54 protein-coding genes and 1 tRNA gene (1 of these 55 running past the window's edge) are annotated in these 55,406 nt (G+C 65.8%); 25 read left to right on the forward strand and 30 right to left on the reverse strand.

Annotation, left to right across the window (positions count from 1 at the left end; translation table 11 throughout):
* Positions 1 to 339 precede the first annotated feature (339 nt).
* On the forward strand, positions 340 to 1,704 hold the full coding sequence (locus GTK09_RS17825; RefSeq protein ID WP_281353457.1) for a nucleotide sugar dehydrogenase: 1,365 nt from the start codon (positions 340 to 342) through the stop codon (positions 1,702 to 1,704).
* Positions 1,705 to 1,735: 31 nt separating this feature from the next.
* Here GTK09_RS17825 and GTK09_RS17830 read toward each other — a convergent pair whose 3' ends face one another.
* The gene (locus GTK09_RS17830) at positions 1,736 to 2,299 is read right to left on the reverse strand and encodes a polysaccharide biosynthesis/export family protein (protein WP_163464831.1); all 564 of its coding nucleotides are present in this window, start codon (positions 2,297 to 2,299) and stop codon (positions 1,736 to 1,738) included.
* A 287-nt stretch (positions 2,300 to 2,586) separates the two neighbouring features.
* On the opposite strand from GTK09_RS17830, the gene GTK09_RS17835 reads away from it, so the two are divergent.
* On the forward strand, positions 2,587 to 3,309 hold the full coding sequence (locus GTK09_RS17835) for a P-loop NTPase family protein (protein WP_163464832.1): 723 nt from the start codon (positions 2,587 to 2,589) through the stop codon (positions 3,307 to 3,309).
* Between the two features lie 136 nt (positions 3,310 to 3,445).
* On the opposite strand, the gene GTK09_RS17840 is transcribed toward GTK09_RS17835, so the two are convergent.
* Positions 3,446 to 4,255: an SDR family NAD(P)-dependent oxidoreductase gene (locus tag GTK09_RS17840; protein ID WP_163464833.1), complete on the reverse strand. Its 810-nt coding sequence runs from the start codon at positions 4,253 to 4,255 to the stop codon at positions 3,446 to 3,448.
* Positions 4,256 to 4,301: 46 nt separating this feature from the next.
* Here GTK09_RS17840 and GTK09_RS17845 point away from each other — a divergent pair, with 46 nt between their 5' ends.
* Complete coding sequence (locus GTK09_RS17845) at positions 4,302 to 4,700, forward strand: winged helix-turn-helix transcriptional regulator (protein WP_163464834.1); 399 nt, start codon at positions 4,302 to 4,304, stop codon at positions 4,698 to 4,700.
* A gap of 148 nt (positions 4,701 to 4,848) precedes the next feature.
* Here GTK09_RS17845 and GTK09_RS17850 read toward each other — a convergent pair whose 3' ends face one another.
* Positions 4,849 to 5,058: a DUF2842 domain-containing protein gene (locus GTK09_RS17850; RefSeq protein WP_163464835.1), complete on the reverse strand. Its 210-nt coding sequence runs from the start codon at positions 5,056 to 5,058 to the stop codon at positions 4,849 to 4,851.
* Between the two features lie 120 nt (positions 5,059 to 5,178).
* Here GTK09_RS17850 and GTK09_RS17855 point away from each other — a divergent pair, with 120 nt between their 5' ends.
* Positions 5,179 to 6,270, forward strand: coding sequence for a COX15/CtaA family protein (locus GTK09_RS17855; RefSeq protein WP_163464836.1), 1,092 nt, complete (start codon positions 5,179 to 5,181; stop codon positions 6,268 to 6,270).
* A gap of 37 nt (positions 6,271 to 6,307) precedes the next feature.
* Here GTK09_RS17855 and GTK09_RS17860 read toward each other — a convergent pair whose 3' ends face one another.
* Entirely contained in the window at positions 6,308 to 6,850 is a 543-nt protein-coding gene (locus GTK09_RS17860; protein WP_163464837.1) for a formaldehyde-activating enzyme, read from the reverse strand.
* 271 nt (positions 6,851 to 7,121) lie between these two features.
* On the opposite strand from GTK09_RS17860, the gene GTK09_RS17865 reads away from it, so the two are divergent.
* Positions 7,122 to 7,895: a dienelactone hydrolase family protein gene (locus GTK09_RS17865; protein ID WP_163464838.1), complete on the forward strand. Its 774-nt coding sequence runs from the start codon at positions 7,122 to 7,124 to the stop codon at positions 7,893 to 7,895.
* Between the two features lie 208 nt (positions 7,896 to 8,103).
* On the forward strand, positions 8,104 to 9,018 hold the full coding sequence (locus GTK09_RS17870; RefSeq protein WP_163464839.1) for a Y4kA family protein: 915 nt from the start codon (positions 8,104 to 8,106) through the stop codon (positions 9,016 to 9,018).
* A gap of 427 nt (positions 9,019 to 9,445) precedes the next feature.
* Here the strand turns inward: GTK09_RS17870 and argC are convergent, their stop codons facing one another.
* Positions 9,446 to 10,501 (reverse strand): N-acetyl-gamma-glutamyl-phosphate reductase, encoded by a 1,056-nt coding sequence (gene argC, locus GTK09_RS17875; RefSeq protein WP_163464840.1) that lies wholly within the window; start codon positions 10,499 to 10,501, stop codon positions 9,446 to 9,448.
* A 227-nt stretch (positions 10,502 to 10,728) separates the two neighbouring features.
* Between argC and GTK09_RS17880 the strand changes: the two genes are divergently transcribed.
* From GTK09_RS17880 to GTK09_RS17890, 3 genes are read left to right on the forward strand one after another with little or no spacing between them, the layout of a single operon-like run.
* Positions 10,729 to 11,478 (forward strand): ImuA family protein, encoded by a 750-nt coding sequence (locus tag GTK09_RS17880; RefSeq protein ID WP_163464841.1) that lies wholly within the window; start codon positions 10,729 to 10,731, stop codon positions 11,476 to 11,478.
* A complete protein-coding gene (locus GTK09_RS17885; RefSeq protein ID WP_163464842.1) occupies positions 11,387 to 12,943 on the forward strand; it encodes a Y-family DNA polymerase in 1,557 nt (518 codons plus the stop codon). The genes GTK09_RS17880 and GTK09_RS17885 overlap by 92 nt, the downstream gene beginning before the upstream one ends.
* A complete protein-coding gene (locus GTK09_RS17890) occupies positions 12,940 to 16,311 on the forward strand; it encodes an error-prone DNA polymerase (RefSeq protein WP_163464843.1) in 3,372 nt (1,123 codons plus the stop codon). Before GTK09_RS17885 ends, GTK09_RS17890 begins: the two co-directional genes overlap by 4 nt.
* A gap of 33 nt (positions 16,312 to 16,344) precedes the next feature.
* On the opposite strand, the gene GTK09_RS17895 is transcribed toward GTK09_RS17890, so the two are convergent.
* On the reverse strand, positions 16,345 to 17,484 hold the full coding sequence (locus GTK09_RS17895; protein ID WP_163464844.1) for a DegT/DnrJ/EryC1/StrS family aminotransferase: 1,140 nt from the start codon (positions 17,482 to 17,484) through the stop codon (positions 16,345 to 16,347).
* A gap of 170 nt (positions 17,485 to 17,654) precedes the next feature.
* Positions 17,655 to 18,617, reverse strand: a complete 963-nt coding sequence (speB, locus tag GTK09_RS17900; protein WP_163464845.1) for an agmatinase — start codon at positions 18,615 to 18,617, stop codon at positions 17,655 to 17,657.
* A 185-nt stretch (positions 18,618 to 18,802) separates the two neighbouring features.
* Between speB and GTK09_RS17905 the strand changes: the two genes are divergently transcribed.
* On the forward strand, positions 18,803 to 19,681 hold the full coding sequence (locus GTK09_RS17905) for an SDR family oxidoreductase (protein ID WP_163464846.1): 879 nt from the start codon (positions 18,803 to 18,805) through the stop codon (positions 19,679 to 19,681).
* 316 nt (positions 19,682 to 19,997) lie between these two features.
* Here GTK09_RS17905 and rpmG read toward each other — a convergent pair whose 3' ends face one another.
* From rpmG to topA, 6 genes are all read right to left on the reverse strand, one after another.
* The gene (gene rpmG / locus GTK09_RS17910; protein ID WP_163464847.1) at positions 19,998 to 20,165 is read right to left on the reverse strand and encodes a 50S ribosomal protein L33; all 168 of its coding nucleotides are present in this window, start codon (positions 20,163 to 20,165) and stop codon (positions 19,998 to 20,000) included.
* 250 nt (positions 20,166 to 20,415) lie between these two features.
* Entirely contained in the window at positions 20,416 to 21,615 is a 1,200-nt protein-coding gene (locus tag GTK09_RS17915; RefSeq protein WP_163464848.1) for an MFS transporter, read from the reverse strand.
* 144 nt (positions 21,616 to 21,759) lie between these two features.
* Positions 21,760 to 22,521 carry an NUDIX hydrolase gene (locus tag GTK09_RS17920; RefSeq protein ID WP_163464849.1) on the reverse strand — a complete coding sequence of 254 codons (762 nt, stop codon included), beginning with the start codon at positions 22,519 to 22,521 and terminating at the stop codon, positions 21,760 to 21,762.
* Entirely contained in the window at positions 22,518 to 22,961 is a 444-nt protein-coding gene (locus GTK09_RS17925; protein ID WP_163464850.1) for a DUF983 domain-containing protein, read from the reverse strand. Before GTK09_RS17925 ends, GTK09_RS17920 begins: the two co-directional genes overlap by 4 nt.
* A complete protein-coding gene (gene rnr, locus GTK09_RS17930) occupies positions 22,958 to 25,249 on the reverse strand; it encodes a ribonuclease R (RefSeq protein WP_163464851.1) in 2,292 nt (763 codons plus the stop codon). Before rnr ends, GTK09_RS17925 begins: the two co-directional genes overlap by 4 nt.
* A gap of 4 nt (positions 25,250 to 25,253) precedes the next feature.
* Positions 25,254 to 28,037, reverse strand: a complete 2,784-nt coding sequence (gene topA / locus GTK09_RS17935; protein WP_163464852.1) for a type I DNA topoisomerase — start codon at positions 28,035 to 28,037, stop codon at positions 25,254 to 25,256.
* Between the two features lie 195 nt (positions 28,038 to 28,232).
* Here topA and GTK09_RS17940 point away from each other — a divergent pair, with 195 nt between their 5' ends.
* Positions 28,233 to 28,466 (forward strand): hypothetical protein, encoded by a 234-nt coding sequence (locus tag GTK09_RS17940; protein ID WP_163464853.1) that lies wholly within the window; start codon positions 28,233 to 28,235, stop codon positions 28,464 to 28,466.
* A gap of 31 nt (positions 28,467 to 28,497) precedes the next feature.
* On the opposite strand, the gene dprA is transcribed toward GTK09_RS17940, so the two are convergent.
* The 4 genes from dprA to GTK09_RS17960 form a co-directional block, all read right to left on the reverse strand.
* Positions 28,498 to 29,631: a DNA-processing protein DprA gene (dprA, locus tag GTK09_RS17945; protein WP_163464854.1), complete on the reverse strand. Its 1,134-nt coding sequence runs from the start codon at positions 29,629 to 29,631 to the stop codon at positions 28,498 to 28,500.
* Between the two features lie 70 nt (positions 29,632 to 29,701).
* Positions 29,702 to 30,313 (reverse strand): glycerol-3-phosphate 1-O-acyltransferase PlsY, encoded by a 612-nt coding sequence (gene plsY / locus GTK09_RS17950; protein WP_246217990.1) that lies wholly within the window; start codon positions 30,311 to 30,313, stop codon positions 29,702 to 29,704.
* Positions 30,314 to 30,417: 104 nt separating this feature from the next.
* Complete coding sequence (locus GTK09_RS17955) at positions 30,418 to 31,716, reverse strand: dihydroorotase (RefSeq protein WP_163464855.1); 1,299 nt, start codon at positions 31,714 to 31,716, stop codon at positions 30,418 to 30,420.
* Complete coding sequence (locus GTK09_RS17960; RefSeq protein ID WP_163464856.1) at positions 31,713 to 32,669, reverse strand: aspartate carbamoyltransferase catalytic subunit; 957 nt, start codon at positions 32,667 to 32,669, stop codon at positions 31,713 to 31,715. Before GTK09_RS17960 ends, GTK09_RS17955 begins: the two co-directional genes overlap by 4 nt.
* A 78-nt stretch (positions 32,670 to 32,747) precedes the next feature.
* On the opposite strand from GTK09_RS17960, the gene GTK09_RS17965 reads away from it, so the two are divergent.
* The 3 genes from GTK09_RS17965 (at position 32,748) to GTK09_RS17975 (ending at position 35,437) form a co-directional block, all read left to right on the forward strand.
* On the forward strand, positions 32,748 to 34,403 hold the full coding sequence (locus GTK09_RS17965) for an acyl-CoA dehydrogenase family protein (RefSeq protein ID WP_163464857.1): 1,656 nt from the start codon (positions 32,748 to 32,750) through the stop codon (positions 34,401 to 34,403).
* Between the two features lie 138 nt (positions 34,404 to 34,541).
* On the forward strand, positions 34,542 to 35,102 hold the full coding sequence (locus GTK09_RS17970; protein WP_163464858.1) for a hypothetical protein: 561 nt from the start codon (positions 34,542 to 34,544) through the stop codon (positions 35,100 to 35,102).
* On the forward strand, positions 35,102 to 35,437 hold the full coding sequence (locus tag GTK09_RS17975; RefSeq protein WP_163464859.1) for a DUF6105 family protein: 336 nt from the start codon (positions 35,102 to 35,104) through the stop codon (positions 35,435 to 35,437). Before GTK09_RS17970 ends, GTK09_RS17975 begins: the two co-directional genes overlap by 1 nt.
* On the opposite strand, the gene ruvX is transcribed toward GTK09_RS17975, so the two are convergent.
* Positions 35,391 to 35,861: a Holliday junction resolvase RuvX gene (gene ruvX, locus GTK09_RS17980; RefSeq protein WP_163464860.1), complete on the reverse strand. Its 471-nt coding sequence runs from the start codon at positions 35,859 to 35,861 to the stop codon at positions 35,391 to 35,393. The two genes, GTK09_RS17975 and ruvX, sit on opposite strands and share 47 nt — an antisense overlap.
* Positions 35,862 to 35,980: 119 nt before the next feature.
* Here ruvX and GTK09_RS17985 point away from each other — a divergent pair, with 119 nt between their 5' ends.
* The 5 genes from GTK09_RS17985 (at position 35,981) to GTK09_RS18005 (ending at position 39,418) form a co-directional block, all read left to right on the forward strand.
* The gene (locus GTK09_RS17985; protein ID WP_163464861.1) at positions 35,981 to 36,682 is read left to right on the forward strand and encodes a metal-dependent hydrolase; all 702 of its coding nucleotides are present in this window, start codon (positions 35,981 to 35,983) and stop codon (positions 36,680 to 36,682) included.
* A 175-nt stretch (positions 36,683 to 36,857) separates the two neighbouring features.
* Positions 36,858 to 37,145 (forward strand): Asp-tRNA(Asn)/Glu-tRNA(Gln) amidotransferase subunit GatC, encoded by a 288-nt coding sequence (gene gatC, locus GTK09_RS17990; RefSeq protein ID WP_163464862.1) that lies wholly within the window; start codon positions 36,858 to 36,860, stop codon positions 37,143 to 37,145.
* Positions 37,146 to 37,148: 3 nt separating this feature from the next.
* Positions 37,149 to 37,619 (forward strand): GNAT family N-acetyltransferase, encoded by a 471-nt coding sequence (locus GTK09_RS17995; RefSeq protein WP_163464863.1) that lies wholly within the window; start codon positions 37,149 to 37,151, stop codon positions 37,617 to 37,619.
* The gene (gene gatA, locus GTK09_RS18000) at positions 37,616 to 39,097 is read left to right on the forward strand and encodes an Asp-tRNA(Asn)/Glu-tRNA(Gln) amidotransferase subunit GatA (protein ID WP_163464864.1); all 1,482 of its coding nucleotides are present in this window, start codon (positions 37,616 to 37,618) and stop codon (positions 39,095 to 39,097) included. Before GTK09_RS17995 ends, gatA begins: the two co-directional genes overlap by 4 nt.
* Positions 39,098 to 39,184: 87 nt before the next feature.
* The gene (locus GTK09_RS18005; protein WP_163464865.1) at positions 39,185 to 39,418 is read left to right on the forward strand and encodes a hypothetical protein; all 234 of its coding nucleotides are present in this window, start codon (positions 39,185 to 39,187) and stop codon (positions 39,416 to 39,418) included.
* 470 nt (positions 39,419 to 39,888) lie between these two features.
* Here the strand turns inward: GTK09_RS18005 and mazG are convergent, their stop codons facing one another.
* From mazG to GTK09_RS18050, 10 genes are all read right to left on the reverse strand, one after another.
* Positions 39,889 to 40,791: a nucleoside triphosphate pyrophosphohydrolase gene (gene mazG / locus GTK09_RS18010; RefSeq protein ID WP_163464866.1), complete on the reverse strand. Its 903-nt coding sequence runs from the start codon at positions 40,789 to 40,791 to the stop codon at positions 39,889 to 39,891.
* A gap of 446 nt (positions 40,792 to 41,237) precedes the next feature.
* On the reverse strand, positions 41,238 to 41,363 hold the full coding sequence (locus tag GTK09_RS27850; RefSeq protein ID WP_281353458.1) for a hypothetical protein: 126 nt from the start codon (positions 41,361 to 41,363) through the stop codon (positions 41,238 to 41,240).
* Between the two features lie 240 nt (positions 41,364 to 41,603).
* The gene (locus GTK09_RS18015) at positions 41,604 to 42,413 is read right to left on the reverse strand and encodes an MBL fold metallo-hydrolase (RefSeq protein WP_163464867.1); all 810 of its coding nucleotides are present in this window, start codon (positions 42,411 to 42,413) and stop codon (positions 41,604 to 41,606) included.
* 39 nt (positions 42,414 to 42,452) lie between these two features.
* Entirely contained in the window at positions 42,453 to 43,253 is an 801-nt protein-coding gene (locus tag GTK09_RS18020; protein WP_163464868.1) for a TatD family hydrolase, read from the reverse strand.
* Positions 43,250 to 44,818, reverse strand: a complete 1,569-nt coding sequence (gene metG, locus GTK09_RS18025; protein ID WP_163464869.1) for a methionine--tRNA ligase — start codon at positions 44,816 to 44,818, stop codon at positions 43,250 to 43,252. The genes GTK09_RS18020 and metG overlap by 4 nt, the downstream gene beginning before the upstream one ends.
* Before the next feature lie 109 nt (positions 44,819 to 44,927).
* The gene (locus GTK09_RS18030; protein ID WP_163464870.1) at positions 44,928 to 46,022 is read right to left on the reverse strand and encodes a DNA polymerase III subunit delta'; all 1,095 of its coding nucleotides are present in this window, start codon (positions 46,020 to 46,022) and stop codon (positions 44,928 to 44,930) included.
* Between the two features lie 10 nt (positions 46,023 to 46,032).
* Positions 46,033 to 46,713: a dTMP kinase gene (tmk, locus tag GTK09_RS18035; protein WP_163464871.1), complete on the reverse strand. Its 681-nt coding sequence runs from the start codon at positions 46,711 to 46,713 to the stop codon at positions 46,033 to 46,035.
* Between the two features lie 20 nt (positions 46,714 to 46,733).
* Complete coding sequence (locus tag GTK09_RS18040) at positions 46,734 to 47,873, reverse strand: D-alanyl-D-alanine carboxypeptidase family protein (RefSeq protein ID WP_376768012.1); 1,140 nt, start codon at positions 47,871 to 47,873, stop codon at positions 46,734 to 46,736.
* 212 nt (positions 47,874 to 48,085) lie between these two features.
* Positions 48,086 to 49,228, reverse strand: coding sequence for a septal ring lytic transglycosylase RlpA family protein (locus GTK09_RS27855; RefSeq protein WP_163464872.1), 1,143 nt, complete (start codon positions 49,226 to 49,228; stop codon positions 48,086 to 48,088).
* Between the two features lie 120 nt (positions 49,229 to 49,348).
* Entirely contained in the window at positions 49,349 to 49,627 is a 279-nt protein-coding gene (locus GTK09_RS18050) for a hypothetical protein (protein WP_163464873.1), read from the reverse strand.
* Positions 49,628 to 49,724: 97 nt separating this feature from the next.
* Between GTK09_RS18050 and GTK09_RS18055 the strand changes: the two genes are divergently transcribed.
* From GTK09_RS18055 to GTK09_RS18080, 6 genes are all read left to right on the forward strand, one after another.
* Positions 49,725 to 49,814, forward strand: a tRNA-Ser gene (locus GTK09_RS18055).
* A gap of 582 nt (positions 49,815 to 50,396) precedes the next feature.
* Complete coding sequence (locus tag GTK09_RS18060; RefSeq protein WP_123194461.1) at positions 50,397 to 50,975, forward strand: DsbE family thiol:disulfide interchange protein; 579 nt, start codon at positions 50,397 to 50,399, stop codon at positions 50,973 to 50,975.
* Positions 50,976 to 51,085: 110 nt separating this feature from the next.
* On the forward strand, positions 51,086 to 51,493 hold the full coding sequence (locus GTK09_RS18065) for a TlpA disulfide reductase family protein (RefSeq protein ID WP_312869919.1): 408 nt from the start codon (positions 51,086 to 51,088) through the stop codon (positions 51,491 to 51,493).
* Positions 51,494 to 51,608: 115 nt separating this feature from the next.
* Positions 51,609 to 52,310: a cytochrome c biogenesis CcdA family protein gene (locus tag GTK09_RS18070; RefSeq protein ID WP_203561098.1), complete on the forward strand. Its 702-nt coding sequence runs from the start codon at positions 51,609 to 51,611 to the stop codon at positions 52,308 to 52,310.
* 4 nt (positions 52,311 to 52,314) lie between these two features.
* Positions 52,315 to 52,929, forward strand: a complete 615-nt coding sequence (locus GTK09_RS18075; RefSeq protein ID WP_123194464.1) for a class I SAM-dependent methyltransferase — start codon at positions 52,315 to 52,317, stop codon at positions 52,927 to 52,929.
* A gap of 112 nt (positions 52,930 to 53,041) precedes the next feature.
* A complete protein-coding gene (locus tag GTK09_RS18080; RefSeq protein WP_197717488.1) occupies positions 53,042 to 53,701 on the forward strand; it encodes a cation diffusion facilitator family transporter in 660 nt (219 codons plus the stop codon).
* Here GTK09_RS18080 and GTK09_RS18085 read toward each other — a convergent pair.
* Both GTK09_RS18085 and lspA read right to left on the reverse strand, forming a co-directional pair.
* The gene (locus GTK09_RS18085) at positions 53,685 to 54,932 is read right to left on the reverse strand and encodes a cytochrome P450 (protein ID WP_163464874.1); all 1,248 of its coding nucleotides are present in this window, start codon (positions 54,930 to 54,932) and stop codon (positions 53,685 to 53,687) included. The two genes, GTK09_RS18080 and GTK09_RS18085, sit on opposite strands and share 17 nt — an antisense overlap.
* Positions 54,933 to 54,935: 3 nt before the next feature.
* Positions 54,936 to 55,406 carry the 3' portion of a signal peptidase II gene (lspA, locus tag GTK09_RS18090; RefSeq protein WP_123194466.1) on the reverse strand. 30 nt of this gene lie beyond the right edge of the window, so only the last 471 of its 501 coding nucleotides appear in the window; its start codon lies beyond the right edge, outside the window; its stop codon occupies positions 54,936 to 54,938.

Genomic DNA, 55,406 nt, shown 5'->3' on the forward strand with positions numbered 1-55,406 from the left:
AGGGGCCATGCCAGGGTGCGGTCTGTCTTCTGGACGACCAGGATTCTCCCGGCCTCCTTCCCGCTTCCCACCATACATCAATTCGAACACACAGGATTCTCGGGACGGGGCCCGAGAATGACGAGGCCGCGAAGAGTCGCTACCACCCGTCTTCGTAGACGCCGCTTCAAGCCCGCTCGGCCAAGTTCCTCCGCCGATGCAGGCACCCCCCGGGCCCGCCTCCTATTCCCATCCGACATCCGCCCAACCGTCCCAATGCCCTTGCCGCTGACCATGAAATTGCGCCAGTGAGGGCTGACATCGTTCGGACCGGACGAAAGTGCTTGCTGGGGCTCGCCGATGCAGACCGAAGAAACATCCGCACTCGATGACATGGCCGCCGCCTTCATCGGCCGTATCGAGCGGCGCGTGGCCGTCGTTGCGATCATCGGCCTCGGCTATGTCGGCCTGCCGTTGCTGCTGGCCTTTCACAAGAGCGGGTTCCGGACGGCCGGCTTCGACATCGATCCGGAAAAGATCGAGAAGCTTCAGGCCGGGCGATCCTACATCCATCACATCGCGCCCGAGCGGATCGCCGACCTCGTCGGTTCCGGCCGTTGTCATCTGACGACGGACTATTCGCGCCTGTCCGAAGTCGATGCGATCATCATCTGCGTGCCGACGCCGCTGACGACCTATCGCGATCCCGACATGAGCTTCGTCATCGCGACGGCCGAGGCGATCGCCCCGCACCTGCGGCCAGGCCAGCTGGTGACGCTCGAATCGACGACCTATCCGATGACCAGCGAGGATCTGCTCGCCGCGATCCTCGAGCGCGGCTCCGGCCTGAAGGCCGGGCAGGACTTCGCCATCGCCTACTCGCCCGAGCGGGAGGACCCGGGCAACCCGGATTTCGACACCACCTCGATTCCGAAGGTCGTCGGTGCCGACCAGGTGCCGGCTGGCGACATGGCCGAGGCGCTCTACGACCCGGTGGCGAGCCGGGTGGTGCGCGTTCCGTCGATGCGCACTGCCGAGGCCGTGAAGCTCACCGAAAACGTCTTTCGCGCCGTCAACATCGCCCTCGTCAACGAATTGAAGGTGATCTTCGACAAGATGGGCATCGACGTCTTCGAGGTGATCGACGCGGCCAAGACCAAGCCCTTCGGCTTCATGCCGTTCTATCCCGGACCCGGGATCGGCGGCCACTGCATCCCGGTCGACCCGTTCTATCTCACCTGGAAGGCGCGGGAGTTCGGCATCCACACCCGCTTCATCGAGCTTGCCGGCGAGATCAATTCGGGGATGCCGCAATGGGTGGTCGGGCGGCTCGTCGAGGCCCTGTCGGACCGCCTGGGAAAGCCGATCCGCGGCGCCCGCATCCTCGTCGTCGGTCTCGCCTACAAGAAGAACGTCGACGATTTGCGTGAAAGCCCCTCGCTGGTTCTCATGGAGATGCTGCAGGAGCGCGGCGCCGTCGTCGACTATTACGATCCCTACGTCCCGGTGATGCGGCGGACGCGCAAGCATGGCGAACTCGAAGGCCGCTGCTCGATCGCGTGGGACGAGGACAAGCTGGCGCTCTACGACGCGGCGCTGATCGCCACCGATCACGACGGCGTCGACCTGGAGACGCTGGTGCGCCGGGTTCCTCTCGTCGTCGACAGCCGCGGCGCCACGCGGTCGCTGTCACCGGAGCTTCAGGCGCGGGTGGTCAGGGCCTGATCTGCGACCGCGCCTCTCCAAGCCCGATGCCTCAGAACCAGCGCTCGCGGACATAGACCGTATCCCCCGGCATGACGGGATCGGAGGGCAGGGCGCGGCCGGTGGTCACCTGGCCGCCGCTCTTGCGGGTGACGTCGACGGTTCCCTGTTCTGCGCGCGGCGAGAAGCCGCCGGCGACGGCGACGGCATTCTGGACGGTCATGCCGGGAACATACTGGTATTGGCCACCATTGGCGACTTCGCCCATGATGAAGAAGGGGCGATACTGATCGACCTCGACGGTGACGTCCGGCTTGTTGAGGTAGCCGTCGGCAAGGCGCTCGGTGATCTCCTCCTGCACCTGATCGGGCGTGCGGCCGCGGGCCGGCACCTCGCCGACCAGCGGGAAAGCGAGAAACCCCGCCTTGTCGACATTGTAGGCGTTGGTCAGCCCTTCCTCGCCGAAGACCGTGACTTTCAGCCGGTCGCCGCTGTCCAGCCGGTAGGGCTGGGCGAGGCTGCGATGAAATGCATCCGGCGCCGGTTGATAGGAGGCGCAGGCCGGAAGCAGGGTCAGGGCCGAAACGGCGAGAATTGCCAGCCGCAGGTGTTTCATGAAGCTCTTGCCCGGTAAGCTGCCGCCCCGTCGCGACCGCATGTGGCCATTATGAATTCCTTAGGGTTAATCCCCGGTAAATCTCCGCCACGTCTCTCCCGCACCTGCAACTTAACCTCACGGTTACGCCGGCATTGATAGTGTCGAGACAACCTGATGCGCTTGTCTGGAGTTCGCGCTCGGGGGGCGTCGGCATGGTTCGTTGCGGCAAGGCTGGTTCCGCCTCGCCGGGTGGTGCCGGTCATCCCTCTGCAGATCTCTCCGGACGGCATTGCCGGAGAGATGCGATGACGATCGAGCAGTCCCGAGACACCCGGTACGACTTCGAAGCGCCACAAGCGGCCTCCGTCCACAATCCGGATCTGGCAAACCGCCAACGATCTTCCAAAACCGGCACGCTCGCTCAGGCCCCGGGCGAAGGCGATGGCGACGCCGAGCAGGTCGCCACCGCGAGCGAACTTGCCACCGCCATCCAGGCGACCGACATCGTCCGCATCGTCGTTCTGTCGACCCATCGCGAACTCGGCAGCTTCGGCGGCCTGGAACTCGCAAGGCGGCTGTCGGGCGCCGGCCGCGGCACGGTGCTGATCGACCTGACGCCGGAAGGCTCGGTCGGCGGGCGGATGAGCCTGCCGCCGGACGCCCTCGGCTATGCCGATCTTCTGTCCGGCGGGGCAGGGCTCGCCGACATCATCTACCGCGACCACTATACCTCGACCCATTTCGTTCCGACCGGCGGCTTCGAAATGGAGACCGCCGAGGAGGCCGACCTCGCCCATCTCGGCCATGTCCTCGACGCCTTCGCAGAGGCCTACGACTACACGGTCGTCGAGGCCGATCCGCTCGACATTCCCGAGCTTCCGGCGCTGCTCGACGAGACCACGGCTGTGGTCATCGCCGGTCTGCCGCATGTCGACGACCGGATGATCGACGTCGCCGACGATCTGCGCATGATCGGCATCGAGGACATCGTCTTCATGCCGATGGTCCGGCGCACGACCGCCGAATGACCGGCGGCGACCCGTCAGGCAGAGCGTTGAGCGGTGTGGCACAGGATCGCCGATGCCATGACACGGATCCGCCCTTCTAGCCGTTGCGATGCTCATTGGAAGCACCAACGACGAGCCATCCAGGCCGAGCGAAACACTACACTCCAGGCCACATTCCACCGTCGACCCGGAGGTTCGTGCCGGTGATGTATCCAGCCCGGGGGCTGACGAGAAAGGCGATCGCGTCGGTGATTTCTTCGACAGTTCCCACACGCCCCACGGGAACCGCGGCAAATTGCGGGAGCGCCGCTCGTTCCACGTCCTCCCATGGCGCATCTGCGGCAACGCCCTGATCCTCGGCGGCCTTGCGGAAGGCAGCTTCCAGCCTGCCGCTCAATATCGTGCCGGGGGAGACGGTGTTGACGGTGATGCCCTCGCTTGCGACGGCTTTCGCCAGGGATGCGGTCATCGCGACCATGGCCGCCTTCGCGGCGGAATAGTCCGGCCGGCCGGCCGGTGGCATCAAGGCGGCGAGACTGGCGATGTTGACGATCCGCCCCCAGCCCGCGCTCCGCATCTTCGGCAGGACGTGGCTGATCACCCTGACGGCCGCCAGTGCGTTGCGATCGTAGCCGCTCGCCCATGTTTCGGACCGCGTTGTGCTCCAGTCTTCGCTCGCCCCGGAGCCGCCCGCATTGTTGACGAGGATTTCGATCGGCGTGGCGAAGCCCTGCGCCCGATCCACGAGACTCAGGACCGCGCTTTCGCTCGTGAGATCGCCTGTCACGACATGGGCGCGACCACCTTCGGCAACGATGTCATGGGCGACGTCCTCGGCCTTGACCAGGTCGCGGCCATGTACGACGACGACTGCGCCCTCTTTTGCCAGTCCGCGTGCGATCCCCTCGCCGATGCCCTTGCTGCTGCCGGTCACCAATGCCACCTTGCCCTCGATCTTCAGATCCATCTTTTCATCCTCCAGGTGCTTCGGCGGATGTTATGGGAAGAGAGCGATGGGCGAGTCCATTACGCACCTGAAGGTGCCTGTCGAACCGGAACAGCGAGGCACTTGCCTCGGTCCGGACGGATCCGTCGCGCATGTCTCGCGGGTGCTGGGAATGATCAGCGGCCGGTGGAAGCTTCCGATCCTGTTCCGTTTGTTTGCCGAGCCTGCGATGCGTACGTCGCAATTACTTCGCGATATCCCGGACCTGTCTCAAAAAGTCCTGACACAGCATCTGAGAGAGCTCGAGAGTGACGGCCTCGTTGCGAGGCGCGATCTTGGCCGACAGCCGCCGCATGTCGAGTATCGGCTCACCCATGCTGGCTTGAACCTGCTGCCCGTTCTGATGTCGATGCGGGAGTTCTCGCGTTCTCATTCCCTCGATACGGTTGAACGATCGGCGGACTGAACGTCAGGGAGGACTCTCCACGGCCACCTTTCCCACCTCTGCAATTGCTCGGCGGCGGCGCAGAACGCTCTCGTAGCCGCGGTCGCCTGATGGGTCGTGTGGCCACTTGCCCGCCTCTCGTCGGCGCGCGAACGCCTCGATCGGCCGTTCAGCGCTTCGGCTTCGCCTCCATCCAGCGAATGAGGAACATTGCCGGGACGACCCAGAGGATTCCGGTGAAGAAGAAATAGAGGAGGTGGACCCAGCCGCTCGAATCGGCGAGATGCAAGGAGGCATAGGCCGTCGCCAGGACCGCATAGACCACGACGAGGACGATCAGCACGATCGTGCCGATGAATTTCTTCAGCCTGATCGGCATCCTTGCTCCTGCCCGTTGCTGCGACGCCGCTCATGGCCCGCCGGCCTTCACGGCTTTGCGACCATTGGGCTTGCGGCGCGTTCTTGATCGCGGCCGGCTTTGGGTGCAAAGCCGTCATTCATGAGCACACTTGCCTATAGCCTCGAACACCAGCCCGCAACCGGCAGAGAGCGTGACCGAAGGGCCGTGCGCATCTGGCTCTATGCCGTCGCGCTGGTCGTCTTCGCTCTCGTCATCGTCGGCGGCGCGACACGCCTCACCGAATCCGGCCTGTCGATCACCGAGTGGAAACCGATCCACGGCGTGATCCCGCCCTTGTCGGCGGCGGAATGGCAGGAAGAGTTCGAACTCTACAAGCAGATTCCGCAATACGACCAGATCAATCGCGGCATGAGCCTCGACGGCTTCAAGACCATCTATTGGTGGGAATGGAGCCACCGGCTGCTCGCCCGCGGCGTCGGCTTCGTCTTCGCCCTGCCGCTCGCTTTCTTCTGGCTGACCGGGCGGCTCGAGCCGTTTCTGAAGCCGCGGCTCGTCGGCCTCCTTGCCCTCGGCGGCCTGCAGGGGGCGATCGGCTGGTGGATGGTGGCCTCCGGCCTCGTCGACCGCACCGAGGTCAGCCAGTACCGTCTCGCCACCCATCTGACGATCGCCTGCATCATCTTCGCCGCGACCCTGTGGGTGGCGCGGGGCCTGAAGCCGCGACCCTCTACGGAGCGGGCACCGCGCTTCTCGAGCCGCTTCGCGATCGCTCTCTTCGTCCTGGCGCTCTTGCAGATCTATCTCGGCGGCCTCGTCGCGGGGCTGCGGGCCGGGCTGATCTACAACACCTGGCCGCTCATGGACGGATCGCTGATTCCCTCCGGGCTCCTCTCGATGGAGCCGGTCTGGCGGAACTTCTTCGAGAGCCATCTCACCGTGCAGTTCGTCCACCGCTGCGGCGCCTATCTGCTTCTGGCGGCAGCTCTCTTCCATGCGATCACCCTCTGGCGCGCCGCCCCGGGGACGCGGCATGCACGAGGGGCGGTCGTCCTCGTCGGCCTCGTCGTCGCCCAGGCCGCAATCGGCATCGCGACGCTGTTGATGGTCGTGCCCATCGATCTCGCGCTGATGCACCAGGCCGGCGGCCTGATCGTGCTCGCGGCGGCGGTGATCCACGCCCGCAGCCTGCATGGCGGGTATCCGGCGGTGGGGATTTCAGCCGCCACCTGACCGCAGGTCTTCCGGCAGAGCGGCCTTGCCGCGCCGCTCAGTCGTAGTCGACGACGCCGTCCAGCGCGTAGTGCTTCACGCTCTTGCGGTTGGCGATCAGCGTCTCGACGCTGGGTTCGCTCTTCATGGCTCTTGCAATGGCGAGCTTCGTCGCCTCGTAATTGGTGCGGTAGAGATCCGCCTGGTCGAGCTCGGCGTGGTCGGCGCAGCGCGGGTCGAGCCAGATCATGACGATCATGCAGATCTCGTCGGCCATTTCCTTCGGCAGCGTGCCGTCGATCAGGCAGTCGACGATGGCATCGCCGGTCGCCGCCTGGACCACACCGCCGAGGAGTTCGACATAGGCAAGCGATTCGATGGTCGCCTTGGTGGTCATCATCGTCGCCGGTCGGACCATCTGGTTAATGTCGCGCACGACGAACATGCGGGTGTGGCCCTGGACCTGGCCCATCATGCCGGCGAAGGCCTGACCGACCGGCCCCTTCACCGAGCCGATCAGCACTTCCGGCATGGCGTCGGTGTATTGTCCTTCAGCGGCGAGCACCGTCGCCTCGCCGGTGCGGAACCAGATCTCGTTCATCGCTCGTCGTCCCTCAGGTCGAAGACAGGAATTGTCCGCCAGCGATGCGACAGACGCGGGCAAAGCGCAATCGTTTAGCCGCATTCGAGACCGGGTCAGGCCGCTTTCTTGCGGATTTGTTCGCGCTCGGCCAACTCCGCCGAGCCGGCGATCACGGGCGATTGCACGAAGCTTTGAACGGTGAACAGCGAAAATGAGGCATCCTGTCGCTCGCCCGACGCGGTTCGTCCCTTACCCTTCCGACGGACGACATCTCGGAGGAGGGACCACCATGAAGACGACCGCAAAGCTTGCATTCGGGACTGCACTCGGTGCCGCACTCGCGGCCTTTGCCGCCGCCCCGGCGATCGCCGGCGAACCGGTGACCTATCAGGCCGCCGGCGCCGACTACGAGGGCTATTACGCCGCGGCCAGCGGCGAGGCGAAGGGGCTCGTCCTCGTCATCCACGACTGGGACGGTCTCACCGACTACGAGAAGAAGCGGGCCGACATGCTGGCCGAGCTCGGCTACGACGCCTTCGCCCTCGACATGTTCGGCAAGGGCAACCGGCCGGAGAGCATGGACGCCCGCAAGGCCGAAACCGGCAAGCTCTACGAGGATCGGGAGGCGATGCTCACCCGCGTCACCGCCGGTCTGGCCGAGGCGCGCGAGCAGTCGGGCGAGAGCGAAGCCGTCGTCATGGGCTATTGCTTCGGCGGGGCAGGGGTTCTCGAACTCGCGCGGTCCGGCAAGGCCGAGAACGTCGCGGGCTACGCCAGCTTCCACGGCACGCTGGCGACGCCCGACGGCCAGAGCTATCCGGACGGCACGGCGCCGATCCTGATCGCCCAGGGCGGCGCCGATACCTCGGTGACGCCGAGCGAAGCTTTCGACCTCTCCAAGACGCTGGAGGACAAGGGCATCACCTACGAACTCGAGGTCTATTCCGGCGCCCCCCACGCCTTCACCGTGTTCGGCTCGGACCGCTACCGGGAAGTGGCGGACGAGGAGTCGTGGGAGGCGTTCCAGAGCTTCATGGAGCGCTATCTGGGCGAGGAGGGCTGAGGACAAAGCTCCGTTCGTGATTCGTCATCCATCACGCACCTCCCCTCTGTCACGTCCGATAGGAAAGGTGAGAGCCTCGGCCTCATTGGGGATATGACGTAAGGGTAATTAGACCTGGAGTTGCATTTCGATCACATACATCGGACAGAAGAACTTTTATATTCGCACCGACTTCGCTAGGAACTGTCGAAGTCTGGAGGGCGAGTTTGTGCGAACGTACGACAAGGCTTTTCTCGCAGTTGCAGCAATAGTCGCACTCTCCGGATGCGCGATTAGGCCGCTTCCAGATCCCGTCACGCGGACCGACACATATGGAATCTCTCTACATATCCGATGCGAAACCTATCGAGCACTCAGAAAATACGCGATTGGTCTAATTAGAATTCGAAACTCGGAGATCGCTGAACGGCTTGAAACAGGGGCTCTTGAGTTCAAAGATTTAAATCTGAATACTTTGGACGATGAGACAAGAGGCGTAATCGAAAGATATGATCAGACGACGATTGCTTACAGCTTTCGGTTCGAAATCACCGAGTTTAACAAGATCGGAGGTGATATAGATATATTGCATACAATGACGAGTGGGCGGTTTGGTCTTGGTGCGAAAGCAAGCGATGATCATGAGCGCTCAAATACACGGTCGTTTCGCGTAATTGACGACTGGCGGAGTCTGCTCACTGTTTTCAACAGCAGGTATTGTGATACTTTATCTCGCCCTAGTGGATCAAATTTTGCGTACCCCATCGCTGGCGATATCGGGATGGAAGAGCAGATTCGTCTCTTTTATGATATGAACCAGTCCGGTAATTTAGTTGGCTCCGAGACAAACGCGCCGTCGATATCCGACACACTGATATTCACGACAAAAATAGGCGGAAGTATTACTCCTCGTCTAGAGCTGATACCGCTCAACAAAACGACCCAGCTGACAAAAGCCAGTATCACAGGCGAGTTGGGGCGCTGGGATGTCCATCAAGTGATTGTAAACATCTCACTCCCGCCTGAAGAAAAAAACCGTGAACCTACAATTGCCGAACAGAGAGCAATACGCGAACTCAATAGGCAAGAAAATCTGCAGTTAGATAACAATCTTGCACGAGAAATAGCGCGAGAATTGCGCTGATATTAGAAATCTCGAAGAGGAGGATATCCTGATGGCAACTGAAGATAGCCAAAATAATGAATTGGTTCCTTTCTCCCCCGATCTCGTCTTTAAGGTCGTGTCGTACATAATGAATAACAACAAGCAAGACGAGTTTCTTGCATCAATTCCCGCCGATTCTGCGAAAATATGGATATCGGCCGAGCTTGCTAAATTAACGAAATCCTATCTGCCCCCGGAGAGCGACGAGAAATTCAATTCGCTGAGCCTCCGACCAGTCGACAGAGATCGGTGCAGATGCTGATGAAGGAGATGCCATGCGTCTCCGTAATCGAGATGTGCCAACGAGCGGAGGCTTCAGCGTTCGTGCTCGTTGGTATTGATATTTCACGCTTCTGATTGGATGTCAGCTAAGCGAAGGGCGTTTTTGATGTCAGACTATGGAGCCTCACGGAAACAGCGGCAGCTGCTCGATCCCCGTCGTCTCCTCGATCCCATAGGCGACGTTGAAGTTCTGCACCGCTTGGCCGGCCGAGCCCTTCACCAGATTGTCGAGCGTCGAGATGACGATCGCCCGGCCGGGAATGCGGTCGGGGACGACGTTGACGACGACGTAGTTCGAGCCGCGCACCATCTGGGTCTGGGGCAGGACGCCTTCTTCGGCGACGGTGACGAAGGGCTCGTTGGCATAGGTCTCGACGAGCTGGTCGCGCAGATCCTCGGCCGTCGTCTGGGCGGCGAGCTTGACGTAGCTGGTGCAGAGTTCGCCGCGGCTCATTGGGATGAGATGCGGGGTGAAGTTGACGCGCAGGTCGGCGATGCCGGCGGCGAGGCCGACCTCCTGCTCGATCTCCGCCATGTGCCGGTGCTTGCCGACGGCATAGGGCGACAGCCCTTCGCCGGCCTCGCAGAACAGCGTGTTCTCCTTCAGCCCGCGGCCGGCGCCGGAGACGCCGGATTTGGCGTCGATGACGATGTCGGAGGCATCGATCAGCCGGGCCTTCGCCAGTGGGATCAGCGACAGGAGCACCGCCGTCGGATAGCAGCCGGGGCAGGCGATCAGCCGGGCGTCGCGGATCTCGTCGCGGTAGACCTCGGTGAGGCCGTAGACGGCTTCCGGCTGGATGTCGGTCGCCGTGTGCTCGACATTGTACCATTCCTGGTAGATCGCCGGGTCGCGCAGCCGGAAATCCGCCGACATGTCGATGATCTTCACGTCCGGATAGCTGGCGAAGATCTCGCGGGTGATCGTGTGGGTGGTGCCGTGGGGCAGGCCGCAGAAGACCGCGTCGACGGAGCCCCAGTCGGCCTCCTCGACGGTGACGAGATCGGGCAGGTCGACATGGGCGAAATGCTTGAAGACGGCCCGCATCGGCTTTCCGGCATGGCTGTTCGCGGTCAGCACCGCGATCTCCATGTTGGGGTGGCGCAGGGCGAGGCGCACGAGATCGGCGCCCGTGTAGCCGCTGGCGCCGAGAACGCCGATCCTGATCTTTTCAGCCATGTCCGTCTCCATGGTTTGGGGCCGTCGCTTCCTGTGAAGCGTCCGCCCGGGAGTCGAGGCGGGGTTTAAAGCATTTCCTCCCGGCGTCCAGTGGGTGTGCGGAGCACGGGCCGTCCACCGGGCATTGGGAATCTAACCGCTTGACTCCGGGGGAGAATTTTATAGAACAAAAGTAGAACAAATGCTCGTTCCGGAGTCCAGTCGAAGTGTCGTCCGAAGCTGCCCCCATGACTGCCATAGAGTCATTGCGCGCCCGGATCGAGCGGATCGAGGGTGGCCGGCGGCGTGCCAAGTCGGCGCTGGCCTTCGGCCTCGAGGCGCTGGACGGGCGGCTGCCCGACAAGGGTCTGACGCGCGGCGTCCTGCACGAGATCGCCGGCGGCGGCCGGAACGGCGGCGACGGGCCGGCGGCGGCGCTGTTTGCCGCGGGCATTGCCGCGCGCACCAAAGGCAAGGTGCTGTGGTGCCTGTCGCGGCCCGATCTCTTCGCCCCGGCGCTCGCCCAGGTGGGGCTTCTCCCCGACCGGGTGATCTATGTCGAGGCGCGGGACGAGAAGACCGTCCTCGCCTGCATGGAGGAGGGGCTTGCCCATGGCGGCCCGGCGGTGGTCGTCGGCGAGGCGGCGCGCCTGTCGATGACCGCTTCGCGGCGCCTGAACCTTGCCGCCGAAAAGACCGGCGCCATCGCCCTTTGCCTGCGCCGCTGGTCGCGGCCGAACGATGCGGCCGAATTCGGCCGCCCGACGGCAGCCGCCACGCGCTGGCGCATCTCCGCTCTGCCCGCCGCGCCCCTGCCGGTGCCCGGCATCGGGCGGGCGCGCTGGCGGGTGGAACTCATCCGATCCCGTGGCGGCGAGACCGTCGATCTCGAACTGGAGGCCTGCGATGCGACGGGTCGTCTCGCTTTTCCTGCCGACCTTTCCGACCGATCGGCTGCGCCGCCTGTGGGGCGGGCGAAACGCCGGGCCAGCGCCTGACGGCGGGGCGAACGGGGCGGCCGTCGACCTGCCGCTGGTCCTTCTTGGAAGGGAAAAGAACCGCCGGGTGGTGACGGCCGCCGACGGTCTCGCGCGCGGGCAGGGGCTTCGCGTCGGCATGGCGGCGGCCAGAGCCACGGCCGCGGTCGCCGCGCTCGAAGTCGAGGAGCACGACCCGGCGGCGGATGCCGAGGCGCTGGAAAGGCTGGCCCTGTGGGTGCTGGAGCGCTTCTCGCCGATCGTCGCGGTCGACGGGGCGGACGGCATCGTCGTCGATTCCACCGGCGCGGACCATCTTCACGGCGGCGAGGCGGCGATGCTGCAGAGCCTCGTCGGGCGCTTCGCCACGGCCGGCATCTCGGCCCGCGCTGCCGTCGCCGACAGCTGGGGCGCCGCTCATGCGCTGGCCCGCCACGGGGCAGAGCCCGTTTTCATCGCGCCGCCGAAGCATGGGGCCTCGATCCTGAAGCCCTTGCCGGTCGAGGCGCTGCGGCTGTCTCCCGAAACGGCGGAAGCCCTGCGCGATCTCGGCTTTTCCACCATCGGCGATCTCTTGAACACGCCCCGCGCGCCGCTGGCGCTGCGCTTCGGCGAGGCGCTGACGCGCCGGCTCGACCAGGCGGCCGGCCGGCGATCCGAACCGATCGAGCCGCTGCTCCCGGCCGAGAGCATCGTCGCGAGCCGCAACTTCGCCGAGCCGATCGGCGCGGCCGAGACGATCGCCCGCTATCTCGGCAAGCTGGTGGTCATGCTGTGCGACGAGCTTCAGGAAAAGGGCCTGGGGGTTCGAAGGCTCGATCTTCTCTGCCGAAGGGTGGACGACCGGGTGGAGGCGGTGCGGGTTTCGACGGCGCGGCCGGTGCGCGACGTCGGCCGGCTCACCCGGCTTCTCTGCGACAGGATCGAGACGATCGCGCCCGGCTTCGGCATCGAGCGGATGACGCTCGTCGCCACCCTTGCCGAGCCTTTGGCGCCGGCCCAGAAACTTGCCGCCCTGACCGACGAGATCCTGCCCGACGTCTCCAGCCTGATCGACGTGATCGCCAACCGGGTGGGCGAGGAGCGGCTCTATCGCCTCGCGCCGGTCGAAAGCGACGTGCCGGAGCGCTCGGTGCGGCGCATTCCGCCGCTTGCCCCCGAGACCGGCGAGACCTGGCGGCGCGACTGGCCGCGGCCCTCCCGGCTGCTCAGACGGCCCGAGCCGATCGAGACCCTGGCGCTTCTGCCCGACCATCCGCCCGCCTCCTTCACCTGGCGGGGCGTCAGGCGCAGGGTGCGCGCCGCCGACGGGCCGGAGCGGATCTTCGGCGAATGGTGGAAGCGCGACGAAGAGCTTGCCGCCGTCCGCGACTATTTCCAGGTCGAGGCGGAGGATGGCGAGCGCTTCTGGATTTTTCGCTCGGGCGATGGCGAGGCCGTGGAAACCGGCTCGCAGCGCTGGTTCCTGCATGGGCTGTTCGGATGAGCGGCGGCGGTCTTACGCTCCGCGATGCCAAGGCCGGCCCGGCCTATGCGGAATTGCAGGTCACGACGAATTTCAGCTTCCTGCGCGGCGCCTCCTCGGCGGAGGAACTCTTCGCCACGGCGGCGCTGATGGGCATCGAGGCACTCGCCATCGCCGACCGCAATTCTCTTGCCGGCATGGTGCGGGCCCACGAGGCGGCGAAGGCGACAGGAGTGAGGCTCATCGTCGGTTGCCGTCTCGACCTTGCCGACAGCCTGCCGGTCCTCGTCTATCCGACAGACCTTCCGGCCTATTCCCGGCTCTGCCGCCTCCTGTCGCTCGGCAAGGCTAGAGCCGGCAAGGCCAAATGCCATCTCGAATGGGCCGATCTCGAAGATCACCGGGACGGGCTTATCGCCGTGCTCCTTCCGGGCTCTGCCGATGCGGACTGCGCCCGCCAGGCCGAACGGCTCGCCGCGACCTTCGGCGACCGGGCCTACATGGCGCTGACCCTGTTCCGCCGCCCGGGGGACCGGCTGCGGCTGCACGCTCTGTCGGACCTCGCGGCAAAGGCGGGCGTGGCGACGGTCGTCACCAACCACGTCCTCTTCCACGAGCCCGGACGGCGCATCCTGCAGGATGTCGTCACCGCGATCCGCCACAACACGACCATCGACCAATTGGGCTTTCGCCGCGAGCGCCATGCCGACCGGCATCTGAAGCCGCCGCAGGAGATGCACCGGCTGTTTTCGCGATACCCGGACGCCCTGGCGCGGACGGTCGAGATTGCGGAGCGCTGCCGCTTCTCGATGGACGAGATCGCCTATCAATATCCCGAGGAGCGGGACGATCCGGCGCTCACCCCGCAACAGACGCTGGAACGGCTGACATGGGAAGGCGCGGCCGAGCGCTATCCGGACGGCTTGCCGGAAAAGGTCCGCGCCAGCCTTGCCCACGAGCTCGCGCTGATCGGCCGGCTGAACTACGCCCCGTATTTCCTGACGGTGAATTCCATCGTCCGCTTCGCCCGCTCGAAGGACATCCTCTGCCAGGGCCGCGGCTCGGCGGCCAATTCCGCGGTCTGTTTCGTCCTCGGCATCACCGCCATCGATCCGGCCCGCTCGGATCTGTTGTTCGAGCGCTTCGTCTCGGAGGAGCGCCGCGAGCCGCCGGACATCGACGTCGACTTCGAGCACGAGCGGCGCGAGATCGTCATCCAGTGGATCTTCGACACCTATGGCCGCGACCGCGCGGCGCTCTGCTCGACGGTCATCCGCTATCGCACCAAGGGGGCGCTGCGCGACGTCGGCAAGGCGCTTGGCCTGCCGGAGGATCTGATTTCGCAGATTTCCGGCCAGGTCTGGGGCTGGTCGGAGGGGCCGGTCGATCCGGAACATCTGAAGGAGTTGAACCTCAACCTGTCGGACCGGCGGCTGAGGATGACGCTGGAGCTTGCCGGCGCGCTGCGCGGCTTTCCGCGCCATCTCTCCCAGCATCCGGGTGGCTTCGTCCTCACCAACCAGCGGCTCGACGACCTCGTGCCGATCGAGCCGGCGGCGATGGACGGGCGGCAGGTGATCGAATGGGACAAGGACGATATCGACAGCCTCAAATTCATGAAGGTCGACGTCCTGGCGCTGGGCATGCTCTCCTGCATGAAGCGCGGGCTGGATCTTCTGAAAGACCATAAGGCCATTGATCTGGATCTTGCGACCATCCCCGCCGAAGACCCAAAGACCTATGCGATGATCCGCAGGGCCGACACGCTCGGCACCTTCCAGATCGAATCGCGCGCCCAGATGTCCATGCTGCCGCGGCTGAAGCCGAGAACCTATTACGACCTCGTCATCCAGGTAGCGATCGTGCGACCGGGCCCGATCCAGGGCGACATGGTGCATCCGTATCTGCGCCGCCGCGAGGGGAAGGAGCAGGTCGACTATCCCAAGCCCGAACTGAAAAAAGTCCTCGGCAAGACCCTCGGTGTACCGCTGTTCCAGGAACAGGCGATGCGGGTCGCCATCGAATGCGCCGGCTTCACGCCGGGCGAGGCCGATCAGCTGCGCAAATCCATGGCGACCTTCAAGTTCACCGGCGGCGTCTCGGCCTTCAAGGACAAGCTCGTCGCCGGCATGATCGCCAATGGCTACGAAAGGGACTTCGCCGAGCGCACCTTTCGCCAGCTCGAGGGCTTCGGCTCCTACGGCTTTCCCGAAAGCCACGCCGCCTCCTTCGCCCTCGTCGCCTATGCCTCGTCCTGGCTGAAATGCTGGCATCCGGACGTGTTTTGCGCGGCGCTGCTCAACGCCCAGCCGATGGGCTTCTACGCCCCGGCCCAGATCGTCCGCGACGCCAGGGACCACGGCGTCGAGATCCGACCGGTCTCGGTGAACCATTCACGCTGGGACTGCACGCTGGAAGGCGAAGACGAGGCGGGAGCGACGAGCGGCCATCTGGCCGTCCGGCTCGGCCTGCGCATGGTCAAGGGCCTCGCCAACAAGGATGCCGGGGCGATCGTCGCCGCCCGGGCCGAGACGCCCTTTTCGTCGGTGGAAGATCTCTGGCGGCGCGCGGGCGTGCCGGTCGCCGCGCTGACGCGGCTCGCCGAGGCGGACGGCTTCGAGGCCGCGATCGGGCTTTCGCGGCGCGAGGCGCTGTGGGCGATCCGGGCGCTCAGGGACGAACCTCTGCCGCTGTTCGCCGCCGCCGGAAGGGCGGCTGAGCGGCAGACGGAGGAGGGTGAGGATGCGGCATCGCCGGAGACAGCGTCAGCAGTGGCGACGACGCCCGAGCTGATCGAGCCGGAGGTGACGCTTCGCAAGATGGCGGCTGGCGGCGAGGTGGTCGGCGACTATCGCCATGTCGGCCTCTCCTTGCGGGCCCATCCGGTGTCGTTCCTGCGGGCTGACCTGTCGAAGCGCCGCATCGTCCCCTGCACTGCCGCGATGGCGGCCCGCGACGGGCGCTGGCTGGAGGCGGCGGGGCTCGTTCTGGTGCGCCAGCGGCCGGGCAGCGCCAAGGGCGTCATGTTCATCACCATGGAGGACGAGAGCGGCATCGCCAATCTCGTCGTCTGGCCGAAGATGTTCGAGAAATTCCGCCGCATCGTCCTGACGGCCTCGATGCTGGCCGCCCATGGCCGCGTCCAGCGCGAGGGCGAGGTGGTGCATCTCGTCGTTCACAAGCTGACGGATCTTTCTGCCGCCCTGGCCGGCATCGGCGAGCGTGAAGCGCCGTTTCCGCTGCCCCATGGCCGCGGTGACGAGTTCCATCACGGCCCGCCATCGCCCGATCCGCGCGACCAGCCGCCGCGCGCCATGCGCACGCGGGACATTTACATCCCCGATCTGCACATCGACACGATCAAGGTGAAGGCGCGGAATTTCAGGTAGGAAGCGAATGCGTCGGTTCGCGCAGGACTGCGATCAGCCCGAGAGGGCGCCCGCCAGCGCCTCGACGATGTGATCCTGTGTCTCCTCGCTGAGATAGGCGTGCATCGGCAGGCTGATGACGTCGCGCGACAGGGCGTCCGAGACCTTCAGTTCGCCGCCCTGGACCGGAAAATGCTGATAGGCAGTCTGGCGGTGCAGGGGCTTGGGATAATAGATCGCCGTCGGCACGCCCGCGTCGCGCAGCTTCGCCTGCACGGTGCCCCGGTCGGCGCCGCCCGGCAGGCGTACCGTATATTGCGCCCAGGTCGAGACCGCGTCGCGCAAGAGCCTTTGCGGCGTCGCGACGTTCGAGAGCTTCTGGTGGTAGCGCGCCGCGATCTTTCCGCGTGCTTCGATCTCGCCCGGAAAGATCGCCAGCTTTTCCAGAAGGATCGCCGCCTGGAGCGTGTCCATGCGGCCGTTCATGCCGACGCGGATGTTGTCGTATTTGTCTTCGAGGTTCTGGCCGTGGACGCGCAGCGAGGTCATGATCGCCGCCAGTTCGCCGTCATTGGTCTGCACGGCGCCGCCGTCGCCGTAGCAGCCCAGCGGCTTGGCCGGGAAGAAGCTGGTCGAGACGACGTCGGCCCAGGCGCTCGCCTGCTGCCCGTCGATCGTGCCGCCGTACCCTTGCGCGGCGTCGGCGATCAGCTTCAGCCCGTGCTGGTCGGCGATCTTGCGGATCGCCGGATAGTCCGCCGGCTGGCCGAACAGGTCGACGGCGATGATCACCCGCGGCCGCAGCTTGCCTGCGGCCTTTACCTCGGCGATCGCGGCCTCGAGGCTATCCGGATCCATGTTGAAGGTCGTCGCGTCGACGTCGACGAAGTACGGCACGGCGCCGAGCCAGGCGACGACCTCGGCCGTCGCGGCGAAGGTGAAGCTCGGGCAGAACACCGCATCGCCCGGCCTGATGTCCCAGGCCATCAGCGGCAGCGCAAGGGCGTCCGTGCCCGACGCGCAGGACAGCGTGTGCTCCATGCCGACGAAGCTGGACAGGGCGGCTTCCAGCTCGCGGATCTCCGGCCCCATGATGAAGGCGCCGTGGTCGAGAACGGCGGCGATGCGGCGGTCCACCTTGTCGCGGATCAGGTCGCGCTGGGTCTGAAGATCGATGAACGGGATGGGCTGCATGCGGAAGGCCTTTGCGGACGATGCGAATCGCTGAAAGAACGGGCTATGGCCCGAGTTGAGCGAAAATGCGCCGCTGCGCCACTCAACTTTGGTGACGGCGGCTTAACGTGGTGATCGTAGACGCCGCGACGCGGCGACGGACGCAGCGCCACGAAGCCTGCAAGCGATGCTCAGCCGGCCTTCTTCTCCGCCAGGATGCCGAGCACGTACATCGCCACCGTCGAGCCGGCGATGGCCGTGACGTCGGCATGGTCGTAGGGCGGCGAGACCTCGACCACATCGGCCCCGACGAGCTGCAGGTTCTTCAGGTGGCGGAGAACGGCGAGCATCTTGGCGCTGGAAGGTCCGCCGGCGACGGGCGTGCCGGTGCCGGGGGCGAAGGCGACGTCGAGACAGTCGATGTCGAAGGTCAGATAGACGTTGGTGCCGCCGGTGCGCTCATAAATCTTCGCGGCAATTTCGGCGCTCTTCATCTCCTCGACCGCCTCGCCACTGATGATCTCGATGCCGCAGGTGTCCGGCGCATGGGTGCGGATACCAACCTGAATGGATGTCGCGGCATCGATCAGACCGTCCTCGACAGCCTGTTTGACGAAGGAGCCGTGATCGACGCGGGGACTGCCGTCTGCGGCGGCCGCTACCGGCCAGGTATCCTGATGCGCGTCGAACTGGACGAGCGAGAGTCTGCCGTGGCGCTCGGCATGGGCCTGCAGCAGCGGATAGGTGATCGAATGGTCGCCGCCAAGGGTGAGCAAAAACCCGATCTCTCTCAGGATCTCCGTAGCTTCCGCGCGGATCTTCGCATGCGCCGTTTCCGGCAGGCGGTAGTCGAGCAGGCAGTCGCCATAATCGACGACGGCGAGCGCCTCGAAGAGGTCGCGCTCGAAGGGATATTGTGGGTCGTTGTCGAAGATCACCGAGGCCCGGCGCAGCGCCTGGGGCCCGAAGCGTGCACCAGGCCGGTTGGAGACGGCGCTGTCGAAGGGCACGCCCCAGACGGTGACGTCCGTTCCCGAAACGTCCTTGGAAAAGCGCCGGCGCATGAAGGAGAGGGCGCCGGCATGGGTCGGATCCGACGCCGCGCCGCGATTCTCCGTCGCCGTGAAGGCATGATCGATGGATTTGCCGGACATGTCTCGCCCCTCTCGCCAAGTCGCTCCGTTGCCGCAGTTAGGGCGCGAGGCGGAAAAGTCGGAAATCCGGCTCGCGAAATCGTTTCGGGCTGTCTGGCACGGGCGGGCAAGGCCGAAAGAACACCGCTTGCGTCGCGGGCCGTGCCGGTCCACTTTGACGTAAACGTCAATCGGAGGAGACGACCATGGCGGCAACGCTTCAGGGAAAGACAATCTTCATGTCCGGCGGCTCGCGCGGCATCGGCCTCGCCATCGCGCTGAGAGCAGCACAGGATGGGGCGAACGTCGTCATCGCGGCCAAGACCGACCAGCCGCATCCGAAGCTGCCGGGGACGATCCACACCGCGGTCGAAGAAATCGAGAAGGCCGGCGGCAAGGGGCTGGCCGTTCTCTGCGACATCCGCGAAGACGCCCAGGTGGAGGCGGCGGTGGCGAAGGCGGCCGAGCATTTCGGCGGCATCGACATCTGCGTCAACAACGCCTCGGCGATCCAGCTGACCGACACTGAGTCGACCGAGATGAAGCGCTACGACCTGATGAACGGCGTGAACGCGCGGGGCACCTTCCTGGTCTCCAAATGCTGCATCCCGCATCTGAAGAAGGCCGAGAACCCGCACATCCTGACGCTGTCGCCGCCGCTCGACATGCAGGCGAAGTGGTTTGCCGGGCACGTCGCCTATTCGATGGCGAAATTCGGCATGTCGATGGTGACGCTGGGATTGGCGCAAGAGCTGAAGGCCGACGGCATCGCCGCCAACTCGCTGTGGCCGCTGACGGTGATCGACACGGCAGCCGTCCGCAACGTCCTCGGCGGTGCGCCGCTGGCGGCGATGAGCCGCTCGCCGGAAATCGTCGCCGACGCCGCCCATGCGATCCTGACCAAGCCGTCGCGGGAGTTCACCGGCCGCTTCGTCATCGACGAACTCCTGCTGATGGAGGAGGGCGTTACCGACTTTGCGAAATACGGGCCGGAGAACGGCGTGCCGATGGCCGACTTCTTCGTGCCCGACGCGGCGTTCGAACAGGCGCTGACGAAGGTGCGGCAGCAGCCAGGCGCTCGCTGAGTCCGGCAGGACGCGGCGGATGAGGGAAGCCCCTCATCCTGAGGCGTGGAGCCGCTCGCAGAGCGGCGGAGCCTCGAAGGGCGAGGGGCGGCAGGCGCCATCGCTGAAAGGACCGAAGCCATCCCGGCGTCGGCGCCCCGCACCCTCGCCCTTCGAGGCCGCCTGCGGCGGCACCTCAGGATGAGGGCGCTCGGAATTTATGGAGTTCGCACGCCAACCCCAACGCAAAGCGGCCGTGGCGGAAAATCCCGCCACGGCCGCTCTCGATTCGCACGATCGATCAGTGCCTCGACCGCGAGTGGCGGTCGCAGCTAACTTACTTGATCTTCGTCTCGCGGAACTCGACGTGCTTGCGCGCGATCGGGTCGTACTTGGTCTTGGTGATCTTGTCCGTCATGGTGCGCGAGTTCTTGCGCGTGACGTAGAAAAAGCCGGTGTCGGCGGTGGACAGCAGCTTGACCTTGATGGTGGTCGCCTTGGCCATGGTCTTCCTCGTTCTGATGATACGCAGGAACGATCCCGGTCGGTAAAACCTCCCGCAATCGACCGCTGGCCTGCGCCGATGGAGTTCTTGCCGGGCGATGCCGACAGGCTTTCTCGCAGATACAGCGAGCCGCCCGTCGCGCAGCGCCGGCAAATTCGGCCGGACAATAGCCATGAACGCGATTCTGTCAAGGCTTTGCACAGGTACGAACGGCCCGGCCGGGATGCGAAGACCCGCCCTCAACGGGCGGTCAGGATGACCGTGCGGTGAGGATACGCCCGAGCGCCAGTGCGAAATAAATCGCGAAGAACACTGCAAGCGACCAGGCGAAACCGCTCGGCCCGAAGACGTCCATCGTGCTGCCGATCGCCTGCGGACCGATGAGCATGCCGGCCGAATAGCAGAAGATGAAGGCGGCATTGGCGTCGGCGAGATCACGCGCCGGCAGGCGCGCGCCAAGATGGGCGAGACCGACGGTGTAGAGCCCGGCGACGACGCCGCCCCAGACGAACAGGACGCAGGCCATCAGCCACCAGTCGTGTACGAGATATGGCAGGCATAGCGTCCCGACCAGCCCGACGCCGGCGCAGATGGCCAGCAGCGTGCGCCGGTCGCGCACCCGGTCGGACAACAGGCCGATCGGGATCTGCATGACGACGTTGCCGATGCCGACGGCGGTGAGAAGCTGGGCTGCTGCGGCCTCGGAGAAACCGACCCGCTCGCCGAACACCGGAAACAGCGTGAAGCCGCCCGATTCCACCGCGCCGAAGATCAGCACCGCACCGGTCGCCGTCGGGACGGCATAGACGTATCGCCAGAACGAGCCCTTTCGGCGGTCCTTGGAGATTGCCGGTTCCCGGTTCCAGGCGAAGAACAGCGGGATCGCCGACAGGAAGATGACGCCCGCGCCGATTCCGAATGGCAGGAAGCCCTGGGAGCCGGTCTGCGAGAAGATCCACGGGCCGGCGGCGAACCCCAGCGACAGCACCGTCGCATAGATCCCGAGCACGAGCCCGCGCTTGCGACGCGGCGCCGAGGCGTTGATCCAGAATTCGGACAGGACGAACAGCGCGGTGATCGAGAAATGGAAGGTCAGCCGCAGCGGAAACCACGTCCAGAACGGCGTGAAGACGTAAAAGCCGATGGCCGACAAGCCCGCGACGACGATCGCCGTCAGCATCGCGACCCGAACCCCGATGCGCTGGGCGATCGGCGTGATCAGCGGGGCGGCGGCGAGGGAGGCGAGACCCGCCACGGCGGAATTGGCGCCGATGAGCGAAGCCGAGATGCCGCGCCGTTCGAGAATGACGCTGAGGAGCGGCAGCCCGAGGCCAAGGGCAATGCCGACGGCGCTGATCGAGGCGATGGCAGCAGCCGCCGACAGCCAGTCTACGGATTCGAGCTCGGCCTCGGCTTCGGCGAGGATGTCGTCCGCGGTCGATCGATCCAAGGTTCTATTCCCGTTGAGAGCGAGCCGACGGATGAGCCGCCGGTCCGGCGAGGCGGCGGCTGGCCCGCAACGGCAAGGTGGATGCGCCCGGAAGCCCGGCCGGGTCGACGAAGCGCGGCGGATCTTCGAACGGACGGGTCATTGCTAGACGAGATCTTTTTGAAAAGAGCCGTCGACCACCCGGTAGAACGGCATCCTCACCGAGGCATCCTGCCACGTACCATCCTTCATCCGCGTCATGACCTCGGCGAGCACGGCCCGGGTGATCGGGGCGATGGAATGATCGTCCAGCGCACCGGCCGAAATCCAACCGATCCGTTCGAGCTCGTCGCTCGGCGGATCGAAGGACTCGGTGATCCCTGCGATCGATGACGCGCTGATGACGAAGAACCTCGTGTCGAAGCATCGCGGCGCGCCCTGCGGAGTAATCGCCCGGGCGACCGGCACCAGCGCGCCCGTCGCCGGCGTCATGCCTCGCTTGGCAAAGACGTCGAAAGCCGCCGGCACCGACCCCGCATAGGGGCGGTCTTCGGCAATCAGGAGCCCGGTTTCCTCGAAGGTTTCGCGGATCGCCGCGAAGGCAAGGGCGCCCGCGTGAACGGCGGTGAAGTCGGCAGAAACGCAGCCCATCAAGCGGGCAAGGACGTCGTCCGCGAGCGTCACGGTGGCGGCAAGATGACGGTCGCATTCGTCGACACGGCCGCCGGGAAAGACGAAGCGGTTCGCCATGAAGACATGCCGGGCGCCCCTCATTCCCATGAGAAAGCGCGGCAAACCTTCGCTTTCGTCGACGATGATCAGCGTCGCCGCGTCATGGACCGGCGTCGTGGCACCTTCGCCGCCCCGCACCACGACCTCCCGCCGCTCGGCTTCGAGACCGTCCAGCAGTTCGGCATCGCTCGTCACCCGCGGGGCTCCTCTGACTGCGGCTCGTCGGAGAAGCCGCCCATCTTCAGCGCCCATTGCAGACCGATCGTCGCGCCCTTCAGCGGCTGCATCAACGCGAGGCTGAGGAGGACGGTGACCGGCACCCAGATCGCCAGATGCTCCCACATGGTCAGTTCGACCATCTCCTCCATCGCCATGAAACCGGCGACGACGATGTGGCCGACGATGAAGATGGTCAGGTAGGGCGGCAGATCGTCGGCGCGGTGGTGATGCACCTCCAGGCCGCACACGCTGCATTCGTCGACCGACTTGACGAAGCTCTTGAACAGCCGTCCCTCGCCGCATTGCGGGCAGCGACACTTGAAGCCGCGCCAGAGGGCACGGCCGATCGGCCGCTCCTCCGCGCTCGGGCGCCAGGTGGCGTCTGCGGTCGGAACCGCGTTGCTCGCCTCGCTCATCGCCTTCTCCTTACCTTCGCCTTGACGTTCCGGTCGCGGTCCTTGAAGCGGCCGCGCTTCGACGTCTTGTGGAACGAGCCCGTTGCGCGCGGCAGTTCGCGCGGCTCGCTCAGCATCTCGAACTGCAGCGACCCGGCCAGCGGCAGGGCCTGGACGAGGCGAACCTCTACCGTATCGCCGAGCCGATAACCATGGCCGGACCGGTCGCCCACGAGGCTGTGGGTGGCCTCGTCGTAGTGGAAATACTCGTTTCCGAGGGTGGCGATCGGCACGAAACCGTCGGCGCCGTAGGTCGGCAGCTGGACGAACAGCCCGGCCCTGGTCACCCCGGCGATGCGGCCGTCGAAGGTCTCGCCGACGCGCTCGGCGAGGTGATGGGCAATCAGCCGGTCGACGGTGTCGCGCTCCGCCGCCATGGCGCGGCGCTCGGCTCGCGAAATCTCCTCGGCCGTTTCCGCCAGAAGTTCCTCGTCCTCCTTCGACAGGCCGCCTTCGCCGAGGGAAAGCGCCGTCACCAGGGCCCGGTGGACGATCAGATCGGCATAGCGGCGGATCGGCGAGGTGAAATGGGCGTAGCGGGCGAGGTTGAGGCCGAAATGGCCGAGATTGTCGGGCGTGTACACGGCCTGGGACTGGGACCGCAGGACCACCTCGTTGACCAGCTGCTCGTTGTCGCCGCCCTTCACCCGGGCGAGGATCTGGTTGAAATGCGAGGGCCTGAGCGCGCCGGCCTTGGCGAGGGAGATGTCGAGGCTCTTCAGGAACTCGCGCAGCCCCTCGAGCTTCGACAGCGACGGCGCGTCGTGGGCCCGGTAGATCAGCTGCTGGCGCTGTTTCTCGAGGCTTTCGGCCGCGGCGACATTGGCGAGGATCATGAACTCCTCGATCAGCCGGTGGGCGTCGAGGCGCAGCGGCACGACGACCTTCTCGACGCGGCCGCTCGCGTCGAGCTTCAGCCGCCGCTCGGGCAGGTCGAGATCGAGCGGCTGGCGACGTTCGCGGGCCTGGCGCGACAGCCGGTAGGCTTCCCAGAGCGGCTTCAGCACGGTCTCGACAATGTCGGGGTCGACATCGCCCGCCGCGCCGTCGATCGCCGCCTGCGCCTCTTCGTAGGCGAGCTTGGCGCAGCTCTTCATCATCACGCGGTGGAACGTGTGCCGGCGCTTCTCGCCATCGGCGCCGAGGACGAGACGGACGGCAAGGGCAGGGCGCTCGACGCCCTCGCGCAGCGAGCAGAGATCGTTGGATATCCGTTCGGGCAGCATCGGCACGACGCGGTCGGGGAAATAGACCGAATTGCCCCTGAGCCGCGCCTCGTTGTCGAGCTTCGAGCCCGGCCGGACATACCAGGAGACGTCGGCGATCGCGACGGTGACGACGAAGCCGCCCGGATTGGCGGGATCCTCGTCCGGCGCGGCATGGACGGCGTCGTCGTGGTCCTTGGCATCGGCGGGATCGATGGTGACGAGCGGCAGCTTGCGCCAGTCCTCGCGGTCCTTCATCCCAGCCGGACCGGCGGCTTCGGCTTCCTCCAAAACGGCTTTCGGAAAGACGTGCGGGATGCCGTGGGCATGGAGCGCGATCGAGGAAATCGCCCGTTCGGAATTCACCGAGCCGATGACCTCGACGATAATGCCGGTCGGCAGGCCGATGCGCCGGCGCGGGCCGGCCTCGACTTCGACCAGATCGCCGTCCTTGGCGTCCTTGGCGTCACCCGGCGGGATCATGTATTCGGACTGCTTGCGCTCGACCGGCTCGACCCGGCCGCCGCCGCCGGGCACCGCCCGGAAGACGCCGAGCGACAGGCTGCGGCGCTTTTCGAGGACGCGGATGATCTTCAGGTAGCGCTCGCCCGCAGCCTCGCTCTCGCCGCCCTCTTCGCCGGCCTCGACCACTTTCGCGAGGATGCGCTCGCCGACGCCGGGGACTTGGCCCTTGGCGCGATCGATGCGGACCGGCAGGCTCGGCGGATCGCCGTCCTCCAGCCGGTCCCAGGTGACGGGCTCGGCGACGAGCGCGCCTTCCGCGTCACGCCGGCGGATCTCGAAGACGCCGACCGGCGGCAAGGCGCCAGGGGTCTTGAAGCGGCGGCGGTCGCCCGAAATGACGCCGTCTTCCTGCAGCTCCTTGAGAAGGTGCTTCAGGGCGATCCGGTCGTCGCCCTTGACGCCGAAAGCCTTGGCGATCTCGCGCTTGGAGGCGCGGCCGGGATTGTCCGCGACGAAGCGCAGCACCGCTTCTCGGGTGAGCGTCGGGGTCTCGTCCGCGCCGGCCTTGCGCCTTGCCATGGCGTCAGTCCGCGTCCCAGGGGACGCTGTCGGACGCCTCCGCCGGAACCTTCGCCTTGGCCGCCGAGCCTTTACCGGCGGACGTCTTCGCGGCGGCCGCATCCTTCGCGCCAGTCGATCCCTTCGCCTTGGTCGCGGTCTTCGCCTTGGCAGGCTTTTTCTCGCCGTCCTCGGTCGCCTTGCCGTTGGAGGCCTTCTTCGCCGGAGCCTTCTTGGCCGAAGCCGACTTCTTCGCCCCGGAGGTCTTGGCGCCGGTCTTCTCGGCCCGCTCATTGAGGATCTGGATCGCCTCTTCGAGCGTCACGGAAGCCGGGTCCTTGCCCTTGGGAAGCGTGGCGTTGATCTTGCCGGTGTTGACATAGGGCCCGAAGCGGCCGTCGCGCACGGTGATCTCGCCGCCCAGCGTCGGATGTTCGCCGAGCGTCGCGATCGCGGCGGGCGTCGCCCGGCCCCGCGGGCCCTTTTCCTTCTTCTCGGCGATCACCGTGACGGCGCGGTTGAGGCCGACCTCGAAGACGTCCTCGATCGTCTCGAGATTGGCATACATGCCGTCATGCTGCAGGAACGGACCGTAGCGCCCGAGGCCGGCAAGGATCGGCTTGCCGCTTTCGGGGTGCAGGCCGACCTCGCGCGGCAGCGACAACAGCCGCAGGGCCTTTTCCAGATCGATCTCCGAAGCCTGCCAGCCCTTCGGCAGCGACGAGCGCTTGGCTTCCTTGCCCTCGCCGCGCTGGACGTATGGCCCGAAGCGGCCGGAACGCAGCGTCACCGGCTCGCCGGTCTCGAGATCGGTGCCGAGATCCTTCGGGCCGTCGGCGGTCTCTCCGTCGGCGGCATCGGCCGAGAAGCTCGTGCCCAGCTGGCGGGTGTAGCCGCATTCGGGATAGTTCGAGCAGCCGACGAAGGCGCCGAACTTGCCGAGCTTGAGCGACAGCTTGCCCTCGCCGCAGCGCGGGCAGGCGCGCGGCTCGGTGCCGTCCTCCTTCGGCGGGAAGACCAGCGGCGCCAGTTCCTCGTTCAAGGCGTCGAGGACGTCGGAGACGCGCAGCTCCTTGGTGCCTTCGACATGGCCGGAGAAGTCCTGCCAGAAGTCGCGCAGGACATCCTTCCAGGAGAGTTCGCCCGCCGAGATCTTGTCGAGCTTTTCTTCGAGATCCGCGGTGAAATCATATTCGACGTAGCGCTCGAAGAAATTGTGCAGGAAGGCGGTGACCAGCCGGCCCTTCGCCTCGGGCAGCAGCTTCTTCTTGTCAACGACGATGTACTCGCGATCCTGCAGGGTCTGCAGGGTCGCGGCATAGGTCGACGGGCGGCCGATGCCGAGCTCTTCCATCCGCTTGATCAGCGAGGCTTCGGAAAAGCGCGGCGGCGGCTCGGTGAAGTGCTGGTCGGCGTCGATGCCCTTGCGCTCGACGCTCTCCTTCGCCGCCATCTGCGGCAGCCGGGCATCATCGCCCTCGTCGTCCGTATCCGTGGGCGATTTGGAATCATCGCGGTGGTCGACATAGGCGGCGAGGAAGCCGTCGAACTTCACCACCTGGCCGGACGCCCGCAGCTTCGCCGTCTTGCCGTCGCCCTTGGCGTCGATCTCGACGGTGGTCCGTTCGATCTCGGCCGAGGCCATCTGGCTGGCGATGCCGCGCTTCCAGACCATGTCGTAGAGCCGGAACTGATCCGGATCGAGGAAACGCTTCACCTCCTGGGGCGAGCGGGTGAAGTCGGTCGGGCGGATGGCCTCGTGGGCTTCCTGGGCGTTTTTCGCCTTGGTCGAATAGAAGCGTGGCTTCTCCGGCACGTACCGCGCGCCGAAGCTGGTGCCGATCGCACCACGGGCGCCTTCGATTGCCTCGGGCGCCATCTGGACGCCGTCGGTCCGCATATAGGTGATGAGGCCGACGGTCTCGCCGCCGAGGTCGATACCCTCATAAAGACGCTGCGCGACCTGCATGGTACGCGAGGCCGAGAAGCCGAGCTTGGCGGAAGCGGCCTGCTGAAGGGTCGAGGTGGTGAAGGGCGGACCGGGATTGCGGCGCGTCGGCTTCGCCTCGACGCTTTCGACCGTGAAGGTCGACGCGTCGAGCATCCGCTTGATCGTCCCGGCGACGTCGCCGTTTTTGACGCTGAGGCGCTGGATCTTCTCGCCGTCGAAGGCGGTCAGCCGGGCATCGAAGGCTTCCTTCCGCTCGGTCGCCAGATGGGCGACGATCGACCAGTACTCTTCTGGCTTGAAACGCTCGATCTCGGCCTCGCGGTCGCAGACGAGGCGCAGCGCCACCGACTGGACGCGGCCGGCAGAACGCGCGCCGGGCAGCTTGCGCCACAGGACCGGGGAAAGCGTGAAGCCGACCAGATAGTCGAGCGCCCGACGGGCGAGATAGGCGTCGACCAGCGGCTCGTCGATCTGCCGCGGATTGGCCATGGCGTCGAGCACGGCCTTCTTGGTGATCGCATTGAACACCACGCGGCTGACCGGCTTCTTGCCGATCGCCTTCTTCTGTCGCAGCACCTCGAGGACGTGCCAAGAGATCGCTTCGCCCTCGCGGTCGGGGTCGGTGGCGAGAACGAGGGCATCGGCCCCCTTCATCGCCTGGACGATCTCGCTCAGCCGCTTCTGGGACGGTTTCCCGACCTCCCAGCTCATCGCGAAGTCCTCGTCCGGGCGCACCGATCCGTCCTTGGCCGGCAGATCGCGAACATGGCCATAGGAGGCAAGGACCTTGTAGCCGTTGCCGAGATATTTGTTGATCGTCTTCGCTTTGGCGGGCGATTCGACGATGACGACGTCCATAAGATTCCTGTTCGCGTGAGGGCGTGGCAGATCGGGCCTTCGACCGTGTCGGCTCGGCGTGAACCCGGCGCAAGGCATGCGACAGATGGACAGTCACGCCGGAACGGTCAAGCCCGCAGCATCTTTCGGCGCTTGTGGTTGCAACCATTAGACGAACGTGTTTATAACCATGCAACCAAACTAAGATGGTGCCGAATGTCGGTTTTTGCCCGGAAAACCCCAATCCATGTCGAGTTCAGAAGCATGAAAGAAGGCGACGGCAGTTCACGCGCGAATCTCGAATATGTTCGCGACATGATCGAACAGCTAAAGGTTGTATCCGGTGCCGAAAAAGGCGCCATCCTGCTCTATTTCCTCGATATGGCGAAGCTTGAGACGGAAGCGTGGATTGCCAGTCTCGACCAGGCCGCGGATGGCCCGTCAACCTGATCGGTTGTCGCGCGGAGCTGGGACGGCGGCCCTACAACAGAAGCGACACCATGCCGCCGGCATGGCGCTCCAGCCGTCCGGCAAGGTCGAGTTCGAGAATCACCAGCTGAACGACGCCCGGCGAGATTCCGGTATGGGCGATGATCTCGTCGATCGCCACGGGGGTCGGCCCGAGGGTCTCGACGATCCGCGCCCGCTCGCCCTCCGAGGGTTCTTCCATCGGCCCCTCCATGTCTGGTTCGCCAAGCGCACCGTCGTCTGGCTGTTGGCCCCGCGCCGCCAGCGGGTCCAGCGCTTCGAGGACGTCGGCTGGCTCGCAGGCGAGGATCGCGCCTTCGCGAATCAGCCGGTTGGCGCCGGCGGCGCGCGGATCAAGCGGCGAGCCCGGCACGGCGAAGACGAGGCGGCCGAGCTCTCCGGCCAGCCGCGCGCTGATCAGCGATCCCGAGCGCAGCGCCGCCTCGACCACCAGAAGCCCCAGCGACAGCCCGGCGACCAGCCGGTTGCGCCGCGGAAAGTCGATCGCCCGCGGCGTCCAGCCGAAGGGCATTTCCGAGACCAGCGCACCGCCCTCGTCGACGATCTTGCGCATCAGCGGGCGGTTTTCGAGCGGATAGGGCCGGTCGAGGCCACCGGCGAAGACGCCCACCGTTCCGGTGGCGAGCGCCGCATCGTGGGCGGCGGCGTCGATGCCGCGGGCAAGCCCGGACACCACGACATAACCGGCCTTTCCCATGCCGGTGGAGAACATCCGCGTCAGCTTGATGCCGGACAGCGAGGCGTTGCGGGCGCCGACGATGGCCACCGACGGCCGTTGCAGACAGACCGCATCGCCCATCAGCGCCAGCACCGGCGGCGCGTCCGCGACGCTGCGCAGATGCACCGGATAGTCCGGCTCGCCCCGGCAGACGAATCGCGCGCCGAGCTTTTGCGCCCGGGCCATTTCTTCGCTGGCCGCCGCCTCCGAACAGACGACGATCCGCCGGCCGCCGCGCGAGGCGAGATCGGGCAGGGCCTCGAGCGCGGCCGCAGCCGTGCCGAAGCGGTTGACGAGTTCGCGGAAGGTGACGGGACCGACATTCTCGCTGCGGATCAGCCGCAGCCAGGACAGCCGCATCGCCTCGGTGAGGACGACGCCGCGCCGCGGCGCGGCGGGAAGGCTCATGCCGCCGCTCCCGGGCGATCTCCCGGACCGCCCGGGGTGGCGCCGTCTCTGCGGCCGTTTCGCCGCGCGCTCATGCCTTTCCGGCCCCGATCTTCGGCTCGGTTCCGGCCATCAGACGGCGGATGTTGGCGTGGTGGCGGATATAGACGAGCACCGTCAGCACCGCCGTCAGGAGCGCTGCCGCCGGATAGCCCAGGAAGAAATAGGCGATCGGCACGAGCAGCGTCGCGACGAGGGCGGCGAGCGAGGAAAATCGGGTGAGATAGGCCACCGAGAGCCAGGCGATGGCGAAGACGACGACGCCGAGCGGCGCGATGCCGAGCAGGATGCCGAGATAGGTGGCGACCCCCTTGCCGCCCTTGAAGCCGAGCCAGACCGGGAAGACATGGCCGAGAAAGGCGCCGACGCCGGCGGCCGCCGCGTAGAACGGGCCGAGGTAATAGAGTGCGACGAAGACCGGCACGGTGCCCTTCAGGATGTCGCCCAGAAGCGTCAGCGCGGCCATCGCCTTGTTGCCGGTTCTGAGCGCATTGGTTGCGCCGATGTTGCCCGAGCCGATCTTGCGGATGTCGCCGAGGCCGAAGACATAGCCGAGGACGAGACCGAAGGGGATCGAGCCCGAGGCATAGCCGCCGGCGAGGCAGACAATGGCCCAGCCGAAATTCAGGGACGCGTCCTCCAGCACGATCTTTCCTCCAACTCGAAACTGCGATGCCCGCCGATTTGTCGGCCAAGTACTTGATATAACGGGGGCAAGTGGTCGAGCCGACTTCTGCCGTCCCGGGCCTATCCTGCCGCTTCGAAGACTGTGCGGCCCGAAACGATCGTCCGCAAGACCTGGCCGGCGAAGCGGGCGTTCTCGAAGGCGGAATTCTTCGAGCGTGAGCGGATGAGGTCCTCGGTGAAGACGAAGGGCCGGTCGAGATCGACGATGGCGAGGTCGGCCGGCGCGCCGGGTTTCAGCGTTCCCCGGTCGAGCCCGAGCAGCGCCGCCGGCGCGCTGGTCATCGCCTCGACGAGCCGCATCAGCGGCACGGCGCCGGAGTGATACAGCCGCAGGGCGGCCGGAAGGAGCGTCTCGAGGCCGATCGCGCCGGCCTCCGCCTCGGCGAAGGGCCGCCGCTTGTCGTCGGCGTCCTGTGGATCGTGGGAGGACACGATGATGTCGACCGTGCCATCGGCGAGCGCCTCGACCATGGCGAGCCGGTCCTCTTCGCGCCGCAGCGGCGGGGAGAGGCGGAAATAGGTCCGGTACTGGCCGACGTCGTTCTCGTTGAGCGACAGATGGTTGATCGAGACGCCGGCGGTGACGGCAAGGCCGCGGCGCTTGGCGCCAGCGACGACGGCGGCCGATTCGCCGAGCGAGATCTTCGCGGCGTGATAGCGGCAACGGGTCAGCGCGGCGAGCCTGAGGTCGCGCTCCAGCGGGATGATCTCGGCCTCGCCCGGAATCCCCGGGAGCCCCAGCCAGGAAGCGTAGAGACCTTCGTTCATCACACCGCTGCCGGCGAGGGCCGCATCTTGCGTCTCGTGCATGACGACGGCGCCGAAATCGCGGGCATAGGTCATGATGCGGCGCATCAGCGCCGGGTCCGCCAGGGTCTTGCGCCCTTCCGTGAAGGCCTTCACGCCGGCATCGGTGAGAAGCCCGATCTCGGTCATCTCCTTGCCTTTCAGCCCCTTGGTGAGGGCCGCGGCGGGAAAGACGTTGACGAGGGCGGTGTCTCTCGCCGTGCGCATGACGAATTCGGCGATCGCGACGTCGTCGATCACCGGATCGGTGTCCGGCATGGTCAGGATCGAGGTGACGCCGCCCGCCGCAGCCGCCCGCGAGGCCGAGGCGATGGTCTCGCGATGCTCGCCACCCGGCTCCCCGATGAAGACGCGGGCGTCGACGAGGCCGGGCAGGGCGGTGCGGCCCGAACCGTCGATCACCGTCGCGCCGTCCGGCCGGCCCTGGTTCAGGGCATCCGCTCCGGCGGCGACGATAACGCCGTTCTCGACGATGATCGTGCCGACGGCGTCGAGCTTGCGGGCGGGATCGACGATGCGAATCTTCTCGATGACGATCGGGCGTTCGGTCATCGGTTGCCCTCCGCCGAGAGACCTAGAAGGTATTCGATCACCGCCATGCGCACCGCGACGCCCATCTCGACCTGTTCCTCGATCACGCTCATCGGTCCATCGGCGATCTCCGAGGCGATCTCGACGCCGCGATTCATCGGCCCGGGATGCATGACGAGCGCATCGGGCTTGGCGTAGGCGAGCTTCGTCGCATCGAGCCCGAAATAGCGGAAATACTCGCGCACCGAGGGGACGAAGGCGCCCTCCATGCGCTCGCGCTGCAGCCGCAGCATCATCACCACGTCGGCGCCCTTCAGCCCCTCGTCCATGCGCCGAAAGACTTTCACGCCCATCTGTTCGATGCCGCTCGGCAGAAGCGTTGATGGTGCAACGACGCGCACCTCGGCCCCGAGTGCGTTGAGCAGAAGAATGTTGGAACGGGCGACCCGGCTGTGCAGCACGTCGCCGCAGATCGCGACGATCAGCGTCGCGATGCGGCCCTTGTGCCGGCGGATCGTCAGCGCGTCCAGAAGCGCCTGGGTCGGGTGCTCGTGGGCGCCGTCGCCGGCATTGACCACCGAGCAGGCGACCTTCTGGGCGAGCAGCGCGACGGCGCCGGCCGAATGGTGCCGGACGACGAGAAGGTCCGGCCGCATGGCGTTGAGCGTCATCGCCGTGTCGATCAGCGTCTCGCCCTTCTTCACCGAGGAGCTCGCCACCGACATGTTCATGACGTCGGCCCCGAGCCTTTTGCCGGCGAGCTCGAACGAGGCCTGGGTTCGCGTCGAGGCCTCGAAGAACAGGTTGATCTGGGTGCGCCCCTTGAGCACCGACTTCTTCTTCTCGACCTGCCGCGAAACGGCGACATCCGCCTCGGCGAGATCGAGAAGTTCGGTGATGTCCTGGGGCGAAAGGCCGGCGATGCCGATGAGATGGCGGCGGCGGCTCGGAAGGCTTTGGGCGGGTGCGGTCATCAGGAACAAGGCCTATAAGGTTTTCCCAAATGCGCGGCAAGAACTCCGCGCGATCTCAGAAAACGAGAAGGCAGCGAGATGGCCGAAACGCTTCCCGCCACCAACGAGGTGTTCAACCAGTCCTCGGACTATGCCGGCTTCAACGCCTACCGCTCCGATCCGCTCCTGAAGTTGCTGACGGCGGAGTTTCCGGCCGACGTGGTCGTTTCCCTCGACCAGCACGGGCGCTTCTGCGGCTCCCACGAGGCGCACGACCTTGCCCGTCTCGCCAATTCGGAAAAGCCGACGCTGCGCCGTTTCGACGAGAAGGGCCGCCGGCTCGAAATGCTGGATTTCCACCCGGCCTACCACGCGCTGATGCGGCGCTCGGTGGCCGAGGGCCTCAGCGCGTCGATCTGGTCGGGCGCCGATTCGGAGGCCGGCATCCGCCACCGGGCGCGGGCGGCGCGCTTCTACATGACCGCCGGCGTCGAATGCGGGCATCTCTGCCCGATCACCATGACCAGTGCCTCGGTCGCAGCGCTCGCCGCGGCGCCGGAGCTCAAGGACACCTGGCTGCCGCTGATCGCCTCGCGGCAATACGATCCCGGTGTCAAGCCGCCGATGGAGAAGGCCGGCCTCACCCTCGGCATGGGCATGACGGAAAAGCAGGGCGGCACCGACGTTCGGGCCAACACCACGCGGGCCGTCCCCATCGGCGAGGGGCGATATGCGATCACCGGCCACAAATGGTTCCTGTCGGCGCCGATGTGCGACGCCTTCCTGGTGCTCGCCCAGACCGATGCGGGCCCGTCCTGCTTCCTGATGCCCCGACGCCGTTCCGACGGCTCGCTCAACGGCCTCTTCGTTCAAAGGCTCAAGGACAAGCTCGGGAACCATTCGAACGCCTCTTCCGAGGTCGAGTTCGTCGAGGCCGACGCTCATCTCATCGGCGAGGAGGGGCGGGGGATCGCCACCATCCTCGACATGGTCACGTTGACGCGCGTCGATTGCGCGCTCGCTTCAGCCGGTCTGATGCGCGGCGCGCTGGCCGAGGCGGTCCATCACTGCCGCGAGCGCAAGGTCTTCGGCAAATACCTGATCGACCAGCCGCAGATGGTCCGCGTCCTCGGGGAACTGGCGCTGGACTCCGTCGGGGCGACGGTGCTCGCCTGGCGCCTCGCCGAAACGCTCGACCGGCGGGACGCCGACCCGGAAGACGCCGAGGCGCGGGCCTGGGCGCGGGTGATGACGCCGGTGACGAAATACTGGGTCTGCAAGCTCGCCCCGGCCTTCACCTACGAGGCGATGGAGTGCCTCGGCGGCAACGGCTACGTCGAGGACGGCCGGCTTGCCCGCGCCTATCGAGAGGCACCGGTGAACGCCATTTGGGAAGGCTCCGGCAACGTCGTCGCGCTGGATCTCCTTCGCGTGCTGAAGCGGGATCCGGAGGCCTTCGACACGGTCATCGCAACGATCGAGCGGGACCTCGGCGAAGCCGCCGGCGGCACACCGGGTGTTCTGCGTGCGGCTGTCGATGTCGTCCTGTCCGACGAAGGCGCCTGCCGGCTGCTCGCCGAACAGCTGGCACTCGCCGCCGCAAGCGCCAGCCTGAAGCGCCTCGGCCTTGGACCGATCGCTGCCGCCTTCGCCGAAACCCGCCTCGGCGGCGTCTTCAGCCACACCTACGGCATGGTCGATCTGCGGCATGACTGCCGCGCCATCCTCGACGACCTCTGCCCGCCGCTGCGCTGAGCCCTTCACTTCGAACGGCTCGAAACACCCGCAGAGCCGGGGCCGTTAAGCATAATCCGGCGTATGCGTTGCCGGGCGAAACCGAACAAGCGATGGTGCCGTTAACGGATCGGTAACCAACGATGACGGGTGAATGCCGTGACGAACCGCATCGCGTCGATTTTCGCGCTCTCCGGCTGGGCCGGTTTCTGCGGCCTTGCTGCCGTGCGCTGCGTCCATGAGGCGGAGCTGACCGAGCTCTTCTTCGGCTCGTTCGTCACCGGGCTGATCGGCGAAGCCCGGCTCGAGCCGCTCGGCGTCGCGCATCAGGAGCTTCTCGGGCTCGCGGCGATCCTCGTTGCCCTGACTGTCGCCTTCGCGGTCGCGACTGCCGGAATCATCCGCCTTGGCAAGGCACACGAACGGTTCTCCGAGCCTTTCGCCGCCGCGGCGTTTTCGGCGCTATTCGGCTTCTACGCCGCGCTCGCCTTGTCCGGCTCGCCTGCGATCGCGCTGTTCGGGCAGGGCCCGCTCGTCACCTTGTTCATCGCGCTCGGCTTTGCCGCGCTGCTGTTCGACCATCTGATCGCCGATCAGGAGGACGAAGAGGGCGACGAAGCCTTCCACACCATCATGACGCAGCTCGAAGAGGCTAAGCGTGCGGCCATCGCCGATCGCCGCCGCGGCGAGGGGCGCGACGCCGACGAAGACCGTCGCTGATGCGGGCGATCCTGATCCTCTCCCTCGCGCCGACGGCGCTGCTGTTCGGCTGGTACTGGCTGTCGCTGGCCGACATCGGCGGCAGCTTCGGCGGCGTCTATCTCTCCCGGGAGATGAACGAGGGCGTGTTCTTGCTGTTGGGGCGTCTCCTTCAGGTGGAGCCGGAACACCTGCCTGGAATGTTCACCTCCGGGTTCGCCTTCGACGCCGCCTTGCTCTTCGGATTCCTGGCTTTCCGGCGTCGCCGCGCGCTTGCCGTTTGGTGTAGCCAGCTCCAGTGGCCCGCCTTCAGCCGCGCGAGCCCGCGATACGATCGAGCGCCCCCTGGAGAATGAAGGCGGCCGCCGCCGAATCGATGCGCTCCGCCCGTTTGCCGCGCGATACGTCGGCCGAGATCATCGCCCGCTCCGCCGCCACCGTCGACAGCCGCTCGTCCCAGAAGAGTGCCGGGCGGGCGTCCAGCGGCGCATAGTTGCGCATGAAGGCGCGGGTGGACTGGGCGCGCGGGCCTTCGCTGCCGTCCATGTTGAGCGGCAGGCCGATGACGATGGCCGCCACCTGTTCCTCGTCCAGCGCCTTCTTCAGGGCAGCCGCGTCGAGGGTGAACTTCTTGCGCCGGATCACCGGCCGCGGCGTCGAAAAGCGCCAGCCGCGATCCGACAGGGCAACGCCGATGGTCTTGCTGCCGAGGTCGAGGCCGGCGATCGGCAGACCGGCCGGGACGGCGGCGAGAAATGCGTCGAGGTCGAGCATCGCCATGGCTACGCCTTGACCCGGCGGGCGGGCTGAGCACTTACCGGCGACGAGGCCCCTGGACCCCGCAAGACGACCGGGGCGGGGGCAGACCCCAGTTTCTCAGCCATCAAGAGGCCCGCTCCATGAAGATCACCTATTTCGGCCATTCGGCCTTCCGCATCGAGACCGGCTCGTCGGTCATTCTGGTCGACCCGTTTCTCACCGGCAACCCGCATTTCAAGGGCGATGTCGCCGAGGCGAAGAAAGGCGTCACCCACATCGCCATCAGCCACGGGCATTCCGACCATGTGGGCGACGCCATCGCCATCGCCAAGGAAACCGGTTGCAAGGTCGTCGCCAACTTCGAGATCTACACCTGGCTCGGGCAGAAAGGCGTCGAGACGGCCGAGTTCGCCGGGACCGGCGGCACCGTCTCCTTCGACGACTTCTCGGTCACCCTGACCCAGGCCTTCCATTCGTCGAGCTTCACCGAGGAAGACGGCCGCATCGTCTATCTCGGCATGCCGAACGGTCTCGTCTTCCATTGCAAGGACGGACCAACCGTCTACCACATGGGCGATACCGACATCTTTGGAGACATGGCGCTGATCGAGGAGCTGCACCAGCCGAAACTCGCCATGGTGCCGGTCGGCGACCGCTTCACCATGGGCGGGGCGGTCGCGGCGGTGGCCTGCCGGCGCTACTTCAAGTTCGACACGATCATCCCGATCCACTGGGGAACGATGCCGATCCTCGACGCCAACCCGGACAAGTTCAAGGAAGCCATGGAAGGCGACGCCGGCAAGGTGCTGACGCCGGTGATCGGCGAAGCCTTCGAAGTCTGAGCCAGAACGCGTCGTTTCGAGGCCTGCACGAGCAGAAGCCGCTTCCCGCCGGGAGTGGGATCCGAGCGGGCTTTTGCGAGATCAGTCGAGCGTTGCATCCCCGGTGGGCCGTTGCCACCCGGGGATGGCGTCGTTATAGCACGGCAAATCCTGTGAACCTGCCGCCGGAGACATCATGTCCGTCGATTCCGCCACCGTGCGCCGCGTCGCCAAGCTCGCCCGGATCGCCGTCAGCGAAGAGGACGTGACGGCGATGGAGGGCGAGCTCAACGCCATCCTCGGCTTCGTCGAACAGCTCTCGGAAGTCGACGTCTCCGGCGTCGAGCCGATGACCTCGGTCATTCCGATGGCGATGAAGAAGCGCGAGGACGTGGTGACGGACGGCGAGAAGGCCGATGACGTCGTCGCCAACGCTCCGGCGAGCGAGGATCACTTCTTCATGGTGCCGAAGGTCGTCGAGTAGGCCATGGTCCCGTCGATCGCCGCAGAGACACCGCTTCAAGACGATATCCGATCGATGGTCGAACGGCTCAACGCCTATCTTCAACCCCTGTCGCCGCCGCAGTTCCAGTTCCAGCTGACGGTCGAGCAGATGGCCGGCGCCGATGCCACCGTCTTCGTCGCCCGCGACGAGGCTGGAACCGCCGTCGCCATGGGCTCTCTCAAGGTGCACGACATCGAGATGGGCGAGGTCAAGCGGATGTTCAGCGAAGCCCATGTCAGGGGCAGGGGGCTCGGCCGCGCGATCCTCGACGTGATCGAGGCGAGGGCGCGACAGCTCGGCCTGTCCCGTCTCGTCCTGGAGACCGGCGCGACGCCGGGCTTCGAGCCGGCCTGGGCCCTCTATGAAGGGGCCGGCTTTACCCGCTGCTCCGCGTTCCTCGACTATCCCGATTCCGAATACAGCCGATTTTACGAAAAGAGCTTGTCATCATGAGCGATCTCACCGCCCTGACCATCGCCGAGGCGCGCGAGAAGCTGGCCGCCAAGGAGACCAGCGCGAGCGAACTGACCGGGGCCTATCTGACGGCGATCGAAGCGGCCAATCCGTCTCTCAACGCCTATGTGAAGGTCACCCCGGACAAGGCGCGGTCGATGGCCAAGGCCAGTGACGAGCGGATCGCCAAGGGCGAGGCGGGGCCGCTGGAAGGCATACCGCTCGGTATCAAAGATCTCTTCGCCACCGAGGGCGTCCATACCCAGGCGGCGAGCCACATTCTCGACGGTTTCGAGCCGCGCTACGAATCGACCGTCACGGCGAACCTCTTCGCCGACGGCGCGGTGATGCTCGGCAAGCTGAACATGGACGAGTTCGCCATGGGCTCGTCCAATGAGACCTCCTATTACGGCCCGGTCAAGAACCCCTGGCGCAAGCGCGGCTCCAACATGGACCTCGTGCCGGGGGGCTCCTCCGGCGGTTCGGCCGCCTCGGTCGCCGCGCATCTCTGCGCCGGCGCGACCGCGACCGACACCGGCGGCTCGATCCGCCAGCCGGCGGCCTTGACCGGCACCGTCGGCATCAAGCCGACCTATGGCCGCTGCTCGCGCTGGGGCATCGTCGCCTTCGCGTCCTCGCTCGACCAGGCGGGGCCGATCGCCCGGGACGTGCGCGACGCCGCGATCCTCCTGAAATCCATGGCCTCCGTCGATCCGAAGGACACCACTTCGGTCGACCGCGAGGTGCCGGACTACGAGGCCGCCATCGGCCGCTCGGTGAAGGGCCTGAAGATCGGCGTTCCGAAGGAATACCGGATGGAGGGCATGCCGGGCGAGATCGAGACGCTCTGGCAGAAGGGCATCGAATGGCTGAAAGAGGCCGGCGCCGAGATCGTCGACGTGTCGCTGCCGCACACGAAATACGCGCTGCCGGCCTATTACATCGTCGCCCCGGCCGAGGCCTCGTCCAATCTCGCCCGCTATGACGGCGTCCGCTACGGCCTTCGGGTGCCGGGCAAGGACATCGCCGACATGTATGAAAAGACCCGCGCCGCCGGCTTCGGCCGCGAGGTCAAGCGGCGCATCATGATCGGCACCTATGTGCTGTCGGCGGGCTATTACGACGCCTATTACCTGCAGGCCCAGAAGGTCCGCACGCTGATCAAGCGCGACTTCGAGACGGTCTATGCCGACGGCATCGACGCGCTTCTGACCCCGGCGACGCCGTCGGCCGCCTTCGGCATCGGCGACCAGGACATGGCGTCGGACCCGGTGAAGATGTATCTGAACGACATCTTCACCGTGACGGTGAACATGGCCGGCCTGCCGGGCATCGCGGTTCCTGCTGGCCTCGACGCGGGCGGCCTGCCGCTCGGCCTGCAGCTGATCGGCCGGCCCTTCGACGAGGAGACGCTGTTTTCGCTCGGCTCGGTGATCGAGAAAGCCGCGGGGCGGTTCACGCCGGAGAAGTGGTGGTAGGTTTCTGCCGCGACGGGACTGGACCGAGCGCCGCCTGATCGTACCTGTCCGTCGGAGCAAAACTGGCGAACGGTGAAGGAGGACGCGATGGCAGAGGCACTGAAGACGGCGATCGACAATCTGAAGGCCGGCGACTGGGACGGCGCCCACGCCATCGTCCAGGACGATCCGTCGGCCGAGGCCGCCTGGATCCACGCCCACCTGCACCGTGTCGAGGGCGATCAGTCGAACGCGGCCTATTGGTATCGCCGCGCCGGACGGCCGGTGCCGACGAGCGGGCTGGACGAGGAGCGGGAGGCGATTGCGCGGGAGTTGTGTTGAGGCCAGCTCGGTCGCACGCACCAGGACAGCGCGTAGCCGATGAGACGGTGCTGTAGCGGGCGTGATACCCCGGCCTCGTCTTCCTCGGCTGTAGCGCCGGTGCGTTCAACCCATGATGTCGAACCGCCCGCAATGGATGTGGCATTCACTTCGGCCGCGCCGCTCAAATGTTCGAGTTTTCTGGCGTTCGACGCCAGCGCGTTGTCATCCTCGGGCTTGTCCTCACAAGATTAACACATTTCCGAGGGGCATCGTTTGCAAGCCGATGCTCGGCAGCGTCTACGTGGGCGAATGTTGGCGAAACTTCGAAGCTCCGTCATTCTCGGGCCCCGTCCCGAGAATCCAGGGGCACCCGCCGCAACATCGACCGCTTCCGACTTCTGCAGCTGAAGCCAATCGCGCCCGACGATTTCTGGATTCTCGGGACGGGGCCCGAGAATGACGAAGCGTTGAGGCTGGCGCCTCCGGCTTCAGCCAGCCGATCCACCGCCACCGACGCGGGCCTTCGCCGCCACCCAAAGCGCCTCCATCTCGTCGAGGCTGGCGCCTTCGAGCGTGCGGCCGGACGCCGCCAGCCCGTCCTCGATGAAGCCGAAGCGGTCGCGGAATTTTCGGACGCAGCGGCGGAGCGCCTTCTCGGGATCGACCCGGTGGTAGCGCGCGAGATTGACGACCGAGAACAACAGGTCGCCCATCTCCGCCTCGGCGGCATCGTCGTCCTTCGCCGCGACGGCCTCGGCGAGTTCGCGGGTCTCTTCCTCGATCTTGGCGAGGATCGGCTCCGGCCGGTCCCAGTCGAAGCCGACGGCGGCGGCCTTGGTCTGGATCTTGAGCGCGAGCGTCAAAGCGGGCAGGGCGGCCGGCACCCCGTCGAGATGTCGGGCGCCCGCCTCCGTTAGGCCCGCATGCGCGACGCCTCCGGTCGACGCCGCGGTCTCGGCGGCACCCGACAGCCGCGCCGTGGCCGATGTCTCGCGAAGCATCCGGCGCTCGGCCTTTTCCTCCGCCTTGATCCGCTCCCACTGGCCCTTGGCGCTTCTCGCCGAGCGCGCCTCGGCATCGCCGAAGACATGCGGATGGCGGCGGATCATCTTGCGGGTGATGGTCTCGACCACGTCCTCGAAGGAAAACAGTCCGCGCTCTTCGGCGAGCCGGGCGTGATAGACGACCTGGAGCATGAGATCGCCGAGCTCTTCCTTGAGGTCGACGGCGTCGTCGCGCTCGATGGCGTCCGCCACCTCGTAGGCTTCTTCGATCGTGTATGGCGCGATCGTCGAAAAATCCTGCTCGATGTCCCACGGACATCCTGTGTGCGGGTCGCGCAGCGCGGCCATGATCTCGATCAGGCGTGAGACGTCGCGGGCGGGTTCCATGAGCATGTCTCCGAACGATGGGCGGCAGCGGTGGCGTTGCGCTCGCCGCTGCCGACAGATCCGGCTTGTAACGCTGCAGCGGCCGCCTGACGAGCCGCGGGAAGCACCGTTTTGCCACTCGTTCGTGCGGGCCGAAATTACCCGGCCGACGAAACGCGGTGACGAAAGCCGATCATTTGCGTCCAGCCTGTGCGGAAAGACGAGCCTTCAGCGAGAGAGAGGCAGCGACCTGACGAATTTTCGGGGGCAGGATCGCACACAACCGAACACGCGCCGCCACTGTCGGATACCTAAGTGTCATAAGATAGATTATGGAACTCAAATGAGCATGGATGAGGCGTCGGCTCACGTCCGTCTCATCTCGATCTGCGCACTGCGTCGTGCTGCTCAGTCTGCAGACTGTCGCAGACGTCGAACGAGCCGGCCACGACGGATGGGAATCATGGTCAATAGGTCGTTGCGATCTTCCAGGCCGCAGCGGACGGCATCGGCTGCTCCTCCGGTGGCCGGGTGCGTTCCAGCGGCAGCGAGAACGGACCGCGCTCGGAGACCATCCAGAGAGGCTCGCGCATCCAACCTTGCTGCTCGTCTCCCAGCCCGGCTCGATGTTCGTGCGCCGCCAGGAGCACCTTGGTGGCTCCGTGATCTGGATTGGACGCCGAGCTCGTCCCGGGTGCAATCCTAATCACCGCCGTGATCGCCGAACCGTACCGATGCGCCGTGTTTGATGCTGCTCGTTCAGGCACGGCGCGAACGTCCGCTGATCGCCGGAACTCCCGGCTATGCGGTCCCGGCCGATGCGCCGCGAAGCCTCACGGCAGCGGCAGTTCGATGACCAGCCCGTCGTGGCCCGGCCGCACATGCGCCGGCAGTTCGCGGCAGAGCGTCGCGTAGTCGAGCGGCGTATGCATGTGGGTCAGCGTCGCCTGCGGCACGCCGAGCCGCTCGATCCACGAAAGCGCCTGTTCGACGCTGAGATGGCTCGGATGCCGCTTGTATTGGAGGCAGTCGATGACGATGTGCTCGGCGCCGTCGATGGCCGAAATCGCCGCGTCGGGAAAGTCCGAAACATCGGTGCAATAGGCCACCGGCCCGATGCGGAAGCCCATCGAATGGATGGAGCCGTGAACCTGCCGGAACGGCCGGATCTCCAGCGCGCCACCCGGACCCTCGATCCGAAACGGCTCGTCCTCGCGCATCGGGACGCGGCGGACGATCGGCGGATAGTTGCTGCCCTTGGGCGTCTCGAAACAATAGCGAAACGCCTCGTGGACCCGTTCGTAGGTGGCGTCGTCGGCATGGACGGCGATTTGCGTGCGCTGGGCCAGCATGAAACCGCGCAAATCGTCGATGCCGTGGATGTGGTCGGCATGGGGATGGGTCAGGAGAACGGCGTCGAGGCGCTTCACCTTGGCAGACAGCATCTGCTCGCGAAAATCCGGGCCGCAGTCGATCGCCACGGTCGTCACGCCGTCGGCGCCGATCCGCTCGATCAGCGCGGCTGCCCGAAGCCGCCGGTTCTTCCGGTTTTCCGGGTCGCAGGCGCCCCAGTCGCCGTTGATCCGCGGCACGCCGGGCGACGACGAGCAGCCGAGAATGGTGAGGCGCAGCCGGTCTGACATGTCTGGCGTTTCTCGAAAAATGCTTGCGGCGAAGGACGGTCAGCCGGCCGTCCGCGGATCTTCGATCCGCCTGAAAAGTCGAAAGAAGTTGTCCGACGTCTGCCGCGCGATGGTGTCGAGATCGACGCCCTTCACCTCGGCCAGCACTTCCGCCGTCAGCCGGGTGAAAGCCGGCTCGTTGCGCTTGCCGCGATGGGGCGGCGGGGCGAGATAGGGCGCGTCGGTCTCGATCAAAAGGCGCTCCATCGGCACGTCGGCGGCGATGGCGCGGATGTCGGCCGAGTTCTTGAAGGTCAGGATGCCGGAGAAGGAGACGTATCCGCCCAGTGCCACGCCGGCCTCGGCGAGTGCTCGGCCGGAGGAAAAGCAGTGCAGAATGAAAGGGAAGGTGCCCTTCCCGCTTTCATCCTCCAGAATGGCGATCATGTCCTCGTCGGCCTGCCGCGCGTGGATGACCAGCGGCAGCTGCGTCTCGCGCGCCGCCGCGATATGCGTGCGGAACACCTTGGCCTGAACGTCGCGCGGCGCCTTGTCGTAGTGATAGTCGAGCCCGGCCTCGCCGATCGCGACGATCTTCTCGCGTTTCGAAAGCTCGACGAGTTGCGTGACGGTGACGTCCGATTCTTCGGCGGCGTTGTGCGGATGCGTCCCGACAGAGGCATAGACCTCGTCGAATTCCCGGGTGATCGCGAGCAGCCGATCGATCTTGGCGACGAAGGTCGAGATCGTCACGAAGCGCTGGACGCCGTTTTCCCTGGCTCTGGCGATCAGGTCCGCCCGCTCGCCGTCGAAATCCGGGAAATCGAGGTGGCAGTGGCTGTCGACGAGGAACAGGCTCATGCCGCGCCTCCTTTCGCTCCGTCCTCCTCGGCAAGTGTGTCGACGTAGCGCGGGAACACGCCCTGCGGCGTCGGCAACGGGCTGCCCGGCTTCAGCGTGCGCTCCGGCGCGAGTTCGCTGAAGCTGCGCCGATCCGCATCGACGCCAAGGACGTCGAGCAGCTTGCCGGCGCTCTCCGGCACGAAGGGCTGCAAAAGGATCGCGGCGCGGCGCACCACCTCTGCTGTGACATAGAGCACCGTCGCCATGCGATTGGGATCGGTCTTGCGCAGCGCCCAGGGCTCCTCGCCGGCAAAATAGCGATTGGTGGCCGAGACGAGCGTCACGATCGCGCCGAGGACGTGATGGATTTCCTGCCGGTCGATGGCTTCGCGCGCGGTGACGAGCAGCTGATGCGACTGAGCGAGGATCGTTTCGTCGGCATCGGTGAAGGCGCCCGGCGTCGGCACCTTGGCGTCGCAATGCTTGGCGATCATCGACAGGGAGCGCTGCGCCAGATTGCCGATGTCGTTGGCGAGTTCCGAATTCGTCCGGTTGACGATGGCGTCGTGGGAATAGTTGCCGTCCTGGCCGAACGGCACCTCGCGCAGCAGGAAATAGCGCAGGCGGTCGAGGCCATAGGTCTCGATCAGCGCGAAGGGATCGATGACGTTGCCCACCGACTTCGACATCTTCTCCCCGCGGTTGAACAGGAAGCCGTGGCCATAGACGCGCTTGGGCAGCGGCAGACCCGCCGACATCAGGAAGGCCGGCCAATAGACTGCGTGGAAGCGCACGATGTCCTTGCCGATGACGTGGAGATCCGCCGGCCAGAAGGCCGAGCGATCGCCCTCGCCCGGAAAGCCTGTCGCGGTCAGATAGTTGGTGAGCGCATCGACCCACACATACATCACGTGCTTCTCGTCGCCGGGCACCGGGATGCCCCAGTCGAAGGTCGTGCGCGAGACGGACAGGTCCCGCAGTCCCGAGCGGACGAAGGACATCACCTCGTTGCGCCGCTCGGCCGGGCCGATGAAGTCCGGGTTGTTCTCGTAGAGTTCGAGCAGCGGCTCCTGAAACTTCGACAGCTTGAAGAAGTAGCTTTCCTCCTCGACCCATTCGACCGGCGAGCCCTGGGGCCCGTAGCGCTGGCCGTCCTCCCTCAGGGTGATCTCGTCCTCGCCGTAATAGGCTTCTTCGCGGACCGAGTACCAGCCGGAATAGCTGTCCTTGTAGATGTCGCCCGCGTCCGCCATCAGCTTCCAGATTGCTTGGCTGGCGGCGTAGTGGCGCTCTTCGGAGGTGCGGATGAAGTCGTCGTTGGAGCCGCCCAGCGCCTTCGTCATCTTCTCGAATTCGGCCGAGTTCTGCTCGGCGAAGTCGCGCGGCTCGATGCCCGCCTTGCGCGCCGTCTGCAGCATCTTGATGCCGTGCTCGTCGGTGCCGGTCAGGAAGAACACGTCGTAGCCGTCCAGCCGCTTGAACCTGGCCAGCGCATCGGTCGCGATGAACTCGTAGGCGTGGCCGATATGCGGGCGACCGTTCGGATAGGAGATCGCGGTGGTCAGATAATAGCGTTCGGCCATGGCGCTTTCGCTGAATTTGCTGTCGAGAAGACGCGGCCGTCGTTTTGCCGCGCGGTGCGGATCAGACTCCGCTGCGAAGGCAGATAGTGCATTCGCAGCCGGGGCTCAATCAATCCCGGAAGGCAGCGGCCGCGTCGCGCGCGTGACGGACGCGAAACGCTGCTTTCAGCGCGAAGAGCCGGCTGACGGTGGTCATCGCCATCTGCTTGCGGTCGAGATTGAAGGCGGCCGCCTCGGCGAGCCGCCGCGATTCGTCCTGCCAGAGTTCGGCATGGGCGGCGGCGGCGGCGAGATCGCCCGCCTCCAGCTGCCGCTCGCTCTCGCGGGCGATGGATGCGAGGAGCCCGGCGAGGAAGAGATCGTAGGAAGCCTCCCTGCCCTTCAGCGTCAGCTGGTCGATCAGCGCCATGATGGCGTTGACGTCGGCTTCGTGCGCGGCGAGCAGCCGGTCGAGCGTCTGGCCGATCTCGACGCCGCCATGGGTCGCCAGCATCAGGGCGTGACGCACGCTGCCTTCCGCCGCCGAAACGATCGTCGTGGCTTCGCCGGCATCGAGGCCGTGGCCGAAGGCCGCCAGCGCCCGTCGCATGTCGCCCGCGTCGAGCGGCTGGAACCGCGCCACACGGCAGCGCGAGCGGATGGTCGGAAGAAGCCGTCCCGGCGTGTGGTTGACGAGCAGGAACAGGGAGCGCGCCGGCGGCTCTTCGAGCAGCTTCAACAGCGCGTTGGCGGCGCTGCGGTTGAGGTCGTCGGCCGGATCGACGATGGCGATGCGCCAGCCCTCGCGGGACGCCGTCGCGTGGAAGAAGCGGCCGAGCCGGCGCACCTCCTCGACGGTGATCTGCGTGCGATAGCCGGTGCCCCGCTCCACCGCCGGGCGGGTGATGTGAATGAGCCCGGGCAGCGATCCGACGGCGATCTGGCGGAACACCGGGTCGTCGGTGTCGAAGCCGATGGTGGCATCGCCGTCCCCGATCGTCGCCGCCCCACCGAGCAGCCGTGCCATGGCGAAGGCTGCCGTCGCCTTGCCGATGCCGGCCGGCCCCTGCATGAGCCAGGCATGGTGCATGCGGCCCGAACGCGCCGCCTCGACCATTTCGGCGAACACCTCGCGATGGCCGAAGAGCTGCGGCGTCACGAAAGGCTGCGGAACGCCGTCGAGTTCGTCGTGGGTCGCGTAAGCGTCGATCGCCGGAACGTTCATCGTTGCCGGCTCACCGGCTCTGGCCGATCTTCAGCGAACGGTCGATCGCCTCGAAGCGCTTGGCCTCCAGCCGGTCGTCGACGATGGCCCCGATCTCCGCGGCGACCGCCTCGACGGGCCGATTGCCGTCGACGACGACGCAGCGCTCCGGCTCCTCGGCGGCAATCCTGAGAAACGCCCGCCGGCGCTCCTCCTGGATGGTCGCGTCGTCCTTTTCGAAGCGATCCGCATTGGCGGTGCCACGGCGCTTGCGGGCCCTGTCGCCGCCGATGTCAGCCGGAACGTCGAGGATGATCGTCAGATCCGGATAGGTGCCGGCGAGCGCCGCGCGCTCCAGGCGTTCCATCAGCCGCGTATCCTGCTCGCGCCCGGCGAACTGGTAGACCCGGGTGGAATCGTGAAACCGGTCGCACAAAACGACGTCGCCGCGCTCGAGCGCCGGACGGATCAACTCCCCGACGTGATCGGCCCTCGCCGCGGCGAACAGCACCGCCTCCCAATCGGGGCCCAGTTCCTCGGCCATGCCGGAGAGGATGATGTGACGGACGGCTTCGGCTCCGGGCGAGCCGCCGGGCTCGCGGGTGATCACCACCTCATGGCCGAGCCCCCTCAGATGCGCCGCGAGGCGCGCGATCTGCGTGGACTTGCCACTGCCCTCGCCACCCTCGAATGTCACCAGATATCCGCCCACGCCCGTCCAACGCCCTTTCGTCAAAACCGCCGCAGCCAACCGAGTGCGAGCTCGCTGGCCGCGCCCATGGCCCGATCCGGAAAGCTGCCGGTCTCGACAGTCCGCCCAGCGACCAGCGGCGCGCTCAACACTGCCTCGCCATCGACCAGGATGTCGAGACGAGCGACCTCGGCGCCCTTCTCGACCGGAGCCGCGAGAGGACCGTCATATCGGATTCTCGCCGCAACGCGTTCGCCCTCCTGCCGCGGCAAAAGCGCCGTAATCTCCTCGGGCGCCGCGAGCGGGACGCGTCCCGCCGTGCCGCCGAAGACCTCGGCAGCCCCCACCACCGCGCCCTTACGATAAAGCCGGCGGATTGCAAAGGACTGGTCGGCCCAGTCGAGCTGGCGCTGCGCCTCCTCCGAACGCTCCTTCGCCGTGGCAAGGCCGCTCATGGCGAGATAGGTCACCCGGTCGTTGCGGTCCGTCACGCCCAGAAGCGCGTAGCCGGAAGCCTCGGTATAGCCGGTCTCCATGCCGTCGGCGCCGATGCCCATCTTCAGAAGCGGATTGCGGTTCCGCTGGAAGATCTTGTTCCAGGTGAAGTCGGGCTGCGAATAGATTTCGTAGAGCTCCGGATGGGCGCTCCGGATGTGCCGCGCGAGAATGACGAGATCGCTGACCGTGACGTGCTGGCCCTCGGCCGGAAGGCCGGTCGGATTGACGAAGTGCGAATTCTTCAGGCCGAGTTCGCCGGCCCGACGGTTCATCAATTCGGCAAACGCCTCCTCCGAGCCAGCCATTCCCTCCGCAAGCGCGATGCAGGCGTCGTTGGCCGACTGGACGATGGCGCCGCGAACGAGGTTTTCCACCGACACGCTCGACTTCACGTCGGCGAACATCGTCGAGGTGCCGGAGGGCGCCCCGCCGGTGCGCCAGGCATGGGTGCTGATCGGAAACTCGGTGTTGAGCGACAGCTCGCCGGATGCGATCGCCTCGAAGACCACTTCCATGGTCATCATCTTGGCGAGCGAGGCCGGCGGAAACGGCGCGTCGGGATTCTTCTGGAGAAGAATCGTGCCGGTCTCGCCGTCGACCAGCAACACCTCCTTGGCCTTGGTCTCGATTGCCGGCTTCGCCGCGTCCTGGGCCATGACGGCCGTGGGAACGCAGACCAGCATCACGGCTGCGGCGATCGCCGCGCCGATGGCGCGTCTGTCGAGGCTCCAACGTCGCCGAAGAGGCGCTCCGGAGCGGCGGAAGGCGGTGGCGTTCGTCATCGCCTCAGTTATCGCTGGGCAAGCTCGAGGCGCAAGCGTCGGCGGACACCCATCACGCGATCGAGAAGAACTGCCGCGGTCGAGGCTGTGCCGATGCTCATCGGCAATGGCCATCAGTCGCGGACGACGAAAGCGTCCCTTGCGCCGACCTGCCAGAGCCGTCGCAACAGCCCGTCGGCATCGGCACCGGCCTCGACGACGATCTTGGCGGTCCGGCTATCGGCGCCGTCATCGACGGTCAGCGTCCCCTCGCCCCGCGCAACGGCGCCGACCCGCGCCAGCAGCGCATCGTCAATCAGGCCGAGCGCGATCGTTTCGGCTTGCTGGCCGTTGTCGGAAGCGTCGGGTGCCGGGCGCGGAAACGCGGCGAACTTCTGCAGGGCACCCGCCGCGCCGTTGCCCCGGCGCTCTTCGGCGAAGGAGTTGCGGAACAGCGAAGCGGCGAAGCTGTCGCCGGCATTGGTCGGCCGACCTTGCGGTACCGGCGCTCCCGGCGCCTGAACGCCGGGAAGCTCTTCGCCATAAGCATTGGCGACGGCGAGCCGCTCGGTCGCGCTGCGCGACTGCGCCGCGGCCATCATCATGCTGTCCGGCGTCCGCGTCGTCGTGGCGCCGCCGTCGCCCGGCTGGAAACTCGCCATCAGCATCTTGGTATCGTCGCCGTCGACCGGTGCCCGGCCGACATATTCGACCTTCACGTCGGCCGTGCCCGCGGACTTGAAGCCGAGGAGCTCGGCCGTCTCGGCGGAGACGTCGATCTCGCGGCCATGGGCGAACGGGCCGCGGTCGTTGATCCGCACCATCACCTTGTTGCCATTCTGCATATTGGTGACCATCGCATAGGACGGCAGCGGAAAGGTCTTATGCGCCGCCGAAAGGTGGTGCATGTCGTAGATCTCGCCATTGGCGGTCAGCCGGCCATGGAAGTTCGGCCCGTACCAGGAGGCTTTGCCGGTCTTGACGTAGCCCGGCTGGTCCTTCGGGTAATACCACTTGCCGCGAACCTTGTAGGGCTTGCCGACCTGTTCCCGGCCGCCGCCCTTGGGAACCCGCTTCAAGGTGGTGACGCGCGGGCTTGCCGGCACACCGAAGGTCTTGCTGTCGAACTTGACCGACGTCGACAGCTCGGCCAGCTGTTCCAGCGGCGACTCCGCCTCCGATCCCGCCCCCTGACATCCCGAAAACACCAGCGAACCCGCCAGGCCGATGATCGTCAAGCCGGCCGCACGCCGACCGACGCCCCCACTCTCCTGCATGACACCCCCGCCATTCTTCGTTCTTGGTTTTGCCGTCCTCGTGATCAAAAAGTGGCGTCCCCACGCCTTCTTTCCGTTCCGATCACGGCTTTGAAACGAGGATGTAACAAAAGCCCTCGATCAGGCAATGCCAGGATCGTTAACGCTTTGAACAGGTTGAGCGGGCGGGACGGCTTGACTGTTGCCATCGGGTGACGCCCCGATTTCGCGCGTCGCCAGCCGCCACCTTTCCACAGAAATCCGCCCCGGCCCGGCAAAAGCTTGATTTTCGGTAATGAATCCGGCCGAGAGCGACGATGGGTCGAGCAGTACTCCCTCCGGCAAAAGATGGCGTGATTGCGGCAAAATCCTCATTTCGGCCATGTTTGTCTGTGGCCAGACCTTGTCCGAACCGTGCATCACGAATTGTTACAAGCAGCGTTTCGCGAAAACGACAGGTGGTCCGGGGTTCGTCGTCTTGCCTATCCGGTATCGAGGCGGTTACGACAGGCACACCGGATGGGTGTCCGAGCGGTTTAAGGAACCGGTCTTGAAAACCGGCGTGCGGGAGACCGTACCGTGGGTTCGAATCCCACCCCATCCGCCACTTGCCCTCGCGAAAGCGTTCTCCTGATCCGGCTGCGGCGGGATTTTCTCGTTGTTTTCGAGGGTTATGCGGGACGGGCTGAGCACTGACCCCGGCGCCAGGTGGCCCGGAAGCGGTCTCTGAAGGCCGATATTCTCCGGACCTGATGACTGCGCGGGTTTGGTGAATTGTTTGCAAGTATCTGGAGCTGGAAGGTTTTTTCTAGGCGGAAGCTGAACACTTCGACGTCGGTGGCACTCGCCGAGACGGAACAGAGATCGAACTATCGCCAGCGATCGTGTGCCCAGTTCAGCCAGAACATTCGCCACTGACTATACCCGATTAGCGCTTTTGCGTCCGTTCGCTGCGCCCCGCGCAAACGGCCTGGTCGCGGACGAAGGGGCCGTTCAAAGAACTGAATTCAACGACATCTTCAGATACCGACCTCTCGCTGATTTCATATGAATCTAAACAGTAAGTATGGCTCGGGTCTGCGAAGCCGGGGCAAAGCCCTCCCCAACGCTCGGCATTGTGATCGGCGACGGTTTGCTTCATATCAGTAGACGCTGATACCTTATTCCTTCCAAGTATTGACGGCAGGCTATGAGTTCGAAGGATAACCAGGAAAAGCGGCGGCGGAGGGGGCGGCTGCTTGCGCTCTTGCCACTGGCGGTGTTCGGCCTGCTGGGTGCGGCCTTCTATTGGGGCCTCTGGAACAACGACGACCGGTTGCCCTCGACGCTGATCGGGAAACCGATCCCGGAGTTCGCGCTCCCGCCCATCGAAGGGCGGCAGGACGGCCTAGCGTCGGCGAACCTGCAAGGCCAGGTTTCTCTCGTCAATGTCTGGGCGTCGTGGTGCGTCCCCTGCCGCACGGAGAACCCGCTTCTCGTCGACCTGGCCGAAGCGGGCACCGTTCCGATCTACGGTATCAACTACAAGGACGATGCCGAGGAAGCGCTGGGTTTCCTCGACGAGCTCGGCGATCCCTTTACCCGCATCGGCGCGGACCGATCAGGCCGCGTTGCGATAGACTGGGGCGTCTATGGAGTGCCGGAAACATACATAATCGATGCCGAGGGGCGCATTGCATACAAGCATGTCGGCCCCTTTGATCAGGCCTCGCTTGAGGAGGACATTCTGCCGGTCGTGCGCCGGTTGCAGGCGGAGAGCGACCCGTGAGGCGACGTGACGTCCTTGCCGGAGTCTTGGCGCTTGCGGCAAGCCCTGCCTCCGCCCGACCACCGATCCCTAATCACGGGACTCCGCGTGAGCTCCTGTCGCCGCCTTTCGTGGATGGAGATGGACGGGATCTGACGCTGGCGGACTTCGAGGGACGTGTCGTGCTTCTGAACATTTGGGCGACCTGGTGCCCGCCTTGTCGCGAGGAGATGCCGACGCTCGACGCGCTGCAAGCGCGCCTCGGCGGATCGGATTTTCATGTTCTGCCGCTGTCGATCGATCGGGCCGGTCTCGAACCTGTGCGCCGCTTCTACCGAGAGACCGGCATTCGCAACCTCGATCTCTATATCGCGGAGGATACGCGCGCGATGCTGGCCTTGGCCGTGGTGGGCCTGCCGACAACGATTCTGATCGACCGCATTGGGCGCGAGCGCGGGCGCCTCGCAGGCCCGGCCGAATGGAACAGCCCCGAAGCCGTTGCGCAGATAAGCGCTCTTATTGACGAACGTAAGCAATAGGACATGGAAAAGCACGACGACCGCGCCAGCCGTTCCGCTCCGTGCGCACACGTGGTGGCGGTCTACCGATCAGTTTGGAGATGTGGATGTGATTGAACTTTCCGCTCTTGGACTAATGGCGGCATTGCTGGCCGGTGCCGTTTCCTTTCTGTCGCCCTGCGTGCTGCCGCTCGTGCCCGGCTACGTATCCTACGTTGCCGGACGTACGGTCACCGGCAGTGCAGCGCCTTCGAAGGGGCGGGCCGTCTGGCTCAGCTTCTGTTTCGTCCTTGGCTTCTCCACGATATTTATCGCGCTTGGGGCCTCTGCCACCGCGCTCGGTCAGGCGCTGCTGCAGTGGCGCTACGAACTCAACCTCGTCGGCGGCGCGATCGTGATCCTGTTCGGTCTGTTCATGATCGGGGCAGCGCGCCTGTCGGCCATGGAGCGCGACCTGCGTTTTCATCTCGACCTGCCGGGCGGGCAACCGGTCGCCTCCTACGTGCTCGGACTCGCCTTCGGTTTCGGCTGGACACCGTGCATCGGGCCGATCCTCGGCGCCATCCTAACCGCCAGCGCGACAAGCGCGACGATTGGCGAGGGCGTCGCATTGCTTGCCGTCTACTCGGCCGGCCTTGGGATCCCGTTTCTGGTCGTCGCGGGGTTCACCGACAGTATTGCCGGCAGGCTGCGCGGCATCGGTCGTTGGGGTCGCCGCCTGCATCAGGCTGCGGGCGGCGTCATGATCCTGATGGGCCTGGCGATGATGACCGGGCGGTTGAGCGCACTGGCCTACTGGCTGCTGGACACCTTCCCTGTCCTTGCGCGGATCGGGTGAACAGATGCGACTGTACGAGAAACATATCCTCCCTCGGCTGACGCATCTGGCGATGGGCCAGGATCAACTTCTTCCCTACCGGCGCCGCGCCGTCTCCGGGCTGCATGGACGTGTGCTGGAGATCGGGATCGGCTCGGGCCTGAACCTTGCGCTCTACCCCGAGGCCGTGCGTCAGATCATCGGTGTTGACCCGTCGCCCGAACTCCTCTCTCGGGCCGCGCAAACCTCCCATGGCCTGATGCCCGCGGCCGAGATCATCGAGGGCGTGGCCGAAGCATTGCCGCTGGAGGATCGCAGCGTCGACTGCGTCGTCGCCACCTGGGCGCTCTGCAGCGTGTCGGAGCCGGAGAAGGCGCTCGCCGAGATCCGGCGCGTTCTCAAGCCGGACGGCATCTTCCGCTTCGTCGAGCATGGTTTGGCGCCGGAGCCCGGTGTCCGGCGCTGGCAGCGCTGGCTCACGCCCGTCTGGAAACACTGCGCCGGGAACTGTCACCTTGACCGTCCAACGGCCGGCTTGATCGAGACAAGCGGCTTCCGAATGGAGCGGCTCGACACCGGCTACGCGACAGGTCCGAAGCCCTTGGTTTTCATGTATGAGGGGCAAGCTCGCCTCTACTAAGGAAGCTTGGAAAAAGAACAACATCGGCTTTCGATTCGTGGCGCAACACTAATGGCAAGGCAATCAATTCTCGCCTCGAACTTTGGCTGCAGGCTCCGCCTTATGAGGTATTATGAGTAGTCAGCAAGATAACCGGCAGGCCAATCTGACGCGCGGCATCCGCGTCGAGATCGCCAGCCTCGTCTACAACATCATCGAGGTCGTCGTATCCGTCACCGTGGGACTTCTGACCGGCAGCGCGGCACTGGTAAGCTGGGGTCTCGACAGCACGGTCGAGGCCACCTCGGCCGCGACACTGATCTGGCGCTTGAAGGGGGAGAAAGACGGTGCCGAAAAGCGCACGGTCCTGCACCGCAAGAAGGTCGCGCTCTACGTGGTTGCCTGTGCCTTCTGGATCGTTGTCGCGGCGATCCTCTACGAGGCGGTCTCCGCCTTCCTCTCGCAGAAGGCGCCGGGCTTCAACTGGTGGGGTATCGCGATCCTGGGTGCTTCGCTCGTGGTCAACCCGTTCCTCGCCTGGGGCAAGTATCGCTATGGCAAACGGCTCGATGCGCCCGCCCTGAAGTACGATGCCAAGGACACCATGATCTGCCAGTATCAGACAATCGTGGTGTTGGCCGGGATCGGTCTGACGCAATGGATGGGCTGGTGGTGGGCCGATCCGGTCGCGGCGCTTCTGATCGTGCCCTACGTTGCGTGGGAGGCGTTCGAGGCCACCAAGGATGCGCGGTCGGTCGATCCGGACGACGCCGAAGCTACTGCCGACGCCTGACGTTGCGCATGATGAACCGGGATTTAGGCATGGGCGGCAGTTCTCCGGTTTCCAGATCCAGATCCTGATCCGGCACTTCGTAGTCGATGGCGTTCACCAAGAAACTGCAAAACGCCTTCATCTGGCTGATCGCGATCCACTCGCCCGGACAACGGTGGTTCCTGTGGTGATCACCACCGCCCTGCGGAATGAAGTCGTAGGGGGTGACCTCCCGATCGTGAAACCGCTCGGGCCGGAACTCTTGCGGCGCGTCCCACGAGCGAGCGTCGGTATTCGTACCGTAGAGGTCGAGCAGAACCCGGTGTCCTTTGGTAAAGCGATATCCGCGCCACTCGAAATCGCTCTTCACCCGTGCCGCGACCGCGGGAAAGAACGGATACAGACGGCGGACCTCTTGCACGAAAGGTTCGAGCTGTCCCTCGTCATCCTTCAGCTTTTGCCGCCACTCGGGATTCCGATGCAGGGCATGCGCCGCCTGGGCGATGAACGCAGAGACCGCGACGATCGGGCGTACCACGTTCAGAAGCTCCACGGCGGCAACCTTGGAGGTCAGCAGCTCCCCGTTCAGATCACGCCAGGTCGCGACGATATGGGCAGCGCTTTCCTGTGCCGGCCGGAGGCTTCCGTCGCGCACCCGCTCGATGATGCCGGCCGCCCAACGCTCCGCGCGATGCCGCGCCAGACGCGCGCCCCAGTGCTTCCAGCCGACCGCCCCGGCGTCCTGGAATAACGCCGTCATCTGCGCCGTCCGCGTCTCGACCTCCGCTTCGGGAAGCGGCACGCCCGACCAGGCACAGGCGGCTCTGGTGAGGATTTCGCGCACTTCGTCGTAGAGAACGACCTTCTCCGCCGCTTGCCAGTCCCGTGCGTAGCGGTCCAACAAATCCCGCGTCCTGTTTTCGAGAGCTTCGATCCGCTCCGACGCCATGAGTGATATGAACATCCGCTTGCGATGACGGTGGGCCTCGCCATCGAGCCCCTGGATGCCCTTTTCGCCGAGCAGGGTTTTCTGGATACGCTTCGGCATCGAGCCCGCGCGCACGAGCCCATCTTCGGAATAGAAGACCTCGGCTGCTGCGGCACCGGTCATGCAGATCGTCTTCTGCAACAGGATGCGGGTCTCGAACAGGTCGCCTTCAAGATCGCGGCATGTGTCCGGAATGAATCCATATGGGTTGCGCAGCAGGGCGAGCGTGCTGTCGATGCCCTTTGCGGATGGAATGCTGGACATCGATTATTTCCCCGTAACGTTTTCTTCTCGGTGGTTACGTTCGGGCTTGTTCTTCGCCGAGCGGAAGCTGTCCCAGAACAGCAGGGCCGCACCGCAGAAAATCGCCACATCCGCGAGATTGAAGGACGGCCAGTGGTATGATCCGTAATGGAAATCCAGAAAGTCCGGGACGGCCTGATAGCGCAGGCGGTCGAGGACATTTCCGAGCGCGCCTCCGATGATCAGACCGAGGGCCGCACCCGTCAGCCTGTCCGGCGCGCGCCACAACCAGATCAACAGCCATCCAACGATCACGCCAGCAAGCGCGATGAGGCCCCACCACGGTACGACCCCGCCGAGTATACCGAAGCTGACCCCATCGTTCAGAACCCGCACGAGGTTCAGAAAGGGTAAAACCTCGACCCCGCTCTCAAGCGCCGGTGTGCTAAGGGCAAGCGCCTTGGTGCCCTGATCGAGACCAAGCGCTGCGATCGC

The organism is Jiella pacifica (assembly GCF_010500815.1).
Classification (GTDB): Bacteria; Pseudomonadota; Alphaproteobacteria; order Rhizobiales; family Rhizobiaceae; genus Jiella; species Jiella pacifica.

Excerpts from the sequence above, each read along its gene's own strand:
- GTK09_RS18085 (WP_163464874.1), bottom strand. The coding sequence starts at position 54,932 with ATGTCCAGCATTCCATCCGCAAAGGGCATCGACAGCACGCTCGCCCTG.
- GTK09_RS17880 (WP_163464841.1), top strand. The coding sequence starts at position 10,729 with ATGACTGCCATAGAGTCATTGCGCGCCCGGATCGAGCGGATCGAGGGT.
- GTK09_RS18080 (WP_197717488.1), top strand. The coding sequence starts at position 53,042 with ATGAGTAGTCAGCAAGATAACCGGCAGGCCAATCTGACGCGCGGCATC.
- GTK09_RS17835 (WP_163464832.1), top strand. The coding sequence starts at position 2,587 with ATGACGATCGAGCAGTCCCGAGACACCCGGTACGACTTCGAAGCGCCA.
- GTK09_RS17830 (WP_163464831.1), bottom strand. The coding sequence starts at position 2,299 with ATGAAACACCTGCGGCTGGCAATTCTCGCCGTTTCGGCCCTGACCCTG.
- GTK09_RS17925 (WP_163464850.1), bottom strand. The coding sequence starts at position 22,961 with ATGAGCGAGGCGAGCAACGCGGTTCCGACCGCAGACGCCACCTGGCGC.
- GTK09_RS17940 (WP_163464853.1), top strand. The coding sequence starts at position 28,233 with ATGTCGGTTTTTGCCCGGAAAACCCCAATCCATGTCGAGTTCAGAAGC.
- GTK09_RS18070 (WP_203561098.1), top strand. The coding sequence starts at position 51,609 with ATGGCGGCATTGCTGGCCGGTGCCGTTTCCTTTCTGTCGCCCTGCGTG.
- speB (WP_163464845.1), bottom strand. The coding sequence starts at position 18,617 with ATGTCCGGCAAATCCATCGATCATGCCTTCACGGCGACGGAGAATCGC.
- GTK09_RS17885 (WP_163464842.1), top strand. The coding sequence starts at position 11,387 with ATGCGACGGGTCGTCTCGCTTTTCCTGCCGACCTTTCCGACCGATCGG.
- GTK09_RS17845 (WP_163464834.1), top strand. The coding sequence starts at position 4,302 with ATGGGCGAGTCCATTACGCACCTGAAGGTGCCTGTCGAACCGGAACAG.
- GTK09_RS27855 (WP_163464872.1), bottom strand. The coding sequence starts at position 49,228 with ATGCAGGAGAGTGGGGGCGTCGGTCGGCGTGCGGCCGGCTTGACGATC.
- GTK09_RS17905 (WP_163464846.1), top strand. The coding sequence starts at position 18,803 with ATGGCGGCAACGCTTCAGGGAAAGACAATCTTCATGTCCGGCGGCTCG.
- GTK09_RS18050 (WP_163464873.1), bottom strand. The coding sequence starts at position 49,627 with ATGCACGGTTCGGACAAGGTCTGGCCACAGACAAACATGGCCGAAATG.
- GTK09_RS17895 (WP_163464844.1), bottom strand. The coding sequence starts at position 17,484 with ATGCAGCCCATCCCGTTCATCGATCTTCAGACCCAGCGCGACCTGATC.
- GTK09_RS18005 (WP_163464865.1), top strand. The coding sequence starts at position 39,185 with ATGGCAGAGGCACTGAAGACGGCGATCGACAATCTGAAGGCCGGCGAC.
- GTK09_RS18015 (WP_163464867.1), bottom strand. The coding sequence starts at position 42,413 with ATGTCAGACCGGCTGCGCCTCACCATTCTCGGCTGCTCGTCGTCGCCC.
- ruvX (WP_163464860.1), bottom strand. The coding sequence starts at position 35,861 with ATGGCGATGCTCGACCTCGACGCATTTCTCGCCGCCGTCCCGGCCGGT.
- GTK09_RS17890 (WP_163464843.1), top strand. The coding sequence starts at position 12,940 with ATGAGCGGCGGCGGTCTTACGCTCCGCGATGCCAAGGCCGGCCCGGCC.
- gatC (WP_163464862.1), top strand. The coding sequence starts at position 36,858 with ATGTCCGTCGATTCCGCCACCGTGCGCCGCGTCGCCAAGCTCGCCCGG.
- GTK09_RS17995 (WP_163464863.1), top strand. The coding sequence starts at position 37,149 with ATGGTCCCGTCGATCGCCGCAGAGACACCGCTTCAAGACGATATCCGA.
- argC (WP_163464840.1), bottom strand. The coding sequence starts at position 10,501 with ATGGCTGAAAAGATCAGGATCGGCGTTCTCGGCGCCAGCGGCTACACG.
- topA (WP_163464852.1), bottom strand. The coding sequence starts at position 28,037 with ATGGACGTCGTCATCGTCGAATCGCCCGCCAAAGCGAAGACGATCAAC.
- GTK09_RS17960 (WP_163464856.1), bottom strand. The coding sequence starts at position 32,669 with ATGACCGCACCCGCCCAAAGCCTTCCGAGCCGCCGCCGCCATCTCATC.
- GTK09_RS17855 (WP_163464836.1), top strand. The coding sequence starts at position 5,179 with ATGAGCACACTTGCCTATAGCCTCGAACACCAGCCCGCAACCGGCAGA.
- GTK09_RS17860 (WP_163464837.1), bottom strand. The coding sequence starts at position 6,850 with ATGAACGAGATCTGGTTCCGCACCGGCGAGGCGACGGTGCTCGCCGCT.
- GTK09_RS17850 (WP_163464835.1), bottom strand. The coding sequence starts at position 5,058 with ATGCCGATCAGGCTGAAGAAATTCATCGGCACGATCGTGCTGATCGTC.
- GTK09_RS17825 (WP_281353457.1), top strand. The coding sequence starts at position 340 with ATGCAGACCGAAGAAACATCCGCACTCGATGACATGGCCGCCGCCTTC.
- GTK09_RS18040 (WP_376768012.1), bottom strand. The coding sequence starts at position 47,873 with ATGCTGGTCTGCGTTCCCACGGCCGTCATGGCCCAGGACGCGGCGAAG.
- GTK09_RS17865 (WP_163464838.1), top strand. The coding sequence starts at position 7,122 with ATGAAGACGACCGCAAAGCTTGCATTCGGGACTGCACTCGGTGCCGCA.
- GTK09_RS17955 (WP_163464855.1), bottom strand. The coding sequence starts at position 31,716 with ATGACCGAACGCCCGATCGTCATCGAGAAGATTCGCATCGTCGATCCC.
- GTK09_RS17840 (WP_163464833.1), bottom strand. The coding sequence starts at position 4,255 with ATGGATCTGAAGATCGAGGGCAAGGTGGCATTGGTGACCGGCAGCAGC.
- GTK09_RS17965 (WP_163464857.1), top strand. The coding sequence starts at position 32,748 with ATGGCCGAAACGCTTCCCGCCACCAACGAGGTGTTCAACCAGTCCTCG.
- GTK09_RS18075 (WP_123194464.1), top strand. The coding sequence starts at position 52,315 with ATGCGACTGTACGAGAAACATATCCTCCCTCGGCTGACGCATCTGGCG.
- GTK09_RS18020 (WP_163464868.1), bottom strand. The coding sequence starts at position 43,253 with ATGAGCCTGTTCCTCGTCGACAGCCACTGCCACCTCGATTTCCCGGAT.
- metG (WP_163464869.1), bottom strand. The coding sequence starts at position 44,818 with ATGGCCGAACGCTATTATCTGACCACCGCGATCTCCTATCCGAACGGT.
- GTK09_RS27850 (WP_281353458.1), bottom strand. The coding sequence starts at position 41,363 with ATGCGCGAGCCTCTCTGGATGGTCTCCGAGCGCGGTCCGTTCTCGCTG.
- rnr (WP_163464851.1), bottom strand. The coding sequence starts at position 25,249 with ATGGCAAGGCGCAAGGCCGGCGCGGACGAGACCCCGACGCTCACCCGA.
- GTK09_RS17975 (WP_163464859.1), top strand. The coding sequence starts at position 35,102 with ATGCGGGCGATCCTGATCCTCTCCCTCGCGCCGACGGCGCTGCTGTTC.
- mazG (WP_163464866.1), bottom strand. The coding sequence starts at position 40,791 with ATGGAACCCGCCCGCGACGTCTCACGCCTGATCGAGATCATGGCCGCG.
- rpmG (WP_163464847.1), bottom strand. The coding sequence starts at position 20,165 with ATGGCCAAGGCGACCACCATCAAGGTCAAGCTGCTGTCCACCGCCGAC.
- GTK09_RS18030 (WP_163464870.1), bottom strand. The coding sequence starts at position 46,022 with ATGAACGTTCCGGCGATCGACGCTTACGCGACCCACGACGAACTCGAC.
- GTK09_RS18060 (WP_123194461.1), top strand. The coding sequence starts at position 50,397 with ATGAGTTCGAAGGATAACCAGGAAAAGCGGCGGCGGAGGGGGCGGCTG.
- GTK09_RS17985 (WP_163464861.1), top strand. The coding sequence starts at position 35,981 with ATGAAGATCACCTATTTCGGCCATTCGGCCTTCCGCATCGAGACCGGC.
- gatA (WP_163464864.1), top strand. The coding sequence starts at position 37,616 with ATGAGCGATCTCACCGCCCTGACCATCGCCGAGGCGCGCGAGAAGCTG.
- dprA (WP_163464854.1), bottom strand. The coding sequence starts at position 29,631 with ATGAGCCTTCCCGCCGCGCCGCGGCGCGGCGTCGTCCTCACCGAGGCG.